This is a genomic window from Nannocystis punicea (assembly GCF_026965555.1).
Classification (GTDB): domain Bacteria; phylum Myxococcota_A; class Polyangia; order Nannocystales; family Nannocystaceae; genus Nannocystis; species Nannocystis punicea.
On record NZ_CP114040.1, the window covers coordinates 5751066 to 5807474 of the forward strand.

Below are 56409 nucleotides of genomic sequence, written 5' to 3' on the forward strand. Positions count from 1 at the left end.
GGAGGCGGCCGTCGGCGTCCTCGAAGTAGATGCCGTCCAGGCCCTTCAGCAGCTCGGCGCGCTGCTCGGGCGTGAAGACCTCGACGGTGGTGCGCATGACTCTCGGGTCGTAGAAGCGGAAGAACAGCCGGCGCGGCTCGCCCTCGCCCTTGACGACCAGGAACTGGCGCAGGTGGCGGCGCACTGCCTCGAAGTCGGCGTCGCTCTGCAGGAAGACGCCCCACGCGTCGCCCCAGCCCGCGTGGACCAGCCGCTCGAGCAGCCCGGAGTCGCTGCGGAATTGGACGAGGTACGGCGCGACGTCGTCGAAGGCGCGGCCCTGTTCGCCGTCGTACAGCGAGGCGTGGGCGTCGACGCTCTCCTCGACGAGCACGAGGGCGCGGTCGGAGCGAGCGGCGTCGACGACCGCGTACAGGGTGCCGGCGTCGCAACGAGGCCGCAGCGCGGCGAGGGCGGCCGAGCTCGCGGGCGTGGGCGTGACCGGGGAGCGCGGCGGGGTGCGGTCCTCGACGAGGAAGCGGAAGGTGGTCGCGCCGGCCTTCACCCAGCCGCGATTGGCCAGCTCGCCGTACCAGCCAGGGGCGCCGTCGAGGATGAGCTGGTGCGGATCGTGGGCGCGCACGTGGGCGCTGACCCCGTCCCACACGATCTGGAATTGCGGCGAGCCGGCGGCGTCGGCGTGGACGATGAAGTCCGCGCGCGCGGTGCCGACGGTGCGCGGCACCCCGTGCTCGAGGATCAGCTTGCGGAAGGCGTCGCGGCCGGTCCACACCTGCAAGATCCCGCGGCGCACCCGCGGCGGCCCCTTCGGCAGCAGCGGGTAGCGATGAAAGGTGTAGTCGAGCTCCTCGAGCTGGTCGGCAAACTCGGGGTCGAGCTGCTCGAGCTCGCGGGCCGCGAGCGGGCCGAGGGTCGTGCGGGCGCGCTCCTCCGGGTACGGGACGCGGCCGTCGGCGGTGGTGCGCGCCATGTAGTCGAGCTGCGCGTCGACCTGCCGCAGCAGCGGCCAGCGCGACGGGTCGAGCTCGCGGGTGCGCTGCTGGGCCTCGCGGAGCACCTCGGCGAAGGCGTCGCGGGACAAGATCCGCATCGTGTCGGCCATGGCGCGCAGCCTCCTACGGGAGCACCAGGCTGGCGCCGGCGTGGAAGACCTTGGGGACCATGAGCTGCGTCCCCCCACCCTCGCAGGAGGTGATCTGGCCGGGGTCGTCGGCCGTCGGCGGCATCGACCAGGTGTCGGTGATCGCGGCGGCGGTGCTCTTGAGGCCGAGCGCGGGCGCGTCGTCGTCGAACGCGATCACGCGCATGTCCCGAGGGACAGGTGGTGGCGTCGGCTTGCCGTCCTGGAGCGCGTACACCAGCTCCGACACGCCGAGCTGCTCGGGCGGCACGTCGGCCGCGAGCGAGAAGTACTGGCCGGTCCCGGCGCCGGGCAGCCCGCGCTGGTAGAGCGTCCGGCCGGCGACGTCGACGACCTCGACCGGCTGCGAGATGTCGATCCCGCCGAGGTGCGACCAGATCCGGCTCGGCTTGACCTTGTCGCCGGTGTGCGCGGCGTAGAACTGATAGGCGACGGCGTAACGAGCGGAGCGACGGAGGTCGTCGAGGCCGTCGTCCTCGTCGAGCTGACTGGCGAGCTCCTGCGGCGTCAGGCCGTCGGCGACCAGCAGCGCGGCGCCGATGAGCGCGCCCACGGGTGGCTCGTCGTCGACGAGCGTGACGGTGTCGGTCTCGATCGGGGCCGAGTCGTCGCGCTCGTCGAGCTCCCGCCGCCGGCGCTCGCACTCCTCACAGAAGGGCGTGGCGCGCTGAGCGGCCGAGAACAGCGCCATGCTCTGCGGCGAGCCGCCGATGATGACGGAAGGGCAGCCGGCGGTGACCTGGCCGCCGTGCGACGACGGGTCGGTCTTGCGCGCGGCGTCGCGGAAGTTGATGAGCACCGTCGGCGAGCCGTCCTCGACGCTGTCGGCCGGCCCGACGGGGAAACAGACGACGCTGTCGCCGACCCGCGCCGCCGGCGAGAAGCCGATGATGACGTTGGCGCTGCCGCTGAGGATCGGCCCGCCGACGTGCGGCACGGGCCCGGGCTCCACCTTGGGACAGCTGTGCATATCACCAATACGTGCGGCGTCGGGCATGCTCCGGCGATCCTCGTCCGCCGCGCTCGCGCACGCGACCGAGGCACTCTAGCAGAGACGGCGCGCGGCTGTTCCGGCGCGCGGGCGCCGAAGGTCGTGCGCCGCGTGAGCAGGGGCGCCCACGACGTCCGCTTCGGTGAGCGCGTGAGCGGGACCGACGCGACGCGCGCGAGGTCGAGGTTCGTCAGCGCCGTCGTCGCGGGTCACGAGCCGCCCTTCCCTGCTCGCGCCGGCAGGTCGGATCGCCCGCGCTCGAGGTCGCGCAGATTCAAGCGCCTGGATGCTGAGCGGCCGCGAGTTCGCTCGAGCAGTCGTCATCGCCGTCACGGCAGCAGCTCGTGGGCTGGCTGCAACTCGAACAGCCCCGCCCCGGTCGTGCCGGTGATATCGACCTGCCCCCGGAACACGCGGACGTGCTCGTACAGCCCGCCGCAGAACAGCACCCCGCCGACCTCCATGCAGCACGCCTCGCAGCCCTCGTAGACCCGCCAGCCGAGGTCGCCGAAGCTCCGCGGGTCGTGGCGACAGTCCGCGCTCGGCATCGTGTACACGGCGCAGCGCGGGCGGCCGCGGTGTCGGCAGACGTCGTGCGGGAATGGCTCGGGTGCGGCGTAGCCGAGGCCCTGCAGCGCGGCCTCGAAGTCGGTGCGAGTCGGCGGGGCAGCGGCGGTGCGGACCTTCCGGGGCATGCGGTCGAATCCAGAGTATCCACCGCGGTCTCGCCAATGCAACCACGGCGACGGCCTATGTTCATAGTCCCTCCGCCGCGAGCGGGCCCATTCGCCGCGCGCATCGCCGTGTTCCCCTCCGCGACCCAGGTACTCCCTCATCCGCGAGCGCCGCTGATCCGGGGCGAAGGCGAGCGTGGGGAAGCGAATCGGACAATTCGCGATCATCCCGCAATTTAAAAGCAACCCGCCGCAACTGTCTGTGTGGAGACCCTTCCATGCACCTTCACCTGGACTCGCTTGTTCGCGCGGGACGCCCTGCGCTGTCTTCCCGGCTGTTCGCCGCGCTCGCGGCCCTGGCGACGGCGGGCGCAGCTCGTTCCGCGGCCGCGGCCCCGTCGCTCGAACGCGCCTGGGGCACCTACTTCGGCGCCTCCGGCGATGAATACACCAACGACTTCGAGCTCGACGCCGCGGGCAACATCTACGTCGTCGGCAGCACGATGGGCACCGGGCTCGGCACCGAGGGGGTCCACCAGCCGGAGTTCGGCGGGCTCAGCGACACCTACCTCGCCAAATTCGACCCGACGGGCAAGCTCGTATGGGCGACCTACTTCGGCGGACCCCATATGGAGTACGCCCGCGGCCTCGCGGTCGGTGCCGACAGCGTGGTGATCGTCGGGAGCACCGGCTCGTCGACCGGCATCGCCACCCGCGGCTCGCTCCAGCCGGCCCTTTCCGTCGGCGAAGACGGCGGTGAAGACGGCTTCGTCGCCGCCTTCAGCCTCGACGGCGCGCTGACTTGGGCCACCTATCTCGGCTCGCCCGAGGTGTACGAGTGGGCCAGCGCGGTCGAGATCGACGCCCAGGGCTCGGTGTACGCCGTCGGTTACGTCCGCGGCAGTACGCCGGGGCTCGGCACGCCCGGCACGCATCAGCCGGACTACGTCGGCGAGACCGGCGGCAACGGTTTCCTGGCCAGGTTCACCCCGGAGGGCCAGCTCGAGTGGGGCACCTACTACGGCAACTTCTCCGGCGGCATCTTCTCCAGCGTATCGCTCAACGCTCTCGGCGAGCTCTACGTCGGCGGCGGCACGTTCGCCCCGTCGAAGGTGATCGCCAGCGAGGGCGCGCACCAGCAGAACTACGGCGGCGGCGGCGACGACGCCATCCTGGTGCGCTTCAACCTCGACGGCACCCGGGCCTGGGGCACCTTCTACGGCGGTACGATGCAGGACCTCGACGCCTCCGTGGCCGCGCTGCCGCAAGGCGGGGTCGTCCTCTCTGGCTACACCATCTCCAAGAACAACATCGCCACGCCCGGCTCGCACAAGCCCGAGGGCGACGGCTCCGACGGCTTCGTCGCGCGCTTCGACGCCGCCGGGAACCGGCTCTGGGGCACCTATTACGGCCACGGCTGGTCGCAGCTCGTCGGCAGCGTCGGGATCGACGCGGTCGGCTCGATCTACCTGTGCGGCCAGACCAACTGGCCGGACGATTACGGCACGCCGAACGGGTACCAGCCGACCTTTCAAGGCGAGGAGGACGCGTACCTCGCCAAGCTGAACAGCGACGGCGTGCTGCAGTGGGGCAGCTACTACGGCGGGGCCGAGTTCGATGGCTGCGTCGGGACCGCGGTCGACGCGAACTACCGCGTGCACATCCTCGGCGGGAGCGCGTCGACCAGCGGGATCGCCACCCCCGGGACCCACGACGATGAGCACGCCGAGACCGGCTGGGACAGCTTCCTCGTGCAGTTCACGCAGCCGATCGGCAGCGCCTGCGCGAGCCCGGACGACTGCGACGGCGGCCCGTGCGTCGACGGCGTGTGCTGCGACAGCGCCTGCGGCGACGGAGCCGACGACTGTCAGGCCTGCAGCGCCGCGCAGGGGGCCGTCGCCGACGGCGTCTGCTCGCTCCTCGCCGCCGACGTGGTCTGCCGGCCCTCCGCCGCCGCCTGCGACGCCGCCGAGTTCTGCCCCGGCGACGCAGTCACCTGTCCAGAAGACCAGCTCGCCGCCGACGGCGAGCCGTGCGACGACGGCACGTGCGACGCCGGCGTCTGCGTGCCCGGCGAAGACACGACCGGCAATGACACGACCGGCGAGGATACGACCGGGGAGGACACGACCGGTGAGGACACGACCGGCGGCTCGAGCGACACGAGCTCGACCAGCGACGATCCGAGCGGCGGCGGTCCGCCGACCACCGGCCAGCCTGGCACCACCGGCGAACCGGTCGACGAGTCGAGCAGCGACTCGAGCGGCGACGCGACCGGAGCCACGAGCGGGCAGCCCCAGCAGGGCGACGGCGGCTGCGGCTGCCGCAGCGACGGCGGCGCGGGCGGCCTGCTCGCGGCCCCGCTCCTGCTCCTGCTCCGCCGCCGGCGCGCGAAGACCTGACCGCGTGAGCGGCGGCCCACGCCTGGGCGTTCATGCCGAGCGCGCGGCTCGTTCTGCGTCGACGCTGGGCCGGACCCACCGGCGCGCATCGGCGCTCTGACGGCCGCGCCGCGCAGCGAGTCCGTCGTGAGCTCGCGCCGACCGCCGCCGTCGATGCAGCCAGCCGCGCGACGCGGTCGCCGCCTCACGGGTCCGGTCTTGCGAGCGCCTCGTGTTTCTCGCAGATTCACGGCGCCAAGGCTGCCGAGGATCGACGTCCCCGACGTGGAGAGCCGTCCACAAATCCTGCTGGTCGAGGACGACGCGCGACTCGCCGGCCTGGTCACCGCGTTTCTCACCACCCAGGGGTTCGAGGTCCGCGCCGTCGCGGACGGTCGCGCGGGGATCGCCGCCATCCTCGCCGAACCACCCGACTGCGTCATCCTCGACATGTTGCTCCCGGGCGCCGACGGCCTCGAGGTCTGTCGCGCCGTTCGCGGCCGCTATCGCGGGTTCATCCTCGTGTTGACCGCGCAGGACGAGGACATCCACGAGGTCGTCGCGCTCGACACCGGCGCCGACGACTACCTGGCCAAGCCCGTACGCCCCCAGGTGCTCCTCGCCCGCCTGCGGGCCCTGCTGCGCCGCGGCGCGCGGCTGAGCGACGCGTGCATCCTCGCGGGCGACCTCGCCATCGACGGCGATCGGCGCACGGTTCACCGCGCGGGCGTCCCCGTCGCGCTCACCGACGCCGAGTTCGACCTGCTCTGGTTGCTGGCCACGCGAGCGCCCGCAGTGCTCTCGCGCGACGAGCTGGTGGCGGAGCTGCGCGGGATCGAGTTCGACGGCCTCGACCGCTCGATCGACATGCGGGTGTCCAAGCTGCGGCGCAAGCTCGGCGACGACCAGGCGCCGCATCGGCGGATCCGGACCGTCCGCGGGCGCGGCTACCTGTTCGTGAAGGACCGATGAACGACCTGTCGGTGCGCTTCCACGTCGGCGTCGTCGCGGCGCTCGCCCTCGCCCTGCCCTCGTTCGTGAAGGACCGATGAACGACCTGTCGGTGCGCTTCCACGTCGGCGTCGTCGCGGCGCTCGCCCTCGCCCTGCCCTCGCTCGTGAAGGACCGATGAACAACCTGTTCGTGCGCTTCTACGTCGGCGTCGTCGCGGCGCTCGCCCTCGCCCTGCTCCTCGTCGTCCTCGCGGCGGCCGGGCGGCACGAGACGACCGCCGCGCGCGAGGCCCAGTCGGCCAGGCTGGCGGAGCACTACGTCGAGCTGACGCAGGGCAACCACTGGTTGATGCAGGAGGCTTTGCTCGCGCGACCGCCCGCGGAGTGGGACGCGGTCCTCGAGCAATGGCGGCCGCACTTCCGCTACCCCATCGCCCTGCAGCCCGCGCGCGAGCTGCTCGCCGGCGAGCTGCCGCCGTTCGTGCGCGAGCGCCTCGCGGTCGGTGAACCCGCCGCGTGGTCGCGGCTCGCTAGCCCGACCTCCGAGCGCCTCACCCTCTATCTGCCGCTCGCGGGGTCGGACCGCGTCCTCGTCGAGGAGCTCGAGCTCGGGCCGCCCGTCGACGTGTTGCTCGATCTCCTCGGCGTCGACCTCGTGGTGCTCCTGGCGATCCTCGGCCTCACCATCCTCGCGCTGACGCGGCCGCTCGCGCGCCACGTGAACCGCCTGGCGGACGCCGCCAGCGCGTTCGGGGCCGGCCGACTGGACGCCCGCGTCGGCGCGTCCGCGCCCGAGCCGATCGGTCGGCTGGCGCGCACCTTCAACGCCATGGCCGAGCGCATCCAGCGGGCCGCGGACGAGCAGCAAGCGACGCTGCAGGCCATCTCGCACGAGCTGCGGACCCCGATCGTGCGCCTGCACTTCGCGCTGGAGGTCGCCGGCGGAGCGCTGGCCGAGGTCCCGGCGGCGCGCGAGCACCTCGAGGAGATGGCGCGCGACGTCGGCGAGATCGAGGCGCTGGTCGAGGAGCTGCTGACCTACGCCCGCCTGCAGCCCGGCGCGCCGCCCCTCGAGCTCGTGCAGCTCGACCTGGCCGAGCTCGTGCACGACGTCGTGCGCGACCTCGGACCGCTGGCGCCGCGGCTCGCGCTGGGGATCGACGGCCCCGCGTCGGCGCCCTGCTCCGCCCATCCGCGGCACCTCGCGCGCGCCGTCAGCAACCTCCTGCGCAACGCCCAGCGCCACGCGCGAGCGCAGGTCCGCGTCAGGTTCGCCGTCGCCGGATCCGCCGCCACGGTCACCGTCGACGACGACGGCCCCGGCATCCCCGAGGAGCACCGCGCGCGCGTGTTCTTGCCGTTCGAGCGGCTCGACGCCAGCCGCAGCCGCGCCACCGGCGGCTACGGCCTCGGCCTGGCCATCGTGCACCGGGTGATGCAGGCCCATGGGGGCAGCGCGCGCGCCGAGGCCTGCGACCTCGGCGGCGCGCGCCTGGTGCTCGCCTGGTCCTGGCCCGGCGAGGCCGACCGCGGCGATTGAGGCGCGCCCGTCAGCGCGAGGCGCTCGCGCGGGCGCGCTGGAACCGGCGCCGGACCTCGTCGAGCCCGGCGACAGAATCGGGGCCCGGCGACGTCAGCGGCGCGGCGTTCTCCCACGCGTCGGCGGTGCCGAGCAGGCCCGCGGCGGTCGCCGGGTCGCCGTGAAAGTCGAGGGGCTCGATGTCGACGAGGCACGACGTGTCGACCGGCGCGAGCGGAGCTTCGACGAAGGCGGCGAACATCGACAGGCCGCACGGGGTGTGCGGCGCAGTCACGGTCGGGGTCCGGATCACGAGGGCGTGCGGCGCGTCCGGGACCGCCACGAAGGTCTGATGCGTCTGCGTGTAGTGAGGCGCGATCTCGTCGGCGAACTCGATCGGGGTCTGCGGATCGAGCGTGCCGTTCATCATCAGCATGGGGAACGCGACCGCCGGGTATCGGCCGACGTAGGCGTCCTGCGGGTAGCGCGGCCACTGCTCGTAGAGGGCGTACTCCGCCGCGACGTCGCCGCCCCAGAAGTACGCCTGTTCCTGCCTCGCGAGGGCGTCCGCGAGCGGGGGCAGCTCGGGCGTCATCATCTCGGAGATGGCGATGTGATTGCCCAGCACCTGCGACGACAGCAGGACGTCGGGAGGCGCGGTGGCCGGGTCGGGCGGCGCCGTGAGCGTGGCGAGGAGGTTGTGGAACACGGCGACGTCGTCCGCCTCGCAGCGGTTCCCGCGGTAGACGAGCGCGGGGATGAGGGGCCGGGTCTCGAGCGCGGCCAGGAACACGCCGAACAGCTGCTTGGCCATGGTGCGGGTGATGCCGGCCTCCGTCAGCCCCGCGCAGGTCCCGTCGTCGAGGCCGTCGAGGAACGCGCCCATCGCCGCGAGCGGATCGCCGCCCAGCTTCCCGGCGCAGAACTCGTCCGCCCCGCACGCCTCCATGAATTTGCGGCCGACCCGATCGACCCACGGGTCGAACTGATCGAGCGAGCACAGGCCGGCCTGACACAAGCTGTCGAGGGTGACCGAGGTCGGCTGCTCGGGGAACAGCTGCATGTATCTCTGGGCCCAGTAGGTGCCGTAGGAGACCCCGTACACGTGCACGTCCTGCTCCTGGCCGCGCGTCCACGCGATCAGGGCCCCGACGTCGCGCGCCGCGGCGGTCGTGTTGAAGTCCGCGAGCCCCTCGCCCCACGTCGCTTCGAGGTGCTCGATGCAGGCGGGCCACTCCGCAGGATCGATCATGTCGACGCCCGGCACCTCGTGATCGGGGCAGCCGAGTCGGGTCGAGCGGCCGACGCCGCGGTGATCGACGAGGTAGATGTCGCTCGCCGGCGAGAGCGCCTGCAGGGGCGCCGCCACCATTGCTTCAAAGGCGGCGCCGGATTGGCCAGGCCCGCCGCTGAGCAGCCAGACCTGCCGCGTCTTCGGCCCGCTGCCGGGGAGCCGCTTGACGAACAGCGCGATCGTCTCGCCCGCCGGATCGTCCCAGTCGCGCGGGACCTCGACGACCGCGCACTCCGCCTCCTCGCCCGCTCCGCCGGTGACCAGCGGGCACGGCTCCCACTCGAGCTCCGGAGCGACGCCGCCGGTGTCCTGCGTGTCGGTCCCGGTGTCACCGGTATCGTCGGTCACGACGGTCGCCCCGGTGTCGGTGTCGGTGTCGTTCTGCGCCTCCGCGCATCCACTCATCGCGGCGAGGCCGATGCCGGCCGCCGCCCATGACAACCACGAATGAAACGTCATGTCGTCCTCTCTGTCGCTGGACTGTGGTCCGCGGACGACCCGATGTCCGTCGTGAGATTGTCGCCGCTTGTAACCGTTCGTAACCACGCCCACCGCGCGCGGACTGCTTGGCCGCGCGCGTGCACCATTCTCCCCACGCGGCGCGAACGCTCGCTATGCTCCCCGCCACGAGGCGCGATGGGCAGCGACTACCAGCGAATCAAGGTCTCCGAGGTCACCGACGGACGCGTCGTCCTCGAGGTCACCGAGTACCACCCCGACATGGCCGCCATCGACTGGCTGTTGACCGGGAAGCGCAGCGACGGCGGGGCGGACGAGCCGCTGACGCCCCGCCCGATCCCGATCGCCATGGCCTCGCGGGCCCGTACCTTCGCGGCGCAGCTGCTCACCGACTACGGCGACAGCGACTTCAAGGCCGCCGCAGTGCGGCGATCGAACGAGGACGAGGACGGCCACCAGGCCGACACCTTCATCACCGACCTCGTCGTGCGCGCCGTGGAGCCGCTCGCGCGCGCCAACGGTCGCGGCTGGCTGTATCGCGCCACTCTGGCGATCGACCTCGTCGACCCGTCGCTGGCCCGCGGCTTCGAGGTCGGCGACAAGTACGTCGCCCGCGCTTGCCCGAACGGCGAGTGGTACCTCGAGTGATCGTCGCGGCGTCACCCGGCGCGCTCGTGAAGCGCCACGACGAGTGTGACTCGCAGTCGCCGTGCATCACTGCAGCGTCGCGTAGTCGAAGCCGGACTCCGTGATCAGCTGCACCCCCGGCGTCGTCTCGACGAGCGGCGTCTCGCAGCTCGCGTCGATCGCCGTCCGCCCGCCGTACAGCGGCCCGGGCGCCGAGAACGACGCGAACGCGCTGGTGTCGAGGCGCCCGGAGATCCACAGGGTCGCGCCGACGGTGGTCTTGACCACCACCAGCGGGCTGCTCGCGGCCGTCGACGCCTTGTTCCACGCCTCGCTCCACTTCGGCGTCGCCGAGCTCGCGCCGATCTGGACGTTACAGCTGGCGCGGCCGTCGTACAGGCCCGAGCCGTCCCAGTCGACCGTCAGCGCCGCGCGGAAGGTCAGCGTCACCGGCGTGTTCTTCGGCAGGGTGTCCGACGCGACGACGAAGCGGTCGACGAAGCGGCTGGACGTCGTCGCCGAGACCGCGTTCGGGAAGCTGGTCGCGTCGACGCGCTCGGCGACCGCGAGGTTGCGACTCGAGAGCGAGCCCAGGTCGGCCCACGCGAACGCATCGGCGTCGGAGTAGAGGATCTGCGTGTAGTAGAACGCCCAGGTGACGCCGGCGGGGTCGTGCTGCGCCTCGGTCGAGGTCTGGCCCATCAGCGGCCCGACGTAGGAGGCGCCCCCGCCCGGGGTCCCACCCGTCACCGCATGCGCGGTGACCGAGTAGTTCGGGCCCTGCGCCTGCGCCGGAGCAGCGACTGCGAGCATGGAGAGGCAAACCACTGTGGAGATCGTCAAGGAATCCATGCCCGGTTAGCGCCGACAGACGCTGCCGGGATCGGTGTCGGCCATGCCGGGGTAACGCACGTCGCGGGCAGTGAACCGATTTGTGGCGCGACCTACATGGGAAGCTCCACGACGACGCCGCCGCACCTGGTCTCGTCGGCCGGCGACACGTGTGCGTCTCGCGGCCCGCCGTCGACTGATCTGTCCCAAGAGACAGCACGCTCCGCGACTCGCCGCGCACCGCGTCGCATCGACGCAGGTGCACCGTCGAGTGATCTGTCCCGAGAGACAGCAATCGTCGCGATTCGCCGCGCACCCAGGTGCTTCGGCCCAGCCGCGCATTCTCCGTCTGAAGCGCGCGCGGCGACCTCTTGCGCCCGCGCCTGAGGCCGTGCACCACGCGGGTCCGGACGCACCGCGCCGGACGCTACGTCGCGCTCGCGCGCCCCGGGCCTGACGGACTGTTCGCGGCGACCGGCGATTGCGACCGCTCGCATCGACGGTCCCGCAGGACGATGCTGCGGACGGGCCCGCTCCTGTCGTCCTCGACGACCTCGTCCCAGGAGAAGAAGACCAGCTCGGGCTGCGGCCGGCGCGGGACGACGAGCTCGCCCCAGCGCGACAGCGTCGGCAGGGGCTCCTCCGCGGTCTCCGGGGCGAGTACGACGGCGATGCCGTTCGGGTCCTCGGCCGCGACGACGCCGCGACGGAGCGTTGCAGGGCCCTTGTAGACGTTTACGGGAGCTCCGATGGACTGCATGGTGATGCCGCCTGGAGGTTGGGGGTCAAGCCATCCGCGGACATGAACGGTGGAGCCAGGAGCGCTGCCAGGGTTGCTCGGCTCACCGTGTCGCATGAGAGTGATAGCTGGTCGGGCGACATCGGCCAGCCGACTTTGATCGGACGCACGGATCGCCCGAAACAGCGAACTGCAGCCTCTCCGCCGCGCCCGAGCCTGCTCGCTGCAGGCCGAGGCCGCAGCCAGCGCCGCTACCGCCGCGGACCTGATTCAAAGGACCTGTGGCAACGAAATCGACGCCCGGACACCTGTACGGCTCCTACCATGCCATTCATGCGCCTCATTCGCATCGACGCAGCCGTCGCAGAGCTCCGGCCGTCAGGCGAAGTCAAGCTCGTTCGTCATCGCCTGGCATGACCGGGCTCTGCGGTCCGATTCATCCGTGGGCGCCGCTGTACCGCCGTCCGCACGAGGGACGCAGCGCCGCTCCAGACCGCGCCACCTCGAACAGAAGCCCCGACTGCGTGAGCGCCCGACGCACCCCGCGTCCCGGTCGACGCCCGGGTCGTGCCTCATTGCACAATCATCACGATTCCCCCTCGTCCTATCATTCGAACCGCGCACGCGAGATTCGACGCTGTCGATACGGCGGCGCAGGGCGCCCCACCCGGCGTTCCAGCCTCATGGCGTGAGCGGCTCGGCCTCGCTTTGCGGTGCGCACGTACTGGCAACGCACTCGTCCTCCTCGCACACGTCGCCCTCCTCGCCGTCGACGACCCGGGTACGCCACAACGCGCCATCTCTGCGCCGTTCGTCGCCGTTGCGCGGAGTGTATGTCGTTCACGCTCGGTATTCACGCCGCGCATGGTTCGGTGCCCGCGTCGCTGCTGCACGCGACCGGTGGCCCGCGCGCCCATGGATCTGTCCCGGAGGACATCTCGATCCGCCGACTCGCCTCGTACGGCCACGACGACCTGTCCCTCGAGACAGCTCCATGTCCGCCGTGAGCCTCGTCCGCGGCGCCCCGTCGCGAATGAGGACCGGCGTGATGTCGCGCCAGGCCGATTCCTTCGCGCCGGGAACCCCCCGCTCGCGGTGCTGTCGAAGGCCGGCGTGTGCCGTCATCTCCGGGATGCGGCGCCGGAAGGATCGTCATGCGTCGGATCTTGATCGCGGCGTCGTGCGCGTCGTTCGCGTACGGTGCGTCCCTGTCCACCAGTCACGCCGCGCAGTCGGTGGCCGAATGCGTCCAGGTCCAGCCCGAGGCCGCGGCGCGCGGGATGTCGCTGCGGGTGCACAACCAATGTGATGTCACCGTCCGTTGCGAGCTGCGCTGGAGCGTGCGTTGCGAGGACGACACCGCGGAGACCCCGGCGCGACCGATGACCCTGGTGGTCCGCCTCGCGCCCGGCCACACGCGCGATCTACTGGCCTCCGGCGAAGCCTGCGGCGAGCGGATCTGGGAGATCGCCGACGACGCGTGGGAGTGCAAGGAGACGCGCTGAGCGGCTCGTGCCGGACGTTCCTCGAGCGAGCGCGAGGGCGTGAGTGCGGCCCGCGCGTCACTCGAGCGAACAGTTGATGAACCCCATCTCGAGCGGCCGGATCACGTCGAGCACCGTCGACGACAGCGAGTACGCGTCGATCGCCGGCGAGTTCAGCCGCATGAACTCGAGCGTCAGCGCGCGTCCGTTGGCCGGCGCCGTCACCAGCCTCAGGCACAGGTCGAGCGCCGCGCGGGCCTCCGCGTTCATCGCGATCGACACCTTGAAGGTCGGCGGCGAGAAGCTCCACTTGCCGCGCTCGCTGACCGTCACGCCGCTCGAGCTCTCGATCTCGAGCACATCCGAAGCGAACTTCGTCCCGAGCTGCGAGCTGTTGAAGCTCGAGCGCAGCTTCAGCGCGCCCGCGTCCTTGAACGTCACCATCAGGTCGCGCAGCTCGTTGGCCACCACCTTGGGCGGCAGCGTCGTCGACGGCGGCGGGGCTACGGGGGTCGGCGTCGCCCGGGGCCCCGGCAGCGACGGCCCCTGCGACGCCAGCTCCTTCTTCGACGGCTCCTTCTGCGCCGCCGACACGCTGTAGGACAGGACCATCGCCCCAGCGAGCGCGAGGGACAGGCCGAGGAGCATCGGGGCGAGGTGAGCGTGACGGTGCCGCATGCTCATTCGTTGTCCCAACTCCGGCCACCGCGATCAACGTGCGGATCCGCCCGATGTCTCCTGCACCCCGCTGCGCGCCGACGCGCCGCTACCGGCGTCCGCCTGAGTGCGCTGGTGCAGCTCGTGTGCGTCGATCCCACCGCGTGCAGCGTGCTCGACCCTATCGACCGCGCCGCTGCCTCACCCGACCCCTCATGTCGCCGCATGATCACGGCCGCGTGAACTTCTGGATCGCGGCTCGTCGCGAACGGAGCCCGGCGCACCCGCTCGCCGAGCTTGCGAGCGGGCAACGATCTCAGCGCCTCGCGGTGCGACGCTGCCGTCGCCGGTCGCCGCCACCACGCGCGGCGACTTCCATGCCCCCCGGCGAGCACCAGCATCCCCGCGCTGTCCCATGCGGCGGCCGTCGTCGCTCACGAGGCTGTCTTGACAAACATGCCCCTTGCGACCTGTCCTCATGAACAGCCAGAGAGTCGACCTCGCGTCCAGCCGGCCCTCCGGGCGGATCAACCTGTCCTGGCGGATAGGTTCAACCCGTCGCTGTCCGCGACCTCGCCTCTTTTCGCCACGCCGTGCTCGCTCCACGAAGCCGGGCACCCCGCGCAGGCGCTCGGGCCCTCGTGGGGGCCGACGTCGCGTCACCAGGCAAGAGCCGCGCAGCGCCGAGGTACGGGCCTGCGTCGCCAGAGTGACGCCGCGGCGCGGTCGGGCCGCAGGGCGGCGCGCACCGCGAGCGGCGAGACGAGCGCTTTCACACGACCCTGAGTCTCAGCCTCGCGCCCGTGTCGAGGTCGCCCGGCCGGTCGCCCTGGACGCCCTCCCTCGGCCGGACAGTGCGCGACCCAAGACCTCCCGCGGGGCTCCCCGCCGCCCTAGCGAGGCGCTTTCGGCCCTTGCAGAGACGAGGCACTTCGGCCACCCTCCCGGTCTCGCTCGCATAGCTCAGTTGGATAGAGCGACAGTTTCCTAAACTGTAGGTCGCAGGTTCGATCCCTGCTGTGGGCGCCAGGAGCCAGTCCCCTTCAAGGGGGCTGGACAGTTTGATCGAAGCGGCCGGGCTGGCTGGCCTGTTCGCCGAGATCCGCCCCGGTGAACGTCAGAGGTCTCGCACGTGACCGTCGGCGAATCCGCGGCGCTGTGGCTGGCCGACATGGAGTCGCGCACAGCCCCGCGTCCGGACGGACTCGCTCCGGAGGTCAAACGTCATCGCACGCAACGACCGCGAGCCGCCGCTGCCTGTGGACGAGGCCGACATGTCGCCGCTGCGGGAGGCGATCGACTTCCTCCTCGTCCAGCAGATCAGCGAGGGAGTCCACGACAGCGTGTCGGCGAGTCGCTCGCGTACTTCATCGCGCCCGGGGTTGTGGCGCGCCTGCGGCTGTTCACCGGCGCTCGTATTGGCGAGACCTGCCGAATCGCGGTCCGCGACTTGCGGCCCGAAGGTCGCGTCCACCTGCCCGAGGCGAAGACCACGTTTCGGGCGTCTTCAGCCTCAACGTGGTGTAGCTCGGATCGAGCGACGAGGTGGTGACCTCCCGCGAGGTCAACGGCGTCGCACGCCGAGATACCGCCAGCGCACGGCGACGCTCGCGTCCGTCACCAGGTTCGCGGAACCGATAAGCCTCGCAGTGTAAGAGCCTTCGCCGTGGGCGATCGAGCCGTGCGCCGCCGATGAAACTCGGTTGTTTGGCGATATCCCGCTCGGCGAACGCCACGACGATCACGTCAAGAGGGTGGTTTCACTTCCTCTCGCCGAAGCGCAACGCGAGCGAAGAAGACAAGGCCAACGAACTGAGCAAGGGCACCGCCTTCCTGCCCCTGCAGCGGCGCCGCTACGACCGCGGCCTGCGCACCAGCAGCGGCGGCAAGAAGAGGCCGCGTAGCGGCCGGGAGCGTGATCGACGGCGGCACTTGCTCCGCAGGTCGGGCCGTGGTCATCTGCCCCGGATGCTGCTGCCCGTCAGCTGGAGCGACTTCGTTCTCGTCGGGTTCATCGTCTTGTACGCGGTGGTTCAATGGGGCGCTGCACTCCAAGCGCTGGGCATCGTTGGCCTCGCCGCGCCCACCAAACGGAAGGTCTGAAGGTCCTTCGCATGCGCCGCCCCGCCCCCAGTCTCCGCGAGTGCTTCGCTTTCCCCATCAGCACCCCCGAGGGGCGGCGTGACGTGCTGCTCGGGGGTACGCTGCTTCTTCTCCCCCTGCTGGGCTGGATTCTCAACCTCGGCCACCGTCTGGATGTCGTCTACCGGGTCTATCACGACGAGCCGCCGTACTTCCGCGGCTTCGCGCCCTGGGGTCACACCTTGCGCCGAGGGTTCCGCGCCTTCGCGGCGATCACCGTCTACCTCATGCCCGCCATCCTCCTCGCGGGCGCGACCGCGGCCCTTCACTGCCATGCGCGCTCGGCCCTGATCTGGGTGACAGGCCCGCTCGCGCTCGCATGTTTCTTGATCGCGATCTATGCGCTGCCCGGCGGGATGACCTACAACGCAGCATTCAATGATCTCTCCTATCTGTACCGACCGGACAAGGCGTTGCGACGAGCGCTGGACGGCGGTTCCTCATACCTTCGCGCCTGGGCCATCGCCATCGCCGCCATGGCACTCACTCCGCTTGGCCTCCTCGCGCTCGGCGTTGGCTTCTTCTACAGCAGCGTGTGGGGCTGGAGCGTCGTCGGCTACGCATTCTCGCGCGCCCTCGTCCTCAAAGAAAGCTCCTCCGTCCGCCCGCCGCCTCCGTAACGGCTCTCCACGCCGCTCGCGGACGTAGCGGCGGGAGAGCCCCGCGGCACTCGGAGTAAGAGCCGCAAGCATGCTTCATCCTGGAGGCGAGCTGACCGTGCAGGACGCCACGCTCACCGACGAGGTGCTCAAGTTCGAGAGCAGGATGACCGCTTCCACGGCCGGCAAGAAGACGATCACCGGTGAGCTCGAGAGCGCCGTGTGTACTGATAATAACTGCGAAATCTTCAAGGAGGCGGTCAGCATCGAGGTCGACGTCGCCGCCCAGTAGCGCGACATGCTTCGTGGCGGAGACGGCGCGGACGGGCGAGCACGACGGCGAACAGGCCGATGAGGAGCAAGGCCGGGGTGGAGCCCTCACACGGGGCGCCGGTGCAGGCGCAGCCGTGTTCGACGAGCCCGTCGCCGCCGGCGCTCGTGCCTGAGCTGCTCGAATCTCCCGAAGTGTTCGAGTCGGTCGTGCTCGGAGGTTCAGAGCCGGTGGTCGGTGTCTCGGTCGGGTCGGTCGTCGTGGGCGGGACCGGGTCGGTCGTGGTGGTTGTGGTCGACGTGCTCGTCGCGCTGGTCGTCGTCCCGTCGGGAGGAGAGCCGGTCGAGTCGCCGCCGGTCGAGTCGCCGCCGGTCGAGTCGTCACCGGTCGAGTCGCCGCCGGTCGAGTCGTCACCGGTCGTGGTGTCGGGGTCGGGCGGAGGAGCGGGCAGCGGCGGAATCTGCATCGCGCTGCACGCACCGTCGCGGACGGTGTCCGCCGGGGTCCAGGTCGGCTCGCTGGTGACGCCGATGACGTCGCACTCGTCTGGTGGCTCTCCGGGCTCGAGCTGCGCGCGGCACAGCTTGCAGGCGCGGTGGGCGACCGGGGCCTCGTTCATCGCGGTGTCGAAGGTCCGCACAGTGATGCAGACGTCGTGCAAGGGGTCGTTCTCGGCGGCCCATGCGACCTCCCGCGGCAGCCGGACGTGCTGCTGCGAGCCGGCCATGATCGTGAACACCAGTTCGCCGTCGGTGTCGTCGCCGGTGTCGTTGAGGAAGATGTTGTGCACGACCGGGCTGCCGTCGTCCTGCGCGCCGCCGACGAGGTGGACCCAGTAGTTGAGCGTCCAGTTGCCGTTGCTGCAGCTGTCGCCGCAGCTGGGGACCAGGAAGTCGTGGAGGTCGACGCTGAGGTCGGTCAGCGGCGCGGGAGGGTTCGTGTCGCGGAGACCCGCGGTGTAGACGAGGGAAGGCTCGCCCTTGATGAGGAACGAGACCATCGCGCCGATGTTCGGCTCCGGCTCGACGCGGAAGACGCCGACCGGGAACGTGGCCCTGCCGTTCGTCTTCTCGGGACCGCTCAGCTCGGCGACCTCGACGACGTTCACGACGTCGCCGTCGACCATGGCGGAGTTCGGGTTCGCGCCGAAACCGGTGATCCGCACCGCGGCGTTGCGCGGCAGCACGGAGCCGGACGGCGGGAAGGCGACGGTGTCCGGAAAGTCGGGCTCGCAGGCCCGCGCCGGGGACGGTGCAGCCGCCCAAAGAAGCGGCGCGACCGCGACCAGGGGAGCGATGATAGGGCGAGCACGGAGCATCGTGATGGTTATCATGGCCCACTCGGTATCGATCCGTCGCAGCGGCTAGCGAGGCCGGGACCGGACGCCCGCCCTCGTCGACCCCGAGCGGGGCTCGTTCCCCCGCCGACCATCATGCGCGCCCGGTCAGGGCGACCACTGGCGAACGCCATGGCGCGACCACCGAGTGACCGCAGGCGCCTGTTCAGCCAACGCCGGGCGGCCTGCCGCGCCCGCTCGGCGCCTCGGCGGCATCACGCTGGCCGACGGCGCCGCCGACCTCGAGCGTCGCGCCAAACGCGTAGCGAAGAAGGCCGCCCCACTCGGCGTCACGCCACCGCGAGCAGGGCCTGCAGGATCGCCTGCGAGCGGCGCTGGCCGTAGCCGCGCCCGTAGGCCCGGCTCGTGATGGCGATTACCAGGTCCAGCGCCGGCACCACGTAGATCTTGTTGCCGCCGTTGCCCGAGGCGAAGCTTACGCGCACCGGCCCGCCGCGCGCTGCGTGCGTGGCGTGGTACCAGTACAGGCCGTAGTGCGAGGCGTAGGGATCGGCGTCGCCGATGTCGACAGCGGGTTGCAGCGTGCGGTCGATCCAGTCGCGGCCGATCACGCGCGTGTCGTCGTGTTTGCCGCCGTCCAGCAGTAGACGGCCGATGCGCACCATGTCGTCCACGGCGAGCGAGAGATTGCCCTGGCCCTTCGCGTTTCCGGCCGCGTCGCGTGCCCAATGCCAGCGCGTGATGCCGAGCGGTGCGAACAGGGCGTCGCCTGCGAAGGCTTCGAGGTCCTGTCCGCAGGCCTGTTGCACGACGAGGCCGGCCACGTAGGCGGCCAGCGAGTTGTAGCGGTAGTGCAGGCCCGGCGCCGTGGCCCGCGGCACCGACCAGGCGAAGGCCACCGGATCGGGTGCGGCATCCATGCGATCCTCGTGGCCGGGCGAGGCGGGATCCTCGTCGAAGGCGTCGACGCCGCTGCGCATGTCGAGCAGATCGCGCAGCGGCACATCGGCAAAGGCGCTGCCGCGCGAGGCCGGGAGGTAGCGCTGCACGGGATCGGCGGGATCGCGCAGCATGCCGCGATCGAAGGCCGCGCCGGCCAGCAGCGAGGTGATGCTCTTGCCGGCGGAGCGCACGTCGTGCAGCTCGTCGGCACGCGCGCCGTTGTAGGTGCGCAACGCGACGCGTCGCCGGCCGCGGTGCACGCTGACGGCGCGCAAGTCGGCGTGTTCGTCGTGGTCGAGGCCGGCGAGCACGTCGTCGAACCGGCCCGCAGCGCGCGATGGCGTCCCGAGCGCTGGGGTGCAGGCGAGCAGGGGCAGGGCGTGGAGCAGGTCGCGGCGGCGCATGGGCATCGCTGTCGAGGGTCCTGCCCCTTGAATGCGCCCGCAAGCGGCGCCGGCGCGGGCCTGCTCACCTGCGAATTCGACGTGGTCCTCGCGGCTCGCTCGGGTCGCCCACGGGCCCTCGCCCCCCTCACCATCGCGTCGCCGCTGCGCGACCGGCAGCGGTGGCCGCTGCGAGGCGCGGCCGTCTGCTAGGATGGAACGCAGATGCCGCGCCGGACCGATTTCCCCTGCTGCCCGAACGGCTCGCACTATTCGTGCTGGTACGCGCATTTCGTCTACAAGCCGCAGTTCGCGTGCTTCGGCTGTCGCAAGGCGTTCAAGCGGAGGTTGCAGGCCGACGTCGATCCGGACGGCGAGTGGCGAGCGCCGCGCTGCCCCGAATGCGGCGGCGACGTGGTGTCCATGGGCGTCGGGTTCCGACCGCCGCGGCGCCAGCAGGTCGGGCAATGGCGCCGCCTCGCCGCGCTGGCGGCCGAAGGCGCGACGTTCCTGTGCTGCGGCGGCGCCAGGCAGCCGCGCAGCGCCCTCGACTTCCAGCAATTCATGGCGCAGCGGTGGCGCCGCGGCAAGGTCCGCTGATGGATGGCGATCGCGTCGCCCTTGCAGCTCCCCGTCTGCCGATCGCAGCTCGCCGACGGCCGCCCTCCGACCAATACGGGTAGACTCCGGCGAATCCGCGGACTCGTCGGAGTAAGCCAATCTTCGCGCTGTCACCCTGGTCCGGTCGCATGCAGCGATACAGACCTCGGGTCCGGATCACCGCGACGATTCTCGATCGCCGCCGCGCCCGCCGATTCCGTCCTGACCGCGCTCCCGGCCGAATCCCGCCGCGAGCACGTCGGCGACGGTTCAGTTGGCCTGACCGTCGCCGGCGTCGTCGCCCTCGCAGGGCCCCGACTCCGCGCCGTCGGTCCCGTAGCAGCGCCCCTCGACCTCGTCGTACACCAGTTCGGGGAGCCTCTTGAGCTCCGACGGGCCCCTCATGTTCGATGCCGTCGCTACGAGACTCTCCCGTGGGCTCGCCCAAGCCTCGACGAGGCCGGGCCGCAAGGGCGCACGAGGCTCGACCCGTGCCGCTTCCCCTGCATGGAAGGCCCGCCGGCTGAACTCCGGACGGGCCTTCTTGTGTGCCAGGCTGGCTCTGAGCTGCCCCATCGGATATCTTCGGCGCCAGGGCCTTCGCGCCCAACGGACGCCCGCGGATCTCTCTTTCACAACAGATCGCGGCTCTCGGAAAGATCCAATGCACCTACCTCGTTCGCTCCTCTTCGTCCCATTCGTCCTCGCCCTCCTCGGCGGTTGCCGTCACAGCACCACCCCCTCTCTCGTCGTCGACGGCTTCACCCTCAATCCCGACCCGTGGCTGGAGGATCGACAGGCCATCGCCCAACGAGCCAGCTTCGACCTCAACTGCGCCGCCGACAAGCTCGCCCTCACGGTCCTCGCCGTCGGCGGCAACGGCATGTTCTTCGACGACTGGGCCACCCAGGTCGGCGTCTCGGGTTGCGACCAGCGCGTCGTCTACATCCGCACGCCTCAGGGCTGGATCGCCAACATCGCCCGGACCGACGCCGCCCAGCCGCCCCCGTCGGCCCCGGCTCCGCCGCCTCCGGTGCCCTGAGCCGCTCCCCGCGCAGCGACTTGCGACTCGGCACCTCCGGGCGCGAGAACCCCTTGAGTGTCCCCGGCCGGCCGGGCCCCCGATCGGGTCGGTACCGCGCAGCAGGCCGGGCGAGCGCGCGATCGACGAGTTTCACAGAATTGTCGCGCGCCGGGAAACCACCAAGCATGCAACCTTACCGCCTCACGCAGGCCGTCTCCATCCCGGTTCTCCTCCTCCTCGGTTGTAACCCGCCCCTCCAGGGCGACCTCGGCGAGTACACCGACGGCTCGACGAGGGACATCGAGACCGGCTGCGGCGACGCGGACCCTGCGAGTTGGGTGCCGACGAGCTTCACCTTCGACCCACCGCTCCTCGACACCAGCTTCGCCGGCGAGTGCTCGATCTCCGTCCTCGAGTCGTCCTCGGACAGCGTCGACCTCTCGCTCGCTTGCGGTGAGCAGGCCGTCCAGCTCCACATCCCGCTCGACGGGCCGCTCGGGCCGGTCGTCGCCCCCGGCGACACCGTGATGCTCGACTACCGCTCCGAGAACAACTGGGGTCTCGACGAGTGGTACACCCTCCGCCGGCCCTCCGCCGACGCGACCCTGTTACTCGCCGGGATGCAGGGCGACTCGCTGGAGCCGCCAGGCCCGCAAGGTTTCTTCGCGCCGCTCACCCTGGCCGTGCTCGCGGACGTGTGCCCGAAGCCGGTGCATTGCGAGGCCCCGGGCGAGGACCTGGCCGTCGAGTTCACCTACGGTGCCGCCGCAGCCGGGGTGTTCCCCGGGCATCATGCGCTGCTCGGCGACCCGGTGAACTACCGCGTCGCCGTCAGCCTGGCCAGCGAGAATCACTGGGGCCTGCCCCCCAGCCAGGGCGACCAGTGCTCGTTCGCTGACGGCTCGTCGACGTACTTCAGCGTCAGCATCCAGCACCAGCCGGGCTGATCCTGGGTCGCGCCCCGGTAACGATCGCTCCGCGCAACGAGGCGGTGGACGACGAAGCCGAGGGCGAAAGCGATCGGAGCGCGTCGATGCGTCCTGTCTCGGCCTCGCCTGCGCGTGCGATCGCGGCTGCCAGGCGCGCGCCGCTGCGGCACCATTACGGCGTGCAGCCGCGCCTCGCTCCCGTCCTCGCGCTCGGTCTCGCCTGCACCGCGCGGCCCGCCCCCGAGTCGCCGGCGCCTGCGGCCAGACCCGAGAGCCATGTCTCTCAGAACATGCCCGAAAAGTCAGCCATGCTCGAGGCCGGCGACCTCCCACCACCCGCTCCGGCCAGGGCCGAGCCGGAGACCCCGCCGCTGGCCCCGCTGGTCGTCGGCTCTGGCGCCCGGGTCGTCCTCGAGGTGCGCGGCTGGGAGGTCACCGCCCTGCCCGACCGCGTCGTCGTGCTGGCCGACGACTTCCTCCACCTCGGCGGCTACGATCCGCTCACCGGCGCCGAGCAGTGGCGGATCAAGGCCCAGGAGCGGGCCAGCGGCATGCACACGCTCTACCCGCTCGGCGAGCGGGTGCTCCTGCACGCTGGCCCCGACCTGATCGTCGTCGACGCCAAGAACGGCGCGGTGATCGGCCGTCACCCAGCCGGCGGCTTCAACGGCGGCGACGACAAGTGCCACCTGAGCCTGATGCAGGGCCTCGATCACCGCTCGCGGCAGTACCTCACCTACGCGCCCGCGACCAGCGTGTGCGCGACCTCCTGCGAGTGCAGCTTCGTGCTGTTCCGCTGCGACACCGGCGAGCAGTACGGCACGCGCATGCACGGCAGCATCAGCCACGTCTATCACAGCCTCCGCGAGCCGCACGACAACGTCTGCTGGACCCCGCCGCGGCTGCTCGGCCGCGTCAAGGGCCGCACCCTGCTGGCGCTCGAGCAGGACGGCGGCCGCGGCTACGTCGCCAGCGCCGTCGACGACGCCGGCAAGACGCTGTGGCGCCGCCCCGAGCTCGGCGAGGCGATGCCCCGTTTCCGCCCGGTCGACGGTGACGCCGCGAGCGACACCTGCTGGTCCCTCGACGAGGTGGAGATGACCGTGTGGACATGCTCCACCGGACAGATTCGCTGGCGCGCGCGTTGGCCCGAAGAGAGCGCCTACGTCCGCACCGACGCGCGCGCGCTCGGCGATCGCGTGCTGATCCGCCGCCGCTCCACGAGCGCCAGCACGGCCGAGCTGCGCGAGCTCGCCCGCGGCAAGACGCTGTGGCGACGCGAGCTCGCCCCCGATCGCGTCGCCATCACGCCCGGCGAGGATCCTGCCGAGCTCACGTGGGACACCCCGGTCACCTATGCCTGGCTCGACCCGGCCACCGGCAAGCCGCTCCGCGAGCTGGCGATCGCCAAGGACCACGCCCTGATCCGCGACCCCCGCGGCGGCTACCTCCGGATCGGCGGCACCGATCACACCGAGATCGACCGCGACGGGCGCCCGCTCAAGACTGTCCCGAAGGACATCCGCAAGGCGAGCCACATCGGCGAGCGCCTGCTCACCGTGAGCGACGAGCAACAGCTCGTCGTCCTGCGCCGCCCCGAGCTCGCGCCGGTGCTCACCACCAGCGGCAACTTCTACCCCGACGAGGCGACCGCCGCGCTCGGCCCGGCAGCGCTCCTGCTGATCGAGCACCGCGGTAGCGAGCCGCTGCGCCTCGTCCTCGTGCGCGCGATCGACTGAGCGGCTCGCCGCCCGCGGGACGCATCTCCGCGCCTGGGCACGCTTCTCGGCGGAACACGAAGGTCCGGAAACGAACCTCGCAGATCCCCGACCTCCGGCGGCCGCCCATGGCCACGCTCCGCGGACGTTTGGAGACGCACGACCCGGCAATGGAACGCGGCACCGGTCGCAGCCGTCGAGCGAGGCGTGGAGCTCCCAACCTCAGCCCGTCCGATCCGGATTCACCTCGCACTGCGGAGACCGGCGTACGACCGTCGTGATGCGCTACGAGGTGGTCCAGGTGCTCTCGGGGACTTATCCCGCGCGAGAGCTCTACGCCGCTCATCATTGCCCCGAGCTGATCCCCACGCGCTGCCGGGACGTCGCCGGCGGTCCGATCGAGCAGTTCGAAGCGGGCGCGGTCCACCACCTCCGGCTCGACCGAAAGAGCAGCACCAGGACCCTCACCGATGCATTCTCCGACAAGAGCCTCCCGCGCTACGTCGTGGGCTGCGCCAATCTCTCGCAGTCGAGCGAACCAGTCGGGTGACCGCTCCCAGCCCTCGGCGATGCTCTCGGTGCTCCGCAGCGCAACGACCGTCCCCTGGCGTCTAGCGAGAGACTTCCTGGCGCGACGGACCGGAGCATGCGGGGCTCAGCGAGGCTTACAGCGGACCGCATGAGTCTGCGGTCCGGAGGTCGACTGCTCCATCGAGCGGTGAGCGGCGGCAGGCCACGCGCTCATGACGGTCGACGAGCGGATGCGTTCGGCTGGGCCGGGGCTGCAACCGAGGTCGCAGCCGCCGGCAAGCCTTCCTGCGCCGCCGACCGCGCCTGGGTGACCTCTCGCAACGCGGCGATCAACGGCTCGACGTCGTCGAGCGAGACCTGAGCGTCCGCGGGCGACCGCTGGCGGATCCGCAGCAACTTGTCGCGACGCGACAGAATCGTCTCGAGCATCGGTCCCAGGTCGGCTGCCGCGAACCAGCTGTCGGTAAGGTGCATCGACCCGAGGGGCGCGACCAGGAATTCGCCCTCGCGGCGCCACCCGAGCGCCTGCAGTCGGCGGCGCAGCCGGGCCCCCTGGGCCTCTTCCGTGTCGGCCATCCCCCTCGACTGTACTCCGAGGACGTCTCGAGCGCCGGCCTCGTCGAGCTGAAGCAGCCAAGTCTGCTGAAGTTGCTCGCCGGCTCGCGGCCGCTGGACGACCTCACCGCCGCACCGTCGCCGCGCTCACCCGGAAGAAGACGCGCAAGCTGCGGCTGGCCCGGCAGCAGCTGGGCTCTGCGCGGGCCTCTCCGCGCCGCGCGCCTCCGGGCCGGCACCAGGTGCCTGTCCCTTGGACCATGTTGGCCCCGACGACCTCCCCACCCCGGCGCGCGCACCCGTGCGCAGCCTCCGCAGGGGCAGACGCGCGTCGGATCTGGCCGCCGCCCTGCTAAACCAGCAACCGATGTCGGTCAGCCGGATGCTCGTGTTCCTCGGGCTCGTCCTCGCCGTGTCCGCGGGGATTCACTACTACCTCTGGGCCCGGCTCGTGCGCGACATCGGCTGGCCTGCGCCCTGGGGTCGGGTCCTCGGCTGGGGCGTCCTGGCGCTCGCCGTCGCCTTCCCGCTGTTCCAGCTGGCCGGGCGGTCGCTCCCGCGGGAGGTCGCCAGCCCGATCTCCTGGGTCGTCTACAGCTGGCTCGGCCTGATGTTCCTCCTGTTCGTCCTGCTGATCCCGGCGGACCTCGTCCGCGGGGTCGCGTGGCTGATCGAGCGGCTCGCGGGGACCCCGGCCGATCCGGCGCGGCGGCAATTCCTGGCCCGGCTGTTCGGCGGTCTCGTCGGCGCCGGCGCGCTCGGGGCCGCCGGCTACGGCATCTGGTCGGTCATGCGGCCGATCGCGGTCAAGCCGGTCAAGGTCCCGCTGGCCAACCTCCCCGATCCGTTCGCCGGCTTCGTCATCGCCCAGATCACCGACGTGCACGTCGGCCCCACCATCGGCCGCGCCTTCCTGGAGGAGTTGGTCGAGAAGACCAACGCCATGCAGCCCGACGTCGTCGCCATCACCGGCGACCTCGTCGACGGCACCGTCGCCCGTCTCGGTCCGCTGCTCGAGCCGCTCTCGCGGCTCAAGGCCCGGCACGGGGTCTACTTCGTCACCGGCAACCACGAGTACTTCTCCGGCGCGGCCGAATGGGTCGCTCACCTCGCCACCCTCGGAGTGCGGGTCCTGCGCAATGAGCGGGTCAGCATCGAGAAGGACGGCGCCGCGCTGGACCTGGTCGGCATCGACGACCCCACCGGCGGCAACTTCTTGCCCGACCACGGCCCCGACCTCGCAGGGGCGCTGGCCGGCCGCGATCCCTCGCGCCTGCTCCTCCTCCTCGCCCATCAGCCGCGCCAGGTCCACGAGGCCGCGGAGCACGGCGTCGCCCTGCAGCTGTCGGGGCACACCCACGGCGGCCAGATCTTCCCCTTCAACTTCCTCGTGCCGCTGCAGCAGCCGTTCGTGGCCGGGCTTCACCGCGTCCGCGACACCGCCATCTACGTCAGCCGCGGCACCGGTTACTGGGGCCCGCCGATGCGCGTCGGCGCGCCGGCCGAGCTGACCCGGATCGAGCTCGCCCGCGCGTGAACGTCCATGGGGGCCAGAGGCCTCACCCTCGGTCCAGGCCGAGATCGCTTGCTTGGAATTGCGGCAACCCAGGCGGAGGCCCCGCTTGTCAGCGTCCTGAGCCGCCTGGGTCCAACAGGCCGCAAGGGGGCAAATGTCCCACATTCGGGTGTGCGGCGTTGTTCGCACCCCCCGTGATCCGGTCGACCCCGCTCCTCGGGTCGGAGTGGGACGTACCTGTGACCGGAGTCATACTGAAGGGCTGCTCCGCCCGATGTCCCTGCCCGCTCCGAGCCCGCGAGAGTCGCTCAGCAGCGCCGATCTGCATCGGCTCGATCAAGCTGCGTGGTTGCTCGCCCAGAAGGAGCCCACGCCGGACGCCGACGCCTTGCTCAGCGTCGCGGCCGGGCACGCCATGGCGCACGGTCGGGCCGGCCGCAGCGACCTCGTCATCGCCCTCGTCGCGGCGATGATCGACCGGCCGCCGGCCAGCAGCGCCCGCAACCAGGCGCGAGAGGACTGCGCCGCACGGCGGCTGGCCGACCTCCTGCACGAGCTCACCGGCTCCGCCGAGGCCGCCCTGGTGCAGCGGGCCATTCGCCGCGGCGGCCTCGACTTCACGCTGGCCTTGCCGGCCGCGCGGCGGATCCGTCGCGCCCTCAAGCGATCGCTGCACGAGGGCAAGGCCAACGAGACCGAGGTCGAGTCCCTGCGCGGCCTGGCCACCGCCGGGTGGGAGTCGTTGCTCGACGCGCTGGCCCGTTCGCTCGCGCTCGACGGCGACGACGAGGTCTTGACCGACGTCGCCCTCGACGCCCCGAACGACGGCTCCGGCGCCCGGCTCGCCCGCGTGCGCGCCCTCCTGAACCCGAGCGAGCCGCTGCCGGACATCGAGCTGCTCGCGCGCGCCGGCGAGGCCTCGGCGCTGAGCCGGCGGATCGGTCGCTTCATCCTCCTTCAGCGGATCGGCACCGGCGCCATGGGCGTCGTCTACGCCGCCTACGACGATCGCCTCGATCGCAAGGTAGCGATCAAGGTCTTGCGCCCGCAGGACCCGAAGCACAGCGCGCGCGCCCAGCTCCGCCTGCTGCGCGAGGCCCAGGCCATGGCCCGGCTGTCGCATCCCCACGTCGTCGTCGTCCACGAGGTCGGCACCGACGGCGCCGATGTCTACGTCGCCATGGAGTTCATCCGCGGCGTGACCGTGCAGACCTGGCTGGCCAGCAAGTCGCGGAGCTGGCAGGAGGTCGTCGACGTGTTCGTGCAGGCCGGGCGCGGCCTGGCCGCCGCGCACGCGGTCGGCCTCGTCCACCGCGACTTCAAGCCGAGCAACGTCATGATCGGCGAGGACGGCCGGGCCCGCGTCCTCGACTTCGGCCTGTGCCAGACCGGCGAGGACGCCAGCGGCGAGCACACCCGCTCGACCGGCTCGCTGAGCCGCGATCGCAACGCGGTCTCGGCCAAGGTCACGCAGGGCGGCGAGGTCGTCGGCACCCCGGCGTACATGCCCCCGGAGCAGTTCAGCGGCCGCCTCGTCGGTCCGGCCTCCGATCAGTTCGCCTTCTGCGTCTCGCTCTACGAGGCCCTCTACAATCAATTGCCGTTCCCCGGCGACACCGTGCACGAGCTGGCCCACGCGGTCGCGCGCGGCGAGGTGCGCGACCCGCCGCGGCTGACGCGGGTGCCTGCGTGGGTCCACAGCGTCGTCCTGCGCGGCCTCCGACCTGACTCGAAGGACAGGTTCTCCGGCCTCGACGCCCTGCTGCGCGCGCTCGATCGCAACCGCGTGCTGAGCCGCCGCACCTACTTCGGCGGCCTCGCCTTCGCCGGCGCCGCCGCGCTCGCCGGGTTCTTCGCCGCCAAGACGCAGGAGCCGCGGATCGACCCGTGCAGCCACGGCACCGCCGAGATCCACGGCGTGTGGGACGGCGAGCGCCGGCGGGCCGCCGAGCAGGCCTTCGTCGCCGCCGGGCCGGCCTTCATCAACGAGGTGTGGCCGCAGGTCAACGAGCGGCTCGACTCCTACATGAACGAGTGGTCGCGCGCGCACGCCGACGCCTGCGAGGCGCGGCGGCGCGGCGAGCAGTCGGACGAGCTCGTCGATCGCCGCATGGCCTGCCTGGGCCAGCGCAAGGCCGCCTTGGCCGAGGCCGGCGCCCTCCTGGCCGAGCGCGACCAGAGCGTCGCCGTCCACGCGCTCGAGCTGACGTACAAGCTCCCGGCCATCGAGCGCTGCAACGACCTCGTGGCCCTCCGCGAGGACGTCGCCCCGCCCGACGACCCCGACGTCAAGCGCCGCGTCGACGACGTCGAGGAGGGCCTCACCCGCGTCGTCAGCCTCGAGCACATCGGCCGCACCACCCAGGCGATGGAGCTCGGCGATCAGCTGCTGGCCGACGCCCAGGCCATCGGTTACGAGCCGCTGCTGGCGCGCGCCCTGCTCTATCGCGGCCGCCTCTCGCTCAACCGCACCGCCATGGTCGAGCCGCAGTTCGAGATGCTGCAGGCCGCGCTGCACACCGCGCTGGCGGCCAGGGTCGACGACGTCGCCGGCGAGGCCATGGCGCACATGTTGTTCGTGCGCGGCCGGCTGCCCGGCGGGGCCGCGCGGGCGCTCGAGGACCTCGGCCACTACCGCGCCTTCATCTCGCGCCTGTCGCACCCGGGCCACCTGCAGGGCCTCTTGCTCAACAACGCCGCCGTCGTCACCTTCGCCAGCGGCGACGTCGACGGCGCGCGCAAGCTCTACGCCGACGCGTTGCGGGTCAAGCGGGCCAGCAACGAGGAGCCGCTCGAGATCGCCTACAGCCTGACCAACGTCGCCATCCTCGAGGACGACGGCGACACCCGCGCGCACGACATGACCGAGGCGGTGCGGATCTTCGACCGCGAGCTGGGCCCTGCGCATCCGCAGACGATCGAGGCCCGGATCACCGCCAGCGTCTACATCCGCAACCCCGAGACCGCCCGCCGGATCTTGCGGCCCGGCTGCGACGCGCTGGTCCGCTTCGCCCCCGGCGATCCGGTGCCGCGGGCGCGCTGCCTCGCCATGCTCGGCTATCACAGCAGCGAGGCCGGCGACTCCGACGAATCGCAGCAGGTGCTGCGGCAGGCCGCGGCGCTGCTCGCCAGCGAGGAATTCGACGGCGACCTGATCCGCAACGTCGACGTCGCCTTGATCAGGGGTTTTGCCGCGCTCGAGGGCGGCGATCACGAGGCCGCGGTCGACGAGCTGCGGCGGGTCCTGGCCACGCGTCAGGGCGACTCGTGGTGGCGCCAGCGCGAGGCGGCCGAGCTCGAGCTGGTGCTCGGCCTGCACCTGCGAGCGCTCGGCGATCGGGCGGGCGCCGCCGAGGCGCTGCGGGCCGCGGTCGACGGCCTGGTCGCCGCCAAGGCGACCGCCCGCGACGTCCTCGTCGATCAGCGCCTGGCTCGCGCCCGCGTCGTGCTCGCCGAGGTCCTGCTCGCCGCCCCGCGGCCCGACCTCGACGACCTCGACCGCGCCGGTTCGTTGCTCACCGAGGCGATGCGCTGGTACCTCGAAGGCGGCGACGAATACGCGTGGCGACTCGCCGAGATCCGCGCCCTCGACGGCGTGCTCGCGGAGCGTCGCAGCGACCGCCGCGCAGCGCCCTGAAAACACCGGCTCACGCGGCGAGTGTGGGCGCGGATCACATCCATCCACCGATCGGGCTTGAAAGCGGCCCGACACTGCATAGAGAGGTGGTGGAGGGATTGTTGTGAAATCAAGAAACTGTCATGGAATCCGCGCTACGATGGGCTTTTGCGGACTGCTCGCCGCCTGTGACATTGATAAGACGTTGATAGCGGACGACTCTGGTGTCATCAATCCTCGAATCGGCGAAAAGGGCTCGAGTTGTCCGATCTGGCAGTGCGGATTCAATGCCGCGGAGGTGTTCGGCGGCTCGATCCACGAGCTCCACCTCGGGGGGAAGGCCAACGCGGCCGGGCTGCAGCTCTTGAAGGTCGCGCCCGGTCCTGCGGCCGCGGCCGGCGGGTTCGAGCGGCTGGGCGTCGTCGGCGACGCCTTCGTCCTCCGCGACGCCAGCGGCGCCGTGCTCGCCGGCCCGGCCCTGGTCGGCACGCGCCTCTATCTGGGGTTGAACGGCCAGCCGTTCGCTACCGTGATGATCGCCTCCCACGATCGCGTGGCCCGCTGGGCCGACGGCGCGCCCGACGTCGACGCCTACGGCCTCGTCTATATCGACGGTAATCACATCGAGCGGAATGTTTGCACCGGGTATCATAATTCGCCGCGGGCCCCGATCGCCCTGGTCCTGGGCGGCGAGACCTACGACATGGACGCCAAGGAGGTCCGCCCGGACCCCGAGCAGCAGTGGTTCAGCATCGCCTGCGCCGGCTCGGCCGCGGCCAAGCTGTCGCTCCTCGGCTACGGCCCCCAGAGCAGCAAGACCACCCCCGCGCGGCGTCAGGCGACCCTCAAGATGATCACCGCCGATTATTGCGGCGACGGTCACAGCTACACCGTGGACGGCACTCCGATCCAGTGGGAGAACGTCACGGGGACGGTGGGCCTCACCGCCGAGCCGGCCGCGATCGAGGCCGTGTGGACCGCCGACGGCGCCCTCTGCCTCGACGAGGCGCGGATCGCCGGGACCGAGATCGATTGCACGCTGCCGCGCTGCGGCCAGTACGACCTCGCCGACGGCGAGTGGATCACGTACGTCCCCATGGTGCAGTGACTTGCAAGCGGGGCCGGGATTTGCGACACGCATCCGGGCGTGGAACCCCTCTTCCCCTGCCTCGCGGACCCTGACGGCCGGCTGGTGCTCACCGTCGGCGAAGACAGCTACACCGACCGCCAGCTCCTCGCCGCCGCGCGCCGCCACGCCCTGGCGCTCGCCCGCGCCGGCGTCGGCCCCGGCGACCGCGTCGGCGTGTGGACCCAGCCGCACCTCGGCACCGTCGTCGCCCTGGTCGGCGGCGCCCTCGCCGGCGTCGTCACCGTCCCGCTGAACCCCCGGCTCGGCGAGCGCGAGTGCTCCCACATCGCCGCCGACGCGGCCCCGCGCTGCTGCTTCGCCGCCCGCCCCGACGAGTGCCCCGACGGCCCGCTCGGCCGCGCTCTGCCTATCGTGGAAGACATGTCCGAAGAGGCATGCCCCGAAGGCCAGAGAAGCTTCGACCGCGCCGACGACCGCCCGCTCCTCCTCATCTACACCTCGGGCACCACCGGCGCGCCCAAGGGGGCCGTCCTCACCGCCGCGGGCGTGGCCGCCAACATCGACGGCCTGGCGCGCGCGTGGGCGTGGACGGCCGCCGACACCGTCGTCCACGCCTTGCCGCTGTTCCACGTCCACGGCCTCGTCCTCGGCCTGTTCGGCAGCCTGCGGATCGGCGGCCGCTTGCACTGGCAGCCGCGCTTCGACCCGGCCGCGCTCGCGGCGGCCGTCCGCGGCGGCGGGATGCTGTTCGCGGTGCCGACCATGTACGTCCGCCTCGCCGAGCTGGCCGAGCGCGATCCCTCCGTCGCCGCCGAGCTCGCGGCCGCGCGCCTCCTGATCTCGGGCTCGGCCGCCCTGTCCGCGCGCGAGCACCGACGGCTCGCCGCCCTCACCGGTCGCGGCGTCTACGAGCGCTACGGCCTCACCGAGACCCTGATCGTGTGCGCCGTCCCGACCTCGGGCCCGCCGCGCCCCGGTCTCGTCGGTCCGCCCCTCCCCGGCGTCGAGGTCCGACTCGTCGACGACCAGCGGCGCCCGCTCGACGCGGCCGACGACGCCACTCTCGGCGAGATCGCAGTGCGTGGCCCCAGCGTGTTCGCCGGCTACCTCGGGCGCCCCGACGCCACCGCCGCGGTGCGCGACGCCGACGGGTGGTTTTACACCGGCGACCTCGCCACCCGCACCCCCGACGGCGCCTACCGGATCGTCGGTCGTCGCGCCACGGACCTGATCAAGAGCGGCGGGTTCAAGATCGGCGCCGGCGAGATCGAGACCTGTCTCCTCGAACACCCCGACGTCCTCGAGGTCGCGGTGATCGGTGTGCCCGACGACGACCTGGGCGAGCGGATCGTCGCCTTCGTGGTCGTCCGCGATCCGGCGCGCGCCCCGCTCGGCGAGCAGCTCATCGACCACGTCGCTCGGGCGCTGGCCCCGCACAAGCGCCCGCGCGACGTCCGGTTCGTCGAAGCCCTGCCTCGCAACGCGATGGGCAAGGTGATCAAGGCCCAGCTCAGCCGCCCCTGAGGCACCCGACCTCACGGGCCACCGCCTCGATCACGGGCCCGTGCTGCGCCGCGATGTGGCGGTGCATCATCGCGTTGTACCCACGCGCGTGGCCGACCACCACCTCGTCGACCCCGCACGCGCCGACGTTGCGGTAGTCGATGTCGTACTCGAAGCGCAGGCGCTCGGCCAGCTGCACGTGACAGGTCCGCGGTTGCTCGTACGACTCGAGCGCCAGCACGCCTCGGGCGAGATCGAGCGCAGCGTCGAGCGCTCCTTCATCCTCTGCGTCGACGGTGCTCATCCGCGGCGCGCGGCGCTCCAAACAAACAGGCGGACTGGACACCATCCAGCCCGCCTGCGGCTCATCTTCGACTTGTTCGATCGTCTCGTGGCCGTGAGGGGCGCAATTGATCCCCGTGATCGCCACCGACATGCACACCGCCATCTCACCGATCCTTCGCAGCGCGCTCGCTCGCATCGCACGTCCTCCGGGCGCCGAGACAACGATCCCTCGCCGCGGTTCCGACCCGTCTGCACGCGGGCGTGTGGCCGCTCGCCTCTGCCTGGTATCGTTCCGCCATGCTTGGCCTGACCTGGATGCACCGCAGCGCCTGGCTCGCCGCCCTCGCCGGCGCCGGCGGCTGCCAGATCTCGAACCCGGCCTTCGGCCTCGACCCTGACACCCACGGCGGCAGCGACAGCGCCGGCATCAGCGCCAGCGAGGCCCAGACCGAACCTGTCCTCACGACCAGCAGCGAGCCGACCACCGGCGTCCTGCCGACCACGGTCGAGCCCGGCACCGGGACCGACCCCGGCACCACCTTCAGCAGCGAGCCGCCGCTCACCTCGAGCAGCGACACCCACGACACCGCCCCGAGCGGTTGCGGCGACGGCGTCCTCGATCCCGGCGAGGCGTGCGACGACGGCGACGGCATCGACACCAACGACTGCACCAACAAGTGCACCGAGGCCGAGTGCGGTGACGGCATCGTCCACGACGGCCACGAGGCGTGCGATGGCGGCGGCGTCGACGACGACCAGTGCACGGCGGCCTGCACCGTCCCCAAGTGCGGCGACGGCGTCGTCACGGCCTCGGAGCAGTGCGACGACGCCAACGACGACAACTTCGACGGCTGCTCCAATGATTGCACCTCCTCGTGCCAAAACCGGGTGTTCGAGCCCGACCGCGAGGAGTGCGACCCGACCGACCCGGTGTTCGCCGAGCTCGACGCCCTGTGCACCAAGGAGTGCCGGCTCGACACCTGCTTCCGCATGACCAACACCGCCGAGGAGGACTTCGCGGGCCCGGACTGGTTCGACGCGTGCGCCAGCGCGGCGGGCGAGCGGATCGCCGTCCTCCTGCGCGACCACGACGGCGTGCAGTACCTGCGGTTCGGGCTCAAGCCGCCGTCGAATTCCGACTGGACCCCGGCCAACATGACCTCCACCAAGTCGGCGGCCGACCAGTGGAAGTTCGACTATCACGATCGCAAGATCGTGCTGACCGACCTCCTCTTCGACAAGCCCGGGCCGTTCGTCGACGTCCTCTACGCCTTCGGCAAGACCGGCCAGCCCAAGGTCTCCGAGGCCGGCATCTGCCCCTCCAGCCTCGGCGACGGCTACGCCTTGGCGATCGCCTCCGAGGACGCGGAGACCCACGCGCGCGTCCTGCTGATGCCGTTCGCCGGCAAGTCGATGCCGCGCAACCTCGGCGGCTGGGCGGACGCGGGCGCGGGCGTCGAGCTCGCCTTCGACGGCGCCCCCATGCCGCTGTGCGGCGAGGGCCCCGCCCCGTTCCTCGGCACCGTGGCGGTCGCGGTGTTCTGAGGCGCATGCTCATCGGGACATGTCCGTACGGGCATGTCCCTGGCGACATTTCCGCAAGAACATGCTCTACGAGACATCCCCGGCGGGATGGGTGCCGAAGCGCAGGCGGATCGCCTGGGCGCGGTACTCGAAGATGTCGCGCAGGCGCGGGCGCACGAACAGCGCGTCGGCGATCCGGCCGATCGGCCCGAGCGGCGGGCGGTAATAGACCGTGTCGTCCATCTCCGTCCCGCCGTCCTCGCGCGGCGCGAAGCGGTGCTCGTGCCACCAGGCGGCGAACGGCCCGCGCAGCTGCACGTCGACGAAGCGGCGGTTCGGCTCCCACAGCTCGAACTCCGTGGTCCAGTGGACCTGCACCGGGCCGACCTTGAGCTTGTAGTCGATGTGGCGCCCCGGCTCGACGATCAGCGGCCGCGGCGTGACGATCGACATCACCGCCGAGCGCGGCGTCATGATCCCGAGGTTCTCCGGGTGGGCGAAGAACGCGAACACCGCGGCGCTCGGCGCCGCCACCACGGTCGACTGCCGCAGCACCGTCGTCGGCGTGCGCCGGGCCAGGTACGGGCTGGACGGCGCCAGCTCGGCCGGCGCGAAGTGGGGCCGGTCGCGGCCGCCGAACAGGTCCTCGAAGGCCGCCGGCAACGTCGGGAACTGGAACTTGAACCCGAGCGCCAAGGTACGCGCCGGCACTGCCCGCTGGCTGGCGACCAGCGCGTCCGCGGCCTCGCCCTTGGCGATCCGCAGCGCCAGGCGGGGCACCGGCAGGCGCGCCTTGCGACCGATCGACTCTGCCAGCGCCTGCGAGAAGCACAGGTTGGTCACCGGCTGGGGCGCCACCGCCAGCACCGGCCCGGTGTAGCGCGGGTCGGTCGCCGCCGTCGTCAGCAGCTCGACCAGGTCGTGCAGGTGGATCCACGGGAACCACTGCTCGCCCGAGCCGAGCGGCCCGCCGAGGCCGGCGCGGAAGATCGGCAGCAGCTCCTCGAGCACCCCGCCGCCGTGGCCGAGCACCAGGCCGATCCGCGGCGTGCACACCCGCACTCCGTGCGCCTCGGCCCCGCGGGCCGCCGCCTCCCACGCCTGGCACATCGAGCCCAGGAAGTCGTCGGCCGGCCGCGCCGTCTCCTCGAGCTCCTCGTCGCCGCGGTCGCCGTAGTAGCCCACGGCCGACGCCGACACCAGCACGCGCGGCCGCGGCTCCGCCCGCGCGATCGCCCGGACCAGCATCTCGGTCAGCGCCACGCGGCTGTCCCAAAGTTCACGTTTGCGCGCCGCCGTCCACCGCCCGACCCCGACCGACTCGCCCGCCAGGTGGATCACCGCCTCGCAGCCCGTCAACGCGCGCACCAGCGCCGCCTCGTCGCCCGCGGCCGCCAGCTCGACCTCCGCGCCGAGCAGGTCGGCCGCGCGCCGCGGCGAGCGCACCCAGGCGCGCACGTGGTGGCCGTCTCGCAGCAATCGGAGGACCAGCGCCCGTCCGACGAACCCCGTCGCGCCCGTGACCAGAATGTGCATCGTCGGGCGGCAACTGTGGCACACGCCGGCCGACCGTCAAGCACGGCCGCGGCCGCGCGACGCAGCCGCGTCGGCGGCGTCCGGGCGCGACGCGAGATCCGATGTTCCAAGGCGCCGCGACCTCGGCGAGACGGCAGTCCATGGCGCGAGGAGTGCTGCCCGACACCGGTGATCCGGCGGGCCAGCGCGAGCCGGCGCGGGACGGCGAGCGAGCGCCGGCAGGCGCCACGACCTCCGCGCGCGACCGGCGTCGACGTCACGTCATGGTGGGGGCGGGCGACCGGCCGCGACCGCACGAGCCCTGTCTGCCCGACCGCGCGGACAACCCCCCTGGACAGCCCGCTCCCGATCTTCTCCACTGGTGCCGCGAAGATGCCGCGCCTGACCGACCTCCTCCGCCCTGCCGCCGACGCCTCCGTGTTCTCCAGCCATGGCCGCGGCTTCGCCGGGGCGGTCGATCGCGGCGTCGTGCTGCTCATCACCGCCGCCGGCCTCGCCTGTCCTCAAGGACCTGTCCTCTGGTACAAGTCGCTGCTGCTCGTCTTCGCCGCGGTGGGCGGCCTCATCCTGCTCGGGGCGGGCGCGGCCACGGTGTTCGCCGCGCGCCGGGGCGAGCGGATCCAGGGCCCGCGGCGGCGCTCGCCGCTGATCGGCCGCAGCGCCGGCGACACCGCCCTGGCCGCGTGGGTCGCCGCTTGCTTCGCCGCCTGGCCGATGGCGCGCGCCGACGCCGGCGAGCCGATCGGCCTCGTGTGGTCGCTGGCCGAGGCCGGCGGCCTGTCGGCAGTGGTCTGGCAGACCTTGCTCGGCGTCCTGGTCCTCGATGCCTGGCTGTACTGGAAGCACCGGCTGCTGCACACGCGCCTCCTCTTCCCGTTCCACCGCGGCCACCACGTCTACCGCGACCCCACCCCGTTCGCCGGCTTCGCCGTCGGCCCGATCGAGTCGGTCATGACCTTCTGGCCGATCATCCTGGTCGCGTTCCCGTGGGCGACCCACTTCGGCCCGACCTACGTCGGCCTGGTCGTGGGATTCGTCCTGCTCAACTATTATTTGCACTGCGGCGTCACCTTCCGCGCATTGGAGGCGACCCTGCCGCGGCTGTTCGTCAACACCTCGGCGTTCCACAACCGCCACCACGCCAACGCCGAGGTCAACTTCGGCGAGGCGTTGACGCTGTGGGACCACATCTGTCGCACGCGGGCCGAGGACCGGCGGCGCTAGTCTCCAGGCCCGCGGGCGGCAACCGCGGCACACGCCGTCGGCGGCGCCGCCTGCCCGTCGGGGTCCGCTTCCGATATCCTGCCGGCGCATGACGCCGCAGCACGAACCTGGCCAGGCCCGTCCGTTCCGCGTGATGAAGTTCGGCGGCAGCTCGGTCGGCGCCGCCGAGCGCCTGTTCCAGGCCCTCGACCTGATCGCCCGCGAGCGCGACGACGGCCCGGTCGCCGTCGTCGTCTCGGCCATGGCCGACACCACCGACCGCCTGATCGCCGCCGTCGACGCGGCCGCCGCCGGCCTGCCCGGCGACCCCCACGTCGACGCCATCGAGGCGCTCGTCGTCAACGTCGCACGTGACCTCACGGACAGGCTCGATCGCGCAGGTCTCTTGAAACATGTCCCTGAGGACCTGTCCGTTGCGATCGCCGAGCTGATGCGCCCGCTGCGGCAGCTGCTGCTCGGCGTCGGCCTCGTGCGCGAGCGGACCCTGCAGACCCGCGACCTCGCGCTGTCGTTCGGCGAGCGGGCCAGCGTCCTGGTCGTGCGCAGCCTGCTGGCCGCGCGCGGCGTCGCGGCCGTCGGCGTCGACGCGCGCGACTGGACCGTCACCGACGACCGCTTCGGCCAGGCCACGCCCGACCTGGCCGCCTCGGCGCTGCAGCTCGGCGCGCTGGCGGCCGCGTGGAGCGGCGCAGTCAGCGTGCACACCGGCTTCCTCGGCCGCACGCGCGACGGCCGGACCACCACCCTCGGCCGCAACGGCTCCGACTACACCGCCGCCCTGCTGGCCCAGATCCTCGGCGCCGCCGAGCTGCAGATCTGGACCGACGTCTCCGGGGTCATGACCGCCGATCCGGAGCTCGTGCTCGAGGCATACCCGGTCGCGCACCTCAGCCAGGCCGAGGCGCTCGAGCTCGGCGACCTCGGCATGATCCTCCACCCGCGCACCATGTCGCCGCTGATCGAGGCCCAGATCCCGCTGCGCGTGCGCAACACCGCCCGCCCCGACGATCCAGGCACCCTCATCGACGCCGTCGGCACCCGCGACGAGCGGCACCCGGTGTGCGTCGTCTCGACCGAGGACCTCGCGCTCCTCGACCTCGAGACCCGCCGGCGCCTCGGCCACGAGCGGATCGGCGAGCGAGCCCTGCGCGCCCTCGCCAACGCCGGCATCCCGGTGTGGGTCGGCACCTCCGCCCCGCGCGACCGCGCCTTCGCCGTCGCGGTCGCCCGCCACGACGCCGCGCGGGCCGAGGCCGCCCTGGCCGCCGAGTTCGGCCGCAACCCCGACGGCGAGCCGATCGAGCTCGCGCCGATCCGCGTGCGCGAGCCCGTCACCCTCCTCACCCTCGTCGGCGAGGCCATGGGCCGCACCCCCAACGTCGCCGGCCGGTTCTTCGGCGCGCTCGGCCAGATCGGCGTGCTCGTCCGCGCCAGCACCCAGGGGGCCGGCGAGCGCTCGATCTCCGCCGTCATCGACGGCGAGGACACCGCCACCGCCGTGCGCACCGTCCACGCCGCCTTCAACCTCGCCGTCCAGGAGGTCAACCTCCTCGTCCTCGGCAAGGGCATCGTCGGCCGCGAGCTCCTCAACCAGCTCGCCGCCCAGCAGCAGGCCCTCGCCGGCGACCAGGACGTCCTCATCAAGCTCGCCGGCGTCGCCGACAGCAAGCGCGCCGTGTTCGACCCCGCCGGGATCGCGCTCGCGCGCTGGGAGGCCCGGCTGCAGGAGTCACATGTCCCTCCGGACATCCCGGCCCTGCTCGAGCGCCTGCGCCGCCTGCCCGTCCCGATCCTCGTCGACTGCACCGCCGACGACACCACCGCGCTCTACGAGACCGCCCTCTCGCTCGGGATCCACGTCGTCGCCGCCAACAAGCGCCCGCTGGCCGCGCCCTGGCCGATCCGACAGGGCCTCATGGACATGGCCCGAAAGCGGCATCGCCGCTGGGAGTACGAGACCACCGTCGGCGCCAGCCTCCCGGTCATCGACACCCTCAAGAGCCTCGTGCGCACCGGCGACGGCATCGTCCGCATCGAGGGCAGCTTCTCCGGCACCCTCGGCTACCTCGCCGGCGAGCTGTCGCGCGGCGTCCCGCTGTCGCACGCGGTCCGCGACGCCCGCGCCCGCGGCTACACCGAGCCGCACCCGCGCGACGACCTGTCCGGCCTCGACGTCGCCCGCAAGGCGCTGATCCTCGCCCGCGAGCTCGGCATGGAGCTCGACCTCGACGCCGTCGCCATCGAGCCGTTCGCCCCCTCCGAGGCGCTCGGCCACGACGACCTCGAGCGGTTCTTCCTCGCCCTCGCCGAGCACGACGCCGCCTTCGCCGCCCGCGTCGAGCGCATGCGCCAGGGCGGCCGCGTCCTCCGCTACCTCGCCCAGATCGATCCATCCCCGCCCGCCGGCGTCCCGGCGGTGCGCGTCGGCCCGGTCGAGGTCGAGCCCGATCACCCCGCCGCCCGCCTGCGCGGCACCGAGGCGTTCGTCGCCTTCACCACCGACCGCCACCGCGCCTACCCGCTGCTCGTCCAGGGCGCCGGGGCCGGCGGCGCAGTCACGGCCGCCGGCGTGCTCACCGACATCCTCAAGATCGCCATGTCGCTGCGTGGTCGCTGATGGCCAACCTCGGCTACATCCAGGTCGTCCGCCACTGCAATCACTTCTGCGGGTTCTGCAGCAACCCGGCCACGCCGTACGTCCACACCCTCGAGTCGATGCGCGCCCTCGTCGACGACCTCGTCGCGCGCGACTACTTCGGCGTCATCCTCACCGGCGGCGAGCCGACCCTCCACCCCGAGCTGCCGGCGATCGCCGCCTACGCCAGCGGCCGCGGCCTCGACGTCCGCCTGATCACCAACGGCACCCGCCTCGCCGATCCCGCCTTCGCGCGCGCCCTCGCCGACGCCGGCGTGCGTCGCGTCCACGTCTCGATCTACTCCGTCGTCCCCGAGATCGAGGCGCGCCTGCGCGGCGCCGCCGGCACCCTCGACAGGGCCTTCGCCGCCCTCGATCGGGCCCACGAGGTCGGCGTCGACGTCCACGTCAATTGCGTCATCAACCGCCTCAACGCCGATCACCTCGATCGCAACGTCCGCCACTTCCTCGCCCACCACCCGTACGTCCGCCACTTCGTGTGGAACAACCTCGATCCGTCGATGGGCCGCGCCGAGGTCAACCAGGCCGAGTTCGTCCCGCGGCTCGAGCAGTTCGAGCTCTCGCTCGCGCGGGCCATGCGGCTGCTCCACGCCAGCGGCCGCACCTTCCGGGTCGAGAAGGTCCCGCTGTGTTACATGGGCGAGTTCGCGTGGGCCAGCACCGAGACGCGCAAGATCGTCAAGGGCGAGGAGCGCGTCGTCCACTTCCTCGACGACAAGCAGACAGTGCGCCAGACCGCCTGGGGCCACCTCTACGCGCCCGCGTGCGGCGCCTGTCGCCTGCGCCCGATCTGCGGCGGCCTGTTCGATCGCGGCGGCGCCTACGACCCCGCCGAGCTCGCGCCGCAGTTCGTCGACCCCGAGCCGATCGTCCGCGCGATCCTCGACGACCCCAGCGACCCCACCGTCTCCGATCGCACCCTCTCCTCCTGGCGCGAGGAATTCCGCCGCCACGGCGCCGCCCGCACCGCCGTCTCGAGCGAGCCCGCCGCCCCGCCGCGCGCCCCCGAGGCCCCGCAGGTCGGCCAGATCACCGTCGAGGGCGTGCGCCTCTACCAGGCCCGCCGCCGCGCCGAGGCCCGCAAGGCCGAGGCCCTCGGCGTGCGCCAGGAATCCGGCCGCGACGACGACGCCTGACCTCTCGGGCATGTTCGCCAGGACCTGCCCGAGAAAGCATGTCCATTCCGCCATGCCCTTCAGAACATGCCGATCGAACCATGTCCAGGATGACATGTACGATGGGTCATTGCTCTCAAGCCCTGTCCAAAAAGACATGCCATCCGACTCGACCGTACCGTCGCTCGCGCGAGCGGTCTGTCGTCAGCCGGCTCGTCGCCGCCGCCGCGGCCGCAGCAGCCCGAGTCCGAGCAGCATCAGCGCCCCGAGCGGGCTCGGCGCCTGGCTGTCGCACGCGCAGCCGTGCTCGACCAGCCCGTCCTGCCCGCCCGACGCCGGCCCGTCGGTCTCGTCTCCGGTCTCGTCGCCCCCGCTCCCCGGCCCGTCGGTCGTCGGGCCCTCGGTCGGGTCGCCGCCTGTCGGATCGTCCGTGGGCCACGGCGTGCACTGCTCCGGATCCCAGCGGTCGGCGCTCTCCGCGATCTCGCACGTGTACGCCGGCGTCGAGCAGTTCTCGAGCAGCTCCGCCGCGGGGTCGATCGCCTGGTCGCCGAGCTGCGCCAGGATCTCGGGCTCGTTCCCGTGGCAGGCCTCCTCGCTCGTCACGGTCTCGCCGGTGGCGAGGTTGGTCAGCTGGACCGCCGTGCAGAACGGCTTCTCGGCGCCGGTCTGCAGGGCATCGTCGAACTCGGGCGGCCGGGGCTCGCCGTCGACCACCAGCTGCCGCACGACCATGGCGGAGGTGGCCAGCGGCAGCTTCGTGTCGATCGCCATCTCCACGCGCAGCACACCGAACCCCTGGTGGACCGCGCAGAAGCCCTCCTCCCAGCCGACGTGCTCGCTCGAGCCGCAATAGCCGTCAAAGCGCTGCGGCATCGCCCCCTCGCAGCAGACCAGGGACAGGAGATCCGTGCGTTCGTGGACGTCCACCGACACCTCGCGCTCGACCAGCGGCGGGACCAGCGGCATCGACGGCTCCGCCTCGACGGTGAACCCGAAGTCGAGCTCCAGGTCGTACGCGCAGTAGTCGTCGCCGGGGTTGTCGACGTCCCCCACCACCTGGTAGTCGCCAGGCTCGAGCGGCGCCGCCGGCTGCCAGATCAACAGGTTGCGGATCTCCGACCCCTCGACCGCGCCGGCGATCGGCTGCCCGTCGCGCGTGACCGTCAGGTCGATCGTGTCGAGCCAGTCCTCCACCGGCGAATCGTCGAACCGTGACACCTGCAGCAGCAGCACGCCATCGGTCGGGATCGCCTGGGCGTTGAGCGGCTCCAGCGACTTCAGGCCCCCCGAGTAAGCACATGGGTCCGGCGTACACGCCTCGGCCTCGGCCGGGAACAGGAGCGCCGCGCCGGCCAGCGCCAGAGTCATCGCTTGAAGAGAAGAAGAGTTCACAGCCATGTCGCGACCTCAGCTCGCCCGCTCGCAGGGTGCACGTCTCGAGCCACGCTCCAGAGAGGGCCCTGCCGCCATCATGAACTGTCCTTCGGGACATATCGCCATCGCGATCGCCGCCGCCGCGGCCGCAGCAGCCCGAGTCCGAGCAGCAGCAGCGCCCCGAACGGGCTCGGCGCCCGGCTGTCGCACGCGCAGCCGTGCTCGACCAGCCCGTCCTGCCCGCCCGACGCCGGCCCGTCGGTCCCGTCGCCGGTATCGTCGCCTCCGCTCCCCGGTCCCTCGGTCGGATCGCCGCCTGTCGGCTCGTCCGGGGCCCACGGCGCGCACTTGTTCAGATCCCAGCGGTCGCCGCTCGCCGCCACCTCGCACGTGTACGCCGGCTCCGAGCAATTCTCGAGCAGTTCGTCGCCCGGATCGATCGCCACGTCGCCGAGCTGCGCCATGATCTCGGGCTCGCTCCCGTGACAGGTCTGCTCGCTCGTCGCGGTCTCGCCCGTGGCGAGGTTGGTCAGCAGGACCGTCGTGCAGAACGGCTTCGAGTCGCCGAACGCCATCGCGTCGAGGAGCTCGGCGGACTGCGACTCGCCGTCGATGATCAGCTCCCGCTTGACCATCGCGGAGGTGGCAGGCGGCAGCTTCGTGTCGACCGTCACCTCCACCCGCAGCGAACCGAACCCCTGGTGTGCCGCGCAGAAGCCGTCTTCCCAGCCGACGTACTCGCCGCCGCCGCCGCAGTCGAAGGAATAGCTGTAGGGCACCGCTCCCTCGCAGCAGACCAGGCTCGTGAGCGTCTCTGTCTCGCGGACGATCACCATCGTCGAGCTCTCGACCAGCGGCGGGACCAGCGGCGCCGACGGCTCGGCGACGACCGTGAAGCCGAAGTCGAGCGTCAGGTCGACCGAGCAGTAGTCGAACGGGAAGTCGTACGCGGGGTTGTCGAGGCTGCCGACCGCCTGGTACTCGCCGGGCTCGAGCGGCGCCGCCGGCCGCCACAGCAGCACGTCGCGGATCCCCGCCGCCTCGACCGCCCCGGCGATCGGCTGCCCGTCGAGCGTGACCGTCAGCTCGATCTTGTCGAGCCATTCCTCCTCCGGCGAGTCCCCGGACTGCGCGCCCCGCAGCAGCAGCACGCCGTCGATCGGGATCGCCTGCGCGTTGATCGGCTGGAGCGACTGCCACGCGTCCACGTACGCGCACTCGGCCGGCGAACACGCCTCGGCCTCGCCGGGAAGCAGGACCGCAGCGCCCGCCAGGGCGAGGGTCATCGCCTGCACAGAAGAATTCAGCGCCATGGTTCGACCTCGGCGCTCAAGACATGTCCTTCGGGACAGCATATCGCCGGCGCCGGCGCGGCCGCAGCAGCCCGAGCCCGAGCAGCATCAGCGCCCCGAGCGGGCTCGGCGCCCGGCTGTCGCACGCGCAGCCGTGATCGACCAGCCCGTCCTGCCCGCCCGACGCCGGGCCCTCGCTGCTCTCGCTCCCGTCGCTCCCGTCGCTCCCGTCCGAGCTCGCGCTGTCCGAGCTGTCGCTGTCCGGTCCGCCGGTCGTCGGTCCACCGGTGGGGTCGCCCGTCGTCTCCCCCTCGGCGGGCCACGGCGTGCAATGTGCCGCGTCCCACTGCCACCCGTCCTCGGTGAGCGCGCACGTATAGGCCCCCTCCGCGCACTCGGCCGCCAGGGCCGGCGCCGGGTCGATCGCGTGGTCGCCGAGCTGCGCCACCACGTCGGCCCCGTGACATGTCTCTTGGGACAGCGCCGTCTCGCCGGTGGCGAGGTTGCGCAGCTGCACCGCCACGCAGATCGGCTCCGAGCTCTGGACCGTCAGCGAGTCGTAGAAGCCCGGGCGGAACGGCTGACCCTCGACCAGCAGCTCGCGCACCACCATCGCCGCGGTCGACGGCGGCAGCTCGACCGCGACCGTCGCCTGCACCTGCAACGAACCGAAGCCGCGGCGCGCCGCGCAGAAGCCCTCGCTCCACTCGACGTACGTGCCCGAGCCGCCGCAGTCGAACGAGTAGCTGTAGGGCATCGCCCCGTCGCAGCACACGAAGTCCTCGAGGTCCTCGCTGGCGCCGACGATCAGCGTCTCCGTGATCGTCGCTTCGGGCGAGCTCAGCGGCGCCGACGACCCGGCCTCGACCTGAAACCCGAGGTCGAACTCCAGCAGGTCCGGGCCGCAGTATTCGTAGGGGAGGTCGTCGGGGTTGTCGACGCTGCCGACCACCTTGTAGTCGCCCGGCTCGAGCGGCTCGGCCGGCCGCCACAGCAGCACGTCGCGCACCCCGGCGGCCTCGACCGCGCCGGCGATCGGCTGCCCGTCGCGCGTGACCGTGAGGTCGACCTTGTCCAGCCAGTCTTCCTCGGCCAGGTCGCCGTGCCGCACGCCCTGCAGCAGCAGCACGCCGTCGGTCGGGATCGACGCATGGAGGACCTCGAGGGAGCTCCAGGCCTCGACGTAGGAGCAATAGTCCGGCGAGCACGCCTCGGCCTCGTTCGGCACCAGGATCGCGCCGGCCAGCGCGAGGGCCATCGCCTGCATCGAAGAAGATTTCACAGCCATGGTGCGACCTCGGGTCTGCCGATCGCAGCGTGCACGTCCCGGGCCATGGCAGTCGCGCGGAGCCCCGCCCTCCTCGCGCGCGGACATCCCCGCGTCCGGGACCCCGCCTCGTCCGGCTCGGGCGCGCGACCGGCCATGGCCGATCGGACATACCGGTCACGGCCGCACGTCGCGGGGGGCGTGGCGCGGATCCACGGCAACCCAGGCGCGACCAAATCGCGGTGGTCCGCGACCAGGCCTCGTCGCGTCACGACGCGCGTGTCAGACCCCCTGACCTTTCGATCCGGCGGTGCCGGCCGCGACCTGCCCTCCCGCGACCGCGCGCCTCGAAGGACTTCCTACAGCCGGTCAGGGTCCCCGAGCCGGCCGCTGACGCCGCGCCGTGACGACGGTCCCGAACGCGGTGCCGCTCATCGACATGCCTAAAAAAACATGTCTGAGACGACATGTCCTGTGCGACCTGGCCGATACGACAGGACCGTTCGTTCACGCCGGAACGAGCGGTCCGACCGCTCCGCAAGGGCGGCTCAGCCGCGCCGCGAACGACGGCGCAGCGGCAGCAGCCCGGCCAGCAGCAGCAGCCACGAGGCCCGCGGCCCGGCGTCGGTGCGGCAGTCGCAGCCGTCGTCGTTGCCGCTCCCGCCGGTGTCGCCCGTCAGGCCCGAGGCCCCGGTGACCCCCGTGAGCCCGCTCCCCGCGCTCGGGTCGACCGAGCCGGTGTCGTCCCCCTCCGAGGTGCCCGCGCTGGTGGTCGGCGCCGGCTCGCTGGTCGTCTCGTCGCCGCCGGTCGTCTCGTCGCCGGTCGTCGCGGGCTCGCCGGTCGTCGTCCCTTCGGCGGGCATCACCGTCACGGTGATGGTCTCGCTGTCGGCGTTGCCGTACGCGTCCATCACCTCGATCTTGAACGAGTACGTGCCGGCGGGCGGCTTCGTGATCTGCACGAAGTCCCACGGGTCGTCGATCGGCCGCCACGCCGAGTACTTGTCGTTGCACACGTCGTTGGTGCAGCGCGAGTAGCCGGTGTCCATGAAGTCGGGCGGCACCCCCTCGATCCAGCTCCACTTGACCCCGACCATGTTGTTGTCGTCGGTGATGTCGGCCGTCACCAGGAACGAGTCGCCGGCGTTGAACACCGAGCCGTCGGCCGGCGACACGCTCAGGATCTCCGGCGCCACGCTGTCGACCTCGCGCGGCCCGAACACCCCGAGCAGCTCCGTGTGGGAGTTCTGCTGCTCGCCCTGTCCTTCCGGACAGTAGAGCTTGTGCACGTAGGTGCACTGCGTGACCCCGTTGCCGGTCGCGTGCGAGATGTCCATGCACTCGTTGCGGAACGAGCTGCCGCCGGCGACGAACGGGTACATCAGGTCTTGCTGCACGTCGGTGTGCTCGAGGCCCCAGTTGTGGGCCGTCTCCTGCGCGGCCACTTCGGCGGTCACGCCGACGCAGCTGTCGGGGAACGACAGCGACACGTGGTTGCGCTTGGCCCCGTCGCAGGCGACGTTGGCGATCCCGCACACGCCGTTGCCCTGGCCGGCGTTGCCCGACGTCCCGCCGATCACCGCCATCGTGTACGGCAGGTAGTCGGGCGGGCGGTTGGTCGTGATCACCAGGTTGAACGGCTCGTAGTAGTTCTGCAGCTCCTGGAACACCACCGCCTTGGTGTTCTCCCCGCCGGGCGGCTTCGGGAACACCGTCTCCTTGGCGACCAGCGGCGAGCAATTGAGCGCCGCGTTGGCGGTCTGCGGGTGGAACCCGTTGCACTGCGGCCGCAGCGTGACCCCGTCCATCGCCAGGAAGAGGATCCCCGCCGTGGGGTCATGATCGAGCGCCGGCAGCGGCAAGCCCTGCTGCTCGAGCACGCTCCGACTCAGGCTCTCGCCGTCGTACATCAGGTTGCCGTCGCGGAGCGGGGCCACCAGGCGTGGGTCGTAACCCTCACCGAACAATGATTCGAGGTAGCTCCGCGGCCCGTCCTCGGGCGCCACCGCCCACGGCGTGTTGGCCGAGAGCGGCGCTCCCGGCACGATACGGGGCAGCGGCGCCGCAGCCGCGTCCTCCAGCGACAGCGACGCGACCGCGAGCGACAGACCAGCGAAAAAAGTCAACATGGTCTCACGCTACCTGCGGCGGACGCGGCCGTAAAGCCCGCTCCGGGCGTCCCAGTCCGCATCGCCGGCGGCGGCTTCTCACCGCGATCGCAGGCGGGTACCCTGTCGCCCGTGACCGGCATCAGCCGGCACCGCAGCCCCCCGGCCAACCGCAGTGACAGCCGCCGATCCACACGCCTTGCCCGCAGTCCTGGTCGTGACCCGCGACCCGGCCGTCCTCGACGACCTCCATAGCCTGCTGCGCGCCCGTGGCCGACCCGTCGTGCACGTCACCGATCTCACGACCGGTTATGACCGCGCGCGGATCGGCCTCACGATCCTCGACACCTGCGACCTCGTCGGCGTCGAAGAGGCCCTGGCCCAGCTGCCGCGGCCGATCCTCGCCATCACCGACGACGACGGCCGCGCCGAGGCGCTCGTCGGCGCCGGCGCCAGCGACTTCGCGGTCCTCCCGTGCAGCCGCGCCGTCCTGTCGGCCCGGATCTCCGCCGCCCTCAAGCTGCGCGACCGCGTGGCACCTGCCCTTTCGGACAGCCAGGGCTCGCTCCAGACCCTGCTCGCCAACCTGCCCGGCGTCGTCTACCGCTGCGCCAACGACCCCGAGTGGTCGATGCAATTCATCAGCGAGGGCTGCTACGACCTCACCGGCTACTCGCCCGAGGAGTTCACCTCCGGCCGCGTCCAACTCAGCGGCCTCGTCCACCACGAGGATCGCGACCGCGTGCGCGCCCAGGTCCAGCAGGCCGTCGCCGACCGCCGCCCGTTTCGCGTCACCTACCGCCTCCACACCTCCTCCGGCGCGTGCAAGTGGCTGTGGGCCCAGGGCCAGGGCGTGGTCGGCCCCGCCGGCGACTCCACCGCGATCGAGGGCGTCATCACCGACCTCTCGGAGCTGCGCCAGACCAAGCTCGAGCTCGAGGAGCGCGAGGTCCTGCTCGAGACCCTGCTCGCGGTCACCGAGACCGCCTACATCCTGTGCGACGAGCACGGCGCCGTCGACTACGCCAACCTGGCCGCGCAGACCTGGCTCAAGTTGCCTGACAGCCGCCTCGTCGGGGCCCGCTTCGCCGATCTCCTGACCGGCCTGCCCAACGAGCTGCGCGAGGCCGTCGGCCGCGGCCGCGACTCGATCTTCACCGTCGACCACCAGGGCGGCGACTTCGAGGCCTACCACCTCGTCATGCGCAACGTCCAGATCGGCGGCCGCCCGCACACCGCCTACGCCTTCAAGCGCCTGACCCGCGAGCTCGCGCGCCAGGAGGTCGAGGTGTGGAAGAAGGTCATCCGCCTGATCGCCCACGAGATCAACAACACCCTCGCCCCGATCTCGTCGCTGCTCCACTCCGCCCGCCTGATCAACGCCGCCGAGGCGCGAGACGCCCGCCTCGATCGCATCATCGACACCATCTCCGAGCGCAGCAAGCACCTCGGCGAGTTCCTCAAGGGCTACACCCAGTTCGCCCGCCTGCCCCGCCCGCGGCTCGAGAGCACCAAGTGGCGCACCCTCATCGACCGCCTCGACGAGCTGGTCCAGTTCAAGATCGACGCCGCGCCCGAGGACCTCAACACCGTCAACGCCGTCGACCGCAGCCAGATCGAGCAGGCCCTCATCAACCTGCTGAAGAACGCGGTCGAGGCCGGCGGCCCGCCCGAGGAGGTCACCCTCCGCCTCCGCGCCCACCGCGAGGGCGACGAGATCCAGGTCCTCGACCGCGGCCCCGGCATCCCGCCCGAGCTGCTGCCCAAGGTGCTCCTCCCGTTCTACTCGACCAAGCGCACCGGCACCGGCCTCGGCCTGCCCCTGTGCCGCGAGATCATCGACGCCCACGGCGGCAACCTCCGCATCGAGGCCCGCGAGGGCGGCGGCACGGCCGTCATCCTGTGGCTGCCCCGCCTGGCCGCCGCCTGAGCTTCAGGGCATGTCCCTTCGAGCATGCCCGAACGAGCATGCCCTTTGATACTCGGCCTTACGGACATGTCCCTCCAGACATGCCCGCCGGCCCACGCGCTCGCCTGAAGCTCGGCGGCCGGGCGCGTCCACAGCGCGCGCCCCCGCCTGATCGCGCCGCCCGATCAGAACCCGATCTTGCGCATCACGAAGCGCGGCAGCCAGCGGATCACCAGCATCACCCAGCGCCAGATCGACGGCGTGTAGACGACCGGCAGCCCGCGGTCCAGCGCGCGCAGCACCTGCTCGGCCACCGCCTCCGGCTCGCCGGCGAACGGCGGCGGTTTCAGGCCGGCGGTCATCCCCGTCTTCACGAAGCCCGGCTTGACCGTCACCGTCCGCAGCCCCTGGGCGCGGAACTTGTGGTCGAGCCCCTCGAGGTAGCGCGACAGCCCGGCCTTGGCCGCGCCGTAGAGCACCACCGGCTTGCGCCCGCGCTCGCCGGCCACCGACGAGAACACGCACAGCGTCCCGCCGCCGCGCGCCAGCAGGCGCTTGCGGGCGTGCTCGCAGAACACCACGGTGCCGGTGAAGTCGATCGCCAGCACCTGCTCCGCCAGCGCCACGTCGGCCTCCATCGCGTCCTGGGTGGCGAACAGCCCCGCGCTCACGACGACGGTGTCGAACCCGCCGAGGGCCGCGTCGGCCGCGTCGAGCGCCGCCGCGAAGGTCGCCGACGACGCCAGGTCGCACGCGTGCGTCCCGACCGGCGCGTGCTGCGGGTGACGGGCCGCCAGGTCGGCCGCGCTGCGCTGCAGCTCCTCTTCCTCGCGCCCGAGCAGGAACAGCTGGTCACCGCGCTCGACCATGCGTCGCGCCAGCGCGCGGCCCATCCCCTTGGTGGCTCCGAGGAACACCACTCGCATGCCCGGGGAGGCTCGCAGGTGCCGCGCACCCGCGCAAGGCCTTGCCGTTCGGCCCGCGCGCGCTACCTCGGATCGCCGTGAAGATCGCAGTCTGCGCCGACGAGTCCTACCCCGTCCACGCCGCGCTCCTGCGGCTCATCGAGCTCCACGGCCACGCGCCGGTGCGCTTCGGCGCCTTCACCGGCGGCGGCGCCGTCCCGTGGGCCACCACGGCCGAGGTCGCCGCGGAGGCCGTGGCCGCCGGCGCCTGCGACGAGGGGATCTTCCTCTGCTGGACCGGCACCGGCACCAGCATCGCCGCCAACAAGGTCGCCAACGTCCGCGCCGCCCTGTGCACCGACGCCACCACCGCCGCGGCCGCGCGCACGTGGAACCACGCCAACGTCCTGTGCCTGTCGCACCGCCTGCTCACCGACGACCTCGCCGACGAGATCCTGCGCGCCTGGTTCACCACCGCCCCCGGCGACCGCGGCCGCGAGGGCGTCGCCCGCCTCGCCGACGTCGATCGCCGCCACCGCCGCTGAGCCTGCCCCTGAAGCCAGGTCTCCGGAGCCATGTCCGAAAGCGCATCACGATCTGCCCCGAACGACATGTCCATCACGACAGGACCGAAGCCCCCGGTCCCGGCGGACATGCCCGTCCGGACATGCCCGTTCGGTCACGGCGGATCGCCGAACATCCGCACCGACTGGGCCGAGCGGATGATCCGCTGCGGGTCGATGCGGTCGCGCACCGCCAGGAACCGCGGCAGGCGCGGGTCCATGGCGGCGTAGTGCTCGGGCCGGGTGAACGCGTCCTTCGACAGGTAGATGCGCCCGCCCTCGGCGATCACCAGCTCGTTGAGCGCGTCGATCAGCTTCTGGGTGTCGTCGCGGACGGCGAAGTCGACCGCGATCGAGATCCCCGGGCGGAGGAAGCTGAGCATCCCCTCTCCCTCGGCGGCCGCGTCCTTGATCACGCACAGGAACGAGGCCCCGCCGCGGCGGGTCAGCAGGTCGAGGAAGCGGCGGGCAGCGCCCTGACCGGCCTCGTTCGGCAGCACGCACTGGTACTGGGTGAACCCGCGGCGGCCGTAGATCCGGTTCCACTGCAGGATCGCGTCGAGCGGGTAGAAGAAGCTGTCGGGGTGGCACAGCTTCTTCTTCACCCGCGGGATGTGGCGCCAGTACCACATCGTGTTGAACGCCTGCGTGGTGAGCCGCCAGCGCAGCACCCACTCGGGGAACATGAACGGCAGCGTCAGCCGGCGCGTGACCGGCAGCGGCCGGCCGCCCGTCTCCTCCGGCGTGGCCCAGCGCCCGCGGTCGAGCAGGCCGCGGCCCATGTGCTTGCCGCGCGACAGGCAGTCGATCCACCCGACGGTGAACGGCCACGTCTTGCCCGCCTCCTTGAGGCCGGCGATGAACTGGTCGATGTCGTCCACGCGCTCGGACTCGCTCCAGATCCACGGCGACGGGATCGCCTGCGTCTGGCACTCGACCTCGAGGATGTGCCCCGTCAGGCCCATCCCACCGACAGTGGCCCAGAACAGCTCGGGGTCGCGCTCGGGTGAACATTCGACCAGGTCGCCCGCGGGCAGGCGCATGCGCAGCGAGCGGACGTGACGCGAGCCGAAGCAGCCGTGGCTGTGATGGCCCTTGCCGTGGACGTCGGACGCGACCATCCCACCGAGAGTCACGAACTGGGTGCCCGGCGTCGAGCCGATGAACCACCCGCGGCGCAGGAACAGCCGGTTGAACTCCCACAGCGAGAACCCGGCCTCCGCGCGCAGGAGCCCCGTGCGGCCGTCCCAGTGCAGGATCCGGTCGGCCAGGCGCGTGCCCACCACCTCGCGGCGCGACGGCGGCGGCAGCGACGAGTCGCCGTAGGAGCGGCCGAGCCCGCGGCTCAACACCGCGCTCCGCGTCGCGCGCTCGAGGTCTTCGCTCAGCAGTTCGCGCCCGGGCACCGCGAGGTTGCCCCACCCTGCCACTGTCGGCTCGCCGCGGTCGCTCACGCGTCCGCAGTGTAGAGCAGCGTTCGCCCGTCCGCTATGCTCGCGCCGTGTCCGCGGGCAGCAGCGCCAAGATCACGATCGTCAGCGGTTCGAGCCGGCTCGAGAGCCGCGTCCGCGCCGTCGTCGGCCTGGCCGCCGAAACCGCCGGGGCCGCCGGGGCCACCGTCGAGGTCGTCCCGCTGCACGAGCTCAACCTCCCGGTGATGGTCTACGGCGATCGCAGCCAGGACGATCTGCCGGCGGTGCAGACGATCCGCCGCCGCGCCGCGTGGGCCGACGGCTTCATCCTCTGCACGCCCGAGTACCACGGCAACATGTCGGGCTGCCTCAAGAACTGGTTCGACTTCCTCTACGAAGAGCTCGCCGGCAAGTTCGCGGGCGTCCTCGCCGTCACCGGCGGCGGCGGCGGCGACATGTCGATCACCGCGGTGAAGACCAGCTTCGCCTGGTGCCACGGCTTCACCCTGCCCTACCACGTGGCCGCGCGCGCCGTCGACTTCGACGCCGAGGGCAACCTCGTCAACAACATGGTCGCCGACCGGATCCGCCGCGTCGCCTACGACGTCGTCCGCTACGCCCCCGTCGTGCGCGGCGCCTTCGAAGAGGCCCGCCGCCTCGGCCCGGGCGTCCAGGCCGGCGTCGCCGGCGCGCACACGTAGTCGCCGCTCGAGCTCTCGGCACGCGAGCTCGAGCGACGCAGCCCCGTGAGACGAGCGAGGGCCGCCGCGGTCCCGCTCTGCGTCTCGTCGCCGCGAAGCACAGCAGCGCAGCGGAGGTCGCCCGGTCGCACCATCGACCGCCAGCCAGCCGTGATCACGCGCTGCAGCTCGCGCCTCGAGGGGGCAGCGGCGCAGCGGCGCAGCGGCGCAGCGCGGAGGTCGCCCTGTGCCTCAACTCTCGCGGCCGCGCTCGTGAGCGCGCGGCCGCGTGATATCGTGCCCGGCGTCATGACCACGTCCATCGAAGGCGCCCCTGCCGGGCTCGTAGTCGCCGACGAGCAGGCCGCCGCCGTCCACTTCCTCATCGACGAGGAGCTCTACCCGCTCCCCGCGATCTACGGCGCCGCCTACGTCTTCATCGATCGCTGTTATGTCTTTTTGGACAGGCCCGAGCCCGCGCGCGTGCGCGTCGCCCTGACCGCCAAGTCGGGCGCGGCCGCGTCCGAGGCCCTGCGCGCGCTGATCGGCGAGTTCGCCAACGAGCTGCTCTCGTGCGCCTTCCGCCACCAGCTCGCCCAGGACAACCGCGTCCTCATCGAGACCGCCACCATGCAGGCGCTGGCCGGCGCCATGGGCCAGCCCAGCCTCGACGACCTGGCCAAGTTCGACTTCAGCGACCAGGGCTTCGACGACCCGCTCGGGATCGCCATGTCTTGGGAGGAGAAGCACGGCCGCAAGTCGCCCAAGCCCGAGAGCGAGGGCGCGCCGTGACCGACGTGCACGAGCTCCGCTTCTCCCGCCAGCTCTACAGCGGCGAGGCCGTCGATCAGGCCGTCAAGGCGTTCGCCCGCTTCGCCGCCTTCGACCTCGAGCAGACCGACGACCACTGGGTCGTCCGCATGCGCCCGAACGACGCGAACCTCGCCCGTCGCCTGCGCGGCGAGCTCGGCAACCACGCCCTCGGCCTGACCGTCCAGCGCGGAGGCGCCAAGTGAACCTGCCCCTTCAGCCAGCCCCGTCGCTGGTCCAGCTGCGCCCGCGCGCCGGCACCCAGGCCTACTTCCGCTGGCGCGCCGTCGGCGACCGGGTCCTCGTCACCAACCTCGAGGGCAACTGGCTGCTGCTGACCGCGCCGGAGTTCGCCGCCTTCCTCGAGGGACATGTCCCCGAGGACAGCGAGCTCCACGCCCGCCTCGCGGCCGGCAACTTCCTCCGCGCCCACTACGACGTCCGCGCCGCGGCCGAGCGGATCCGGGCCCGCAAGAGCTTCCTCGCCGGCGGCCCCAACCTGCACATCCTCGTCGTCACGTTGCGCTGCAACGAGACCTGCGTCTACTGCCACGCCTCGCGCGCCAACATGGACCAGGTCCACACGGACATGACCCGTGAGACAGCCGAGCGCGCGATCGACCTGGTGTTCCGCAGCCCGAACCCGTTCGTCACGATCGAGTTCCAGGGCGGCGAGCCGCTGGTCAACTTCGAGGTCGTCAAGCACGCCATCGAGTACGCCGTCGACCAGAACCGCGCCCACGGCAAGCGCCTGCAGTTCACGATGGTCTCGAACTTCGCCCTGCTCGACGAGGCCAAGCTGGAGTACCTGATCCAGCACCGCGTCCAGCTGTGCACCAGCATCGACGGCCCCGAGAAGCTGCACAACGCCCAGCGCAAGCTGCCGACCCAGGACGCCCACCAGCGCGCGGTCCGCTGGATCAAGCGGATCAACGAGGCCTACACCGCGAACGGCCTCGACCCGACGCTCTACCACGTCGAGGCCCTGCTGACGACGACGCGCGAGACGTTGCCGCTGTGGAAGGAGGTCGTCGACACCTACATCGGCCTCGGCTGCAAGGCGCTGTTCCTGCGCGCCATCGACCCGTTCGGCTTCGCCGACCGCACCCGCCAGCGCCTCGAGTACCCGCGCGGCGAGTACATGCAGTTCTACCGCCGCGCGGTCGACTACATGATCGAGCTCAACAAGCAGGGCGTGCAGATCCTCGAGCGCTACGCCAGCATCTTCCTGACCAAGATCCTGCGCGGCGAGGACCCGAACTTCCTCGACCTGCGCAGCCCGTCCGGAGCCGGCATCGGCGCGCTGGCCTACAACTACGACGGCAAGGTGTTCACCTGCGACGAGGGCCGCATGCTGCACGAGATGGGCGACGACACGTTCCACCTCGGCGACGTGCGCACGAGCAGCTTCCGCGAGCTGGTCGGCCACGAGACGGTCCGCGCGATGACGATCGCCTCCAACCTCGACGGCCAGCCCGACTGCGTCCACTGCACGTACCAGCCCTACTGCGGGACGATCCCGAGCTTCAACCACAAGAGCCAGGGCTCGATCTTCGGCCGCATGCGCGAGAGCAACGTCTGCGCGGTGCACAAGGGGATCCAGGACTACCTGTTCGAGAAGCTGGCCGAGGCCGACCCGGAGACCCTGAGGATCTTCGACCGCTGGACGACGGTCCGCAGCCGCGACCACTTCGTCCAGCCGGCTCCGTGAGCCTCGGACTCCGGGTGCATACTCGGGGACATGCCCTGAAGGGCATGGCGCTTCGGACATGATGTCTTGGACATGTCCGAATGCGCTATGCCCCTTGCGCCACGGAGGAAGCAGCACGCCGCGGGGGGTCCGTCACAGGCCAGCACGCCCTCGACGGCGCTCGCACGGCGCGTTCGGATCCCGACGGCGCGCGCACGGCGTGGTCGGGTCCCGACGGCGATGCACGGCGTGTTCGGGTCCTGACGGCGATGGCACGGCGCGGTCGGGCCCCGGATGAGGCGCGGCGAGGGTCGCGAGGCCGGTGTCCGGTGCGACCTGTCCCTTCAGACAGTCCTCGGACTTCGAGACGATCGGGGCGCTTCGAGCGGGTAATTGCCTCGTCCTGCGGAACTCAGTGCCAGGTCGCCCCGGCCCCCGTCCCCGGGAGCTCTCTTGGGGCGGTGACGGTCGGCGGAGCCGAGATCCGGGGCCCGACCGCGCCTGAGCAGAGAAGCTCTACGCACGGAGGCCAACCCCGGCAGCGGTGTCGCCGAGCTTCGAGCCACGATCTTGCGCTGTCGCCGGCGGCCGCGACGTCTGGGCGCTGAGCCTCGGCGAACCGGTATGCGGTCCATGGCATGTCGCTCAGGACATGCTCAAGAGGACATTTTCGGAGGGGCATGTCACTGAGGGCATGCTCGATGTCACCGGTCCCATGGGACATGCATCGCGTCTTCTCGTGTCTGGGCGCCTGCTCGCATCGCGGCGGGGCGCGGCTGATCGAGTCGAGGAGCCGCGGGCGGCGGAGCGCTCCGGGCCTCGGGCAAGCCCCAGGCGCCCTCGCAACACTTCTCGTCACTCTCGGCGCGACTCGCTACCGATCGAGTCGGCGAGCTCGCCGAACGCTCCGCCACGCGCCCTCGCTTTCGTATCCCGTCGCGTCCCTCGATGCGGCTCGCCTTGCGCTGGCGAACACCTCGAGCTCCGCGAGCCGCTCACTCGCACAGCGGCGCGAGCACCGGGCACGTGGGCCGGCCCAGGTCGTCGTTGCACTCCCACACCCCGCCCTCGCAGCAGCTCACGCCTTCGATGCACGGCGTGTCCGGCTCGGTCCCCGGCACGCAGCAGTCTTCTCCCGGGCACAGCTCGCCGGGCGTCGCGCACGTCGACTGGCCGCCGCCGTCGTTGCAGGCCCACTGGCCGTCTTCGCAGCAGCTCGCGCCCTCGAAGCACGGCGGCTTGGCGGACGGATCGCAGCACGGCGGCGCGCACACCTCTCCGGGCGCGTCGCACCCCTCACACGACCACTGTCCGTCGGCGCAGCAAGCCGCGTCGACGCACGCCGGCTGCATCCGCGACAGGCAGCAGTCCGGCCCTCCAGCGCTCGTGGTGCTCGTCTCGTCGATCGTGGTGCTGGCGACCGCCGTGGTCGAGCCGGTCGTGGTCGTGCTCGTCGACGTGGTGGCCTCCGTCGTCGCGCCGGACGTGGTCGTCCCCGTCGTCGTGGTGTCCGCGCCGGTGCTCGTGCTCGCGCCGGTGGTCGGCGCGGTCGTCCCGCCCGACTCGCCTGTACTCGTCCCCGTCGTGCTG

48 protein-coding genes and 1 tRNA gene (2 of these 49 running past the window's edge) are annotated in these 56409 nt (G+C 71.8%); 29 read left to right on the top strand and 20 right to left on the bottom strand.

Going from position 1 to position 56409, the window contains the following annotated elements; genetic code table 11:
* The 3 genes from O0S08_RS22170 to O0S08_RS22180 form a co-directional block, all read right to left on the bottom strand.
* Window positions 1-1102, bottom strand: the 5' portion of a protein-coding gene (locus O0S08_RS22170) for an immunity protein Tsi6 family protein (protein WP_269041203.1). It extends 14 nt beyond the left edge of the window; the window shows 1102 of its 1116 coding nt (coding positions 1-1102); its start codon is at window positions 1100-1102; its stop codon lies beyond the left edge, outside the window.
* Between the two features lie 13 nt (window positions 1103-1115).
* Window positions 1116-2138 (bottom strand): PAAR domain-containing protein, encoded by a 1023-nt coding sequence (locus tag O0S08_RS22175; protein ID WP_269041204.1) that lies wholly within the window; start codon window positions 2136-2138, stop codon window positions 1116-1118.
* 323 nt (window positions 2139-2461) lie between these two features.
* Entirely contained in the window at window positions 2462-2827 is a 366-nt protein-coding gene (locus O0S08_RS22180) for a hypothetical protein (RefSeq protein WP_269041205.1), read from the bottom strand.
* A 257-nt stretch (window positions 2828-3084) separates the two neighbouring features.
* Between O0S08_RS22180 and O0S08_RS22185 the strand changes: the two genes are divergently transcribed.
* The 3 genes from O0S08_RS22185 (at window position 3085) to O0S08_RS22195 (ending at window position 7680) form a co-directional block, all read left to right on the top strand.
* Window positions 3085-5208: a hypothetical protein gene (locus tag O0S08_RS22185; protein WP_269041206.1), complete on the top strand. Its 2124-nt coding sequence runs from the start codon at window positions 3085-3087 to the stop codon at window positions 5206-5208.
* 264 nt (window positions 5209-5472) lie between these two features.
* Window positions 5473-6159 (top strand): response regulator, encoded by a 687-nt coding sequence (locus O0S08_RS22190; RefSeq protein ID WP_269041207.1) that lies wholly within the window; start codon window positions 5473-5475, stop codon window positions 6157-6159.
* Window positions 6160-6315: 156 nt separating this feature from the next.
* Window positions 6316-7680, top strand: coding sequence for an ATP-binding protein (locus O0S08_RS22195; protein WP_269041208.1), 1365 nt, complete (start codon window positions 6316-6318; stop codon window positions 7678-7680).
* A gap of 10 nt (window positions 7681-7690) precedes the next feature.
* Here the strand turns inward: O0S08_RS22195 and O0S08_RS22200 are convergent, their stop codons facing one another.
* Entirely contained in the window at window positions 7691-9412 is a 1722-nt protein-coding gene (locus O0S08_RS22200) for an alpha/beta hydrolase (RefSeq protein WP_269041209.1), read from the bottom strand.
* Between the two features lie 177 nt (window positions 9413-9589).
* On the opposite strand from O0S08_RS22200, the gene O0S08_RS22205 reads away from it, so the two are divergent.
* Window positions 9590-10060 carry a hypothetical protein gene (locus O0S08_RS22205; RefSeq protein ID WP_269041210.1) on the top strand — a complete coding sequence of 157 codons (471 nt, stop codon included), beginning with the start codon at window positions 9590-9592 and terminating at the stop codon, window positions 10058-10060.
* Between the two features lie 66 nt (window positions 10061-10126).
* On the opposite strand, the gene O0S08_RS22210 is transcribed toward O0S08_RS22205, so the two are convergent.
* Window positions 10127-10852 (bottom strand): hypothetical protein, encoded by a 726-nt coding sequence (locus tag O0S08_RS22210; RefSeq protein ID WP_269041211.1) that lies wholly within the window; start codon window positions 10850-10852, stop codon window positions 10127-10129.
* A 445-nt stretch (window positions 10853-11297) separates the two neighbouring features.
* Entirely contained in the window at window positions 11298-11630 is a 333-nt protein-coding gene (locus tag O0S08_RS22215) for a hypothetical protein (RefSeq protein WP_269041212.1), read from the bottom strand.
* 851 nt (window positions 11631-12481) lie between these two features.
* Here O0S08_RS22215 and O0S08_RS22220 point away from each other — a divergent pair.
* Both O0S08_RS22220 and O0S08_RS22225 read left to right on the top strand, forming a co-directional pair.
* A complete protein-coding gene (locus O0S08_RS22220; RefSeq protein ID WP_269041213.1) occupies window positions 12482-12616 on the top strand; it encodes a hypothetical protein in 135 nt (44 codons plus the stop codon).
* 147 nt (window positions 12617-12763) lie between these two features.
* The gene (locus O0S08_RS22225) at window positions 12764-13114 is read left to right on the top strand and encodes a hypothetical protein (RefSeq protein WP_269041214.1); all 351 of its coding nucleotides are present in this window, start codon (window positions 12764-12766) and stop codon (window positions 13112-13114) included.
* 57 nt (window positions 13115-13171) lie between these two features.
* On the opposite strand, the gene O0S08_RS22230 is transcribed toward O0S08_RS22225, so the two are convergent.
* Window positions 13172-13771 carry a hypothetical protein gene (locus tag O0S08_RS22230; RefSeq protein WP_269041215.1) on the bottom strand — a complete coding sequence of 200 codons (600 nt, stop codon included), beginning with the start codon at window positions 13769-13771 and terminating at the stop codon, window positions 13172-13174.
* A gap of 931 nt (window positions 13772-14702) precedes the next feature.
* On the opposite strand from O0S08_RS22230, the gene O0S08_RS22235 reads away from it, so the two are divergent.
* The 4 genes from O0S08_RS22235 to O0S08_RS22250 all read left to right on the top strand — a co-directional run bounded on the left by O0S08_RS22235 (window position 14703) and on the right by O0S08_RS22250 (window position 16783).
* Window positions 14703-14779, top strand: a tRNA-Arg gene (locus O0S08_RS22235).
* A 663-nt stretch (window positions 14780-15442) separates the two neighbouring features.
* The gene (locus O0S08_RS22240; protein ID WP_269041216.1) at window positions 15443-15853 is read left to right on the top strand and encodes a hypothetical protein; all 411 of its coding nucleotides are present in this window, start codon (window positions 15443-15445) and stop codon (window positions 15851-15853) included.
* An 11-nt stretch (window positions 15854-15864) separates the two neighbouring features.
* The gene (locus tag O0S08_RS22245; RefSeq protein ID WP_269041217.1) at window positions 15865-16512 is read left to right on the top strand and encodes a DUF4013 domain-containing protein; all 648 of its coding nucleotides are present in this window, start codon (window positions 15865-15867) and stop codon (window positions 16510-16512) included.
* Window positions 16513-16582: 70 nt separating this feature from the next.
* A complete protein-coding gene (locus tag O0S08_RS22250) occupies window positions 16583-16783 on the top strand; it encodes a hypothetical protein (RefSeq protein WP_269041218.1) in 201 nt (66 codons plus the stop codon).
* On the opposite strand, the gene O0S08_RS22255 is transcribed toward O0S08_RS22250, so the two are convergent.
* Together O0S08_RS22255 and O0S08_RS22260 are read right to left on the bottom strand one after the other, a co-directional pair.
* Window positions 16752-18080, bottom strand: a complete 1329-nt coding sequence (locus O0S08_RS22255) for a hypothetical protein (protein ID WP_269041219.1) — start codon at window positions 18078-18080, stop codon at window positions 16752-16754. The genes O0S08_RS22250 and O0S08_RS22255 overlap by 32 nt on opposite strands.
* Window positions 18081-18388: 308 nt before the next feature.
* On the bottom strand, window positions 18389-19405 hold the full coding sequence (locus tag O0S08_RS22260; RefSeq protein ID WP_269041220.1) for a serine hydrolase domain-containing protein: 1017 nt from the start codon (window positions 19403-19405) through the stop codon (window positions 18389-18391).
* A gap of 204 nt (window positions 19406-19609) precedes the next feature.
* On the opposite strand from O0S08_RS22260, the gene O0S08_RS22265 reads away from it, so the two are divergent.
* The gene (locus O0S08_RS22265; protein ID WP_269041221.1) at window positions 19610-19984 is read left to right on the top strand and encodes a hypothetical protein; all 375 of its coding nucleotides are present in this window, start codon (window positions 19610-19612) and stop codon (window positions 19982-19984) included.
* A gap of 270 nt (window positions 19985-20254) precedes the next feature.
* On the opposite strand, the gene O0S08_RS22270 is transcribed toward O0S08_RS22265, so the two are convergent.
* A complete protein-coding gene (locus O0S08_RS22270) occupies window positions 20255-20389 on the bottom strand; it encodes a hypothetical protein (protein WP_269041222.1) in 135 nt (44 codons plus the stop codon).
* Window positions 20390-20648: 259 nt separating this feature from the next.
* Here O0S08_RS22270 and O0S08_RS22275 point away from each other — a divergent pair, with 259 nt between their 5' ends.
* The 4 genes from O0S08_RS22275 (at window position 20649) to O0S08_RS22290 (ending at window position 24205) form a co-directional block, all read left to right on the top strand.
* On the top strand, window positions 20649-21026 hold the full coding sequence (locus O0S08_RS22275) for a hypothetical protein (RefSeq protein ID WP_269041223.1): 378 nt from the start codon (window positions 20649-20651) through the stop codon (window positions 21024-21026).
* A 167-nt stretch (window positions 21027-21193) separates the two neighbouring features.
* On the top strand, window positions 21194-21955 hold the full coding sequence (locus tag O0S08_RS22280) for a hypothetical protein (RefSeq protein ID WP_269041224.1): 762 nt from the start codon (window positions 21194-21196) through the stop codon (window positions 21953-21955).
* Window positions 21956-22227: 272 nt separating this feature from the next.
* On the top strand, window positions 22228-23676 hold the full coding sequence (locus O0S08_RS22285; RefSeq protein ID WP_269041225.1) for an outer membrane protein assembly factor BamB family protein: 1449 nt from the start codon (window positions 22228-22230) through the stop codon (window positions 23674-23676).
* A 259-nt stretch (window positions 23677-23935) separates the two neighbouring features.
* On the top strand, window positions 23936-24205 hold the full coding sequence (locus tag O0S08_RS22290) for a hypothetical protein (protein WP_269041226.1): 270 nt from the start codon (window positions 23936-23938) through the stop codon (window positions 24203-24205).
* Between the two features lie 191 nt (window positions 24206-24396).
* Here O0S08_RS22290 and O0S08_RS22295 read toward each other — a convergent pair whose 3' ends face one another.
* Entirely contained in the window at window positions 24397-24762 is a 366-nt protein-coding gene (locus O0S08_RS22295; protein ID WP_269041227.1) for a hypothetical protein, read from the bottom strand.
* 346 nt (window positions 24763-25108) lie between these two features.
* On the opposite strand from O0S08_RS22295, the gene O0S08_RS22300 reads away from it, so the two are divergent.
* The 4 genes from O0S08_RS22300 to O0S08_RS22315 all read left to right on the top strand — a co-directional run bounded on the left by O0S08_RS22300 (window position 25109) and on the right by O0S08_RS22315 (window position 32487).
* On the top strand, window positions 25109-26278 hold the full coding sequence (locus O0S08_RS22300) for a metallophosphoesterase (protein ID WP_269041228.1): 1170 nt from the start codon (window positions 25109-25111) through the stop codon (window positions 26276-26278).
* A gap of 253 nt (window positions 26279-26531) precedes the next feature.
* Window positions 26532-29894 carry a serine/threonine-protein kinase gene (locus tag O0S08_RS22305; RefSeq protein ID WP_269041229.1) on the top strand — a complete coding sequence of 1121 codons (3363 nt, stop codon included), beginning with the start codon at window positions 26532-26534 and terminating at the stop codon, window positions 29892-29894.
* Window positions 29895-30171: 277 nt separating this feature from the next.
* A complete protein-coding gene (locus tag O0S08_RS22310; RefSeq protein WP_269041230.1) occupies window positions 30172-30981 on the top strand; it encodes an ADYC domain-containing protein in 810 nt (269 codons plus the stop codon).
* A 39-nt stretch (window positions 30982-31020) separates the two neighbouring features.
* Complete coding sequence (locus tag O0S08_RS22315; RefSeq protein WP_269041231.1) at window positions 31021-32487, top strand: AMP-binding protein; 1467 nt, start codon at window positions 31021-31023, stop codon at window positions 32485-32487.
* Here O0S08_RS22315 and O0S08_RS22320 read toward each other — a convergent pair.
* Window positions 32474-32947 (bottom strand): hypothetical protein, encoded by a 474-nt coding sequence (locus tag O0S08_RS22320; RefSeq protein ID WP_269041232.1) that lies wholly within the window; start codon window positions 32945-32947, stop codon window positions 32474-32476. The two genes, O0S08_RS22315 and O0S08_RS22320, sit on opposite strands and share 14 nt — an antisense overlap.
* Before the next feature lie 101 nt (window positions 32948-33048).
* On the opposite strand from O0S08_RS22320, the gene O0S08_RS22325 reads away from it, so the two are divergent.
* Window positions 33049-34296, top strand: coding sequence for a DUF4215 domain-containing protein (locus O0S08_RS22325; protein ID WP_269041233.1), 1248 nt, complete (start codon window positions 33049-33051; stop codon window positions 34294-34296).
* Between the two features lie 66 nt (window positions 34297-34362).
* Here the strand turns inward: O0S08_RS22325 and O0S08_RS22330 are convergent, their stop codons facing one another.
* Window positions 34363-35811 carry a TIGR01777 family oxidoreductase gene (locus tag O0S08_RS22330; RefSeq protein WP_269041234.1) on the bottom strand — a complete coding sequence of 483 codons (1449 nt, stop codon included), beginning with the start codon at window positions 35809-35811 and terminating at the stop codon, window positions 34363-34365.
* A gap of 372 nt (window positions 35812-36183) precedes the next feature.
* Between O0S08_RS22330 and O0S08_RS22335 the strand changes: the two genes are divergently transcribed.
* The 3 genes from O0S08_RS22335 to O0S08_RS22345 all read left to right on the top strand — a co-directional run bounded on the left by O0S08_RS22335 (window position 36184) and on the right by O0S08_RS22345 (window position 40827).
* On the top strand, window positions 36184-37035 hold the full coding sequence (locus tag O0S08_RS22335) for a sterol desaturase family protein (protein ID WP_269041235.1): 852 nt from the start codon (window positions 36184-36186) through the stop codon (window positions 37033-37035).
* Window positions 37036-37123: 88 nt separating this feature from the next.
* Window positions 37124-39652 carry a bifunctional aspartate kinase/homoserine dehydrogenase I gene (thrA, locus tag O0S08_RS22340; RefSeq protein WP_269041236.1) on the top strand — a complete coding sequence of 843 codons (2529 nt, stop codon included), beginning with the start codon at window positions 37124-37126 and terminating at the stop codon, window positions 39650-39652.
* The gene (locus O0S08_RS22345; RefSeq protein WP_269041237.1) at window positions 39652-40827 is read left to right on the top strand and encodes a radical SAM protein; all 1176 of its coding nucleotides are present in this window, start codon (window positions 39652-39654) and stop codon (window positions 40825-40827) included. The genes thrA and O0S08_RS22345 overlap by 1 nt, the downstream gene beginning before the upstream one ends.
* A gap of 183 nt (window positions 40828-41010) precedes the next feature.
* Here the strand turns inward: O0S08_RS22345 and O0S08_RS22350 are convergent, their stop codons facing one another.
* From O0S08_RS22350 to O0S08_RS22365, 4 genes are all read right to left on the bottom strand, one after another.
* Window positions 41011-42207 (bottom strand): MYXO-CTERM sorting domain-containing protein, encoded by a 1197-nt coding sequence (locus O0S08_RS22350; RefSeq protein ID WP_269041238.1) that lies wholly within the window; start codon window positions 42205-42207, stop codon window positions 41011-41013.
* Window positions 42208-42278: 71 nt separating this feature from the next.
* On the bottom strand, window positions 42279-43496 hold the full coding sequence (locus O0S08_RS22355) for a hypothetical protein (protein ID WP_269041239.1): 1218 nt from the start codon (window positions 43494-43496) through the stop codon (window positions 42279-42281).
* 16 nt (window positions 43497-43512) lie between these two features.
* Window positions 43513-44763: an MYXO-CTERM sorting domain-containing protein gene (locus tag O0S08_RS22360; protein WP_269041240.1), complete on the bottom strand. Its 1251-nt coding sequence runs from the start codon at window positions 44761-44763 to the stop codon at window positions 43513-43515.
* A gap of 527 nt (window positions 44764-45290) precedes the next feature.
* Window positions 45291-46871, bottom strand: a complete 1581-nt coding sequence (locus tag O0S08_RS22365; protein ID WP_269041241.1) for an MYXO-CTERM sorting domain-containing protein — start codon at window positions 46869-46871, stop codon at window positions 45291-45293.
* Between the two features lie 178 nt (window positions 46872-47049).
* Between O0S08_RS22365 and O0S08_RS22370 the strand changes: the two genes are divergently transcribed.
* The gene (locus tag O0S08_RS22370; protein WP_269041242.1) at window positions 47050-48780 is read left to right on the top strand and encodes an ATP-binding protein; all 1731 of its coding nucleotides are present in this window, start codon (window positions 47050-47052) and stop codon (window positions 48778-48780) included.
* Between the two features lie 164 nt (window positions 48781-48944).
* Here O0S08_RS22370 and O0S08_RS22375 read toward each other — a convergent pair whose 3' ends face one another.
* Complete coding sequence (locus tag O0S08_RS22375) at window positions 48945-49685, bottom strand: SDR family NAD(P)-dependent oxidoreductase (protein ID WP_269041243.1); 741 nt, start codon at window positions 49683-49685, stop codon at window positions 48945-48947.
* A gap of 77 nt (window positions 49686-49762) precedes the next feature.
* Here O0S08_RS22375 and O0S08_RS22380 point away from each other — a divergent pair, with 77 nt between their 5' ends.
* Entirely contained in the window at window positions 49763-50209 is a 447-nt protein-coding gene (locus tag O0S08_RS22380; RefSeq protein ID WP_269041244.1) for an RpiB/LacA/LacB family sugar-phosphate isomerase, read from the top strand.
* Between the two features lie 134 nt (window positions 50210-50343).
* On the opposite strand, the gene O0S08_RS22385 is transcribed toward O0S08_RS22380, so the two are convergent.
* Window positions 50344-51681 carry an FAD-binding oxidoreductase gene (locus tag O0S08_RS22385; RefSeq protein ID WP_269041245.1) on the bottom strand — a complete coding sequence of 446 codons (1338 nt, stop codon included), beginning with the start codon at window positions 51679-51681 and terminating at the stop codon, window positions 50344-50346.
* 47 nt (window positions 51682-51728) lie between these two features.
* Here O0S08_RS22385 and O0S08_RS22390 point away from each other — a divergent pair, with 47 nt between their 5' ends.
* From O0S08_RS22390 to hxsB, 4 genes are all read left to right on the top strand, one after another.
* Window positions 51729-52340 (top strand): NADPH-dependent FMN reductase, encoded by a 612-nt coding sequence (locus O0S08_RS22390; protein ID WP_269041246.1) that lies wholly within the window; start codon window positions 51729-51731, stop codon window positions 52338-52340.
* A 288-nt stretch (window positions 52341-52628) separates the two neighbouring features.
* Window positions 52629-53111 carry a His-Xaa-Ser system protein HxsD gene (gene hxsD, locus O0S08_RS22395; RefSeq protein WP_269041247.1) on the top strand — a complete coding sequence of 161 codons (483 nt, stop codon included), beginning with the start codon at window positions 52629-52631 and terminating at the stop codon, window positions 53109-53111.
* Complete coding sequence (locus O0S08_RS22400; RefSeq protein WP_269041248.1) at window positions 53108-53335, top strand: HxsD-like protein; 228 nt, start codon at window positions 53108-53110, stop codon at window positions 53333-53335. Before hxsD ends, O0S08_RS22400 begins: the two co-directional genes overlap by 4 nt.
* A complete protein-coding gene (gene hxsB, locus O0S08_RS22405; RefSeq protein ID WP_269041249.1) occupies window positions 53332-54840 on the top strand; it encodes a His-Xaa-Ser system radical SAM maturase HxsB in 1509 nt (502 codons plus the stop codon). The genes O0S08_RS22400 and hxsB overlap by 4 nt, the downstream gene beginning before the upstream one ends.
* Before the next feature lie 974 nt (window positions 54841-55814).
* On the opposite strand, the gene O0S08_RS22410 is transcribed toward hxsB, so the two are convergent.
* Window positions 55815-56409, bottom strand: the 3' portion of a protein-coding gene (locus O0S08_RS22410; protein WP_269041250.1) for a hypothetical protein. 89 nt of this gene lie beyond the right edge of the window; 595 of the gene's 684 nt are visible here — the last part of the coding sequence; the start codon falls outside the window, past its right edge; the stop codon is at window positions 55815-55817.

Coding starts and splice junctions, on each gene's coding strand:
- O0S08_RS22175 (WP_269041204.1), bottom strand. CDS start 2,138: ATGCCCGACGCCGCACGTATTGGTGATATGCACAGCTGTCCCAAGGTG.
- O0S08_RS22180 (WP_269041205.1), bottom strand. CDS start 2,827: ATGCCCCGGAAGGTCCGCACCGCCGCTGCCCCGCCGACTCGCACCGAC.
- O0S08_RS22185 (WP_269041206.1), top strand. CDS start 3,085: ATGCACCTTCACCTGGACTCGCTTGTTCGCGCGGGACGCCCTGCGCTG.
- O0S08_RS22195 (WP_269041208.1), top strand. CDS start 6,316: ATGAACAACCTGTTCGTGCGCTTCTACGTCGGCGTCGTCGCGGCGCTC.
- O0S08_RS22200 (WP_269041209.1), bottom strand. CDS start 9,412: ATGACGTTTCATTCGTGGTTGTCATGGGCGGCGGCCGGCATCGGCCTC.
- O0S08_RS22205 (WP_269041210.1), top strand. CDS start 9,590: ATGGGCAGCGACTACCAGCGAATCAAGGTCTCCGAGGTCACCGACGGA.
- O0S08_RS22210 (WP_269041211.1), bottom strand. CDS start 10,852: ATGCTCGCAGTCGCTGCTCCGGCGCAGGCGCAGGGCCCGAACTACTCG.
- O0S08_RS22215 (WP_269041212.1), bottom strand. CDS start 11,630: ATGCAGTCCATCGGAGCTCCCGTAAACGTCTACAAGGGCCCTGCAACG.
- O0S08_RS22225 (WP_269041214.1), top strand. CDS start 12,764: ATGCGTCGGATCTTGATCGCGGCGTCGTGCGCGTCGTTCGCGTACGGT.
- O0S08_RS22230 (WP_269041215.1), bottom strand. CDS start 13,771: ATGCGGCACCGTCACGCTCACCTCGCCCCGATGCTCCTCGGCCTGTCC.
- O0S08_RS22240 (WP_269041216.1), top strand. CDS start 15,443: ATGAAACTCGGTTGTTTGGCGATATCCCGCTCGGCGAACGCCACGACG.
- O0S08_RS22245 (WP_269041217.1), top strand. CDS start 15,865: ATGCGCCGCCCCGCCCCCAGTCTCCGCGAGTGCTTCGCTTTCCCCATC.
- O0S08_RS22250 (WP_269041218.1), top strand. CDS start 16,583: ATGCTTCATCCTGGAGGCGAGCTGACCGTGCAGGACGCCACGCTCACC.
- O0S08_RS22255 (WP_269041219.1), bottom strand. CDS start 18,080: ATGCTCCGTGCTCGCCCTATCATCGCTCCCCTGGTCGCGGTCGCGCCG.
- O0S08_RS22260 (WP_269041220.1), bottom strand. CDS start 19,405: ATGCGCCGCCGCGACCTGCTCCACGCCCTGCCCCTGCTCGCCTGCACC.
- O0S08_RS22265 (WP_269041221.1), top strand. CDS start 19,610: ATGCCGCGCCGGACCGATTTCCCCTGCTGCCCGAACGGCTCGCACTAT.
- O0S08_RS22270 (WP_269041222.1), bottom strand. CDS start 20,389: ATGAGGGGCCCGTCGGAGCTCAAGAGGCTCCCCGAACTGGTGTACGAC.
- O0S08_RS22275 (WP_269041223.1), top strand. CDS start 20,649: ATGCACCTACCTCGTTCGCTCCTCTTCGTCCCATTCGTCCTCGCCCTC.
- O0S08_RS22280 (WP_269041224.1), top strand. CDS start 21,194: ATGCAACCTTACCGCCTCACGCAGGCCGTCTCCATCCCGGTTCTCCTC.
- O0S08_RS22285 (WP_269041225.1), top strand. CDS start 22,228: ATGCCCGAAAAGTCAGCCATGCTCGAGGCCGGCGACCTCCCACCACCC.
- O0S08_RS22290 (WP_269041226.1), top strand. CDS start 23,936: ATGCGCTACGAGGTGGTCCAGGTGCTCTCGGGGACTTATCCCGCGCGA.
- O0S08_RS22295 (WP_269041227.1), bottom strand. CDS start 24,762: ATGGCCGACACGGAAGAGGCCCAGGGGGCCCGGCTGCGCCGCCGACTG.
- O0S08_RS22300 (WP_269041228.1), top strand. CDS start 25,109: ATGTCGGTCAGCCGGATGCTCGTGTTCCTCGGGCTCGTCCTCGCCGTG.
- O0S08_RS22305 (WP_269041229.1), top strand. CDS start 26,532: ATGTCCCTGCCCGCTCCGAGCCCGCGAGAGTCGCTCAGCAGCGCCGAT.
- O0S08_RS22320 (WP_269041232.1), bottom strand. CDS start 32,947: ATGCGAGCGAGCGCGCTGCGAAGGATCGGTGAGATGGCGGTGTGCATG.
- O0S08_RS22325 (WP_269041233.1), top strand. CDS start 33,049: ATGCTTGGCCTGACCTGGATGCACCGCAGCGCCTGGCTCGCCGCCCTC.
- O0S08_RS22330 (WP_269041234.1), bottom strand. CDS start 35,811: ATGCACATTCTGGTCACGGGCGCGACGGGGTTCGTCGGACGGGCGCTG.
- O0S08_RS22335 (WP_269041235.1), top strand. CDS start 36,184: ATGCCGCGCCTGACCGACCTCCTCCGCCCTGCCGCCGACGCCTCCGTG.
- thrA (WP_269041236.1), top strand. CDS start 37,124: ATGACGCCGCAGCACGAACCTGGCCAGGCCCGTCCGTTCCGCGTGATG.
- O0S08_RS22345 (WP_269041237.1), top strand. CDS start 39,652: ATGGCCAACCTCGGCTACATCCAGGTCGTCCGCCACTGCAATCACTTC.
- O0S08_RS22350 (WP_269041238.1), bottom strand. CDS start 42,207: ATGGCTGTGAACTCTTCTTCTCTTCAAGCGATGACTCTGGCGCTGGCC.
- O0S08_RS22355 (WP_269041239.1), bottom strand. CDS start 43,496: ATGGCGCTGAATTCTTCTGTGCAGGCGATGACCCTCGCCCTGGCGGGC.
- O0S08_RS22360 (WP_269041240.1), bottom strand. CDS start 44,763: ATGGCTGTGAAATCTTCTTCGATGCAGGCGATGGCCCTCGCGCTGGCC.
- O0S08_RS22365 (WP_269041241.1), bottom strand. CDS start 46,871: ATGTTGACTTTTTTCGCTGGTCTGTCGCTCGCGGTCGCGTCGCTGTCG.
- O0S08_RS22375 (WP_269041243.1), bottom strand. CDS start 49,685: ATGCGAGTGGTGTTCCTCGGAGCCACCAAGGGGATGGGCCGCGCGCTG.
- hxsD (WP_269041247.1), top strand. CDS start 52,629: ATGACCACGTCCATCGAAGGCGCCCCTGCCGGGCTCGTAGTCGCCGAC.